The following is a 57,671-nucleotide window of genomic DNA, read 5'->3' on the forward strand; positions in this document are numbered from 1 at the left end:
GGGTATCCGGCCTGCTCGGGTGCGCTAGTTTCGACCCGACGAAACTGAAGCACCCAGCTGTTCGCCAAAGGAGCAATTGACGTGAGCACGACTTCTCCCTTGACGGTTGCCGTCACCGGCGCCGCCGGCCAGATCGGCTACAGCCTGCTGTTCCGCCTGGCAAGCGGCTCGCTGCTGGGCCCCGACCGACCGATCGAGCTGCGTCTGCTCGAGATCGAGCCCGCGCTGAAAGCGCTCGAGGGTGTCGTGATGGAGCTCGACGACTGCGCGTTCCCATTGCTGGCCGGCGTCGAGATCGGCGCGGACCCGAACAAGATCTTCGATGGTGTGAACCTGGCGCTGCTGGTGGGGGCCAAGCCGCGCGGACCGGGCATGGAGCGCAGCGACTTGCTGGAGGCCAACGGCGCGATCTTCACTGCTCAGGGCAAGGCCCTCAACGAGGTTGCGGCGGAGGATGTCCGCGTCGGTGTGACGGGCAACCCGGCCAACACCAATGCGTTGATCGCGATGACCAACGCGCCCGACATCCCACATGAGCGGTTCTCCGCGCTGACTCGGCTCGACCACAACCGGGCAATCAGCCAGCTGGCCAAGAAGGCCGGGGCCGCGGTCACCGATGTCAAGAAGATGACGATCTGGGGCAACCACTCCGCGACGCAGTACCCCGATGTATTCCACGCCGAAATCAAAGGCAAGAACGCCGCCGAGGTCGTCAACGATCAGGGGTGGATCGAGAACGACTTCATCCCGACGGTCGCCAAGCGTGGCGCGGCGATCATCGACGCGCGTGGTGCCTCGTCGGCGGCGTCGGCCGCGTCGGCGACCATCGACGCCGCCCGGGACTGGCTGCTGGGCAGTCCGGCAGGCGACTGGGTGTCGATGGCGGTCGTCTCCGACGGCTCTTACGGTGTGCCGGAGGGCCTGATCTCGTCGTTTCCGGTGACCACCAAGGACGGCAACTGGAGCATCGTCGGCGGTCTGGAGATCGACGAGTTCTCGCGGGGCCGCATCGACAAGTCGACCGCTGAGCTCGCCGACGAGCGCTCCGCGGTCTCGGGGCTGGGCCTGATCTGAGCCGCAGTACGCTCGAGGACGTGTTCGAACCAAGCCCGCACATTGTCTTAGAAGACGAGGAGATCTTCGAGGCGCATGTAGCCGGGAAGCTCTCCGTGCAGCTGCGGGCCCCGCTGGACACCCAGCGGGCGCTGTCGATCGCCTACACCCCTGGTGTCGCGCAGGTCAGTCGCGCGATCGCCGCCGATCACACCCTGGCTGCTCGCTACACCTGGGCGAACCGACTGGTGGCGGTGGTCAGCGACGGCAGCGCGGTGCTCGGTCTGGGCGACATCGGCGCGGCGGCGGCGCTTCCGGTGATGGAGGGCAAGAGCGCGCTGTTCAAGGCGTTCGCCGGCTTGGACTCGATTCCGATCGTGTTGGACACCAAGGATCCCGACGAGATCGCAGAGACCCTGGTGCGGCTGCGGCCGACGTTCGGCGCGGTCAACCTCGAGGACATCTCCGCGCCAAGGTGCTTCGAGATCGAGCGTCGCTTGATCGAAGCGCTGGACTGCCCGGTGATGCACGACGACCAGCACGGCACCGCGATCGTGGTGCTGGCCGCGCTGATCGGCGCAACCAAGGTGCTCGGCCGTGACATGTCCTCTCTGCGTGTGGTGATCTCCGGTGTCGGCGCAGCCGGCGTCGCGTGCGCCAAAATCCTGATGTCCGTTGGCATTTCCCACATCACCGTGCTGGACTCGCGCGGGATCCTGCATCGTGGCCGCGACGACCTGACCGCGGTCAAAGCCGAGCTGGCGCAACGCACCAACCCCGACCGCCTGACCGGCGGCATGGTGGAGGCGCTCAAGGGCGCTGACGTTTTCCTGGGCGTCTCGGCGGGTGTGGTACCCGAAGAGCTGATCGCGTCGATGGCGCCGGACGGCATAGTGTTCGCGCTGTCCAATCCGGACCCGGAGATCCATCCCGATCAGGCTGCCCGGCATGCCGCCATCGTCGCCACCGGTCGCAGCGATTTTCCGAACCAGATCAACAATGTGCTGGCCTTCCCCGGGGTGTTCCTCGGCGCGTTGGACGCCGGCGCCCGCAGGATCACCGAGGCGATGAAGGTGGCCGCAGCCGAGGCGATCGTGTCCGTCGTCGCCGACGAGCTGGCACCGGATCGGATTGTCCCGAGCCCGCTGGACCCGCGGGTCGGACCGGCGGTCGCCGCCGCCGTCGCCCAGGCCTCCGACAACTCGGGGTGAAAGCGGGCAAGCTGGCCGCGCCGGTGCTCGCGGCGGCGCTGGCCGTGGCAGGCTGCGGCGATACGCACCATCACGGGCGCGAACTGGTGGTCGGCTCGGGCCCCGGCTCCGAATCGGCGCTGCTGGCTGCCATCTACACCGCAGCGCTGCGCTCATACGGGTCCCCGACGCGCACCGAGGCGGCGCCCGACCCCCTGCAGAAGCTGGACTCAGGGACGTTTGTCGTCGTGCCCGGCTTCACCGGCCAGGTGCTGCAACGCTTTCAGCCCGATGCCGCGGTGCGATCCGACGCGCAGGTCTACCGCGCGATGGTCGGCGCGCTGCCCGAGGGTATCGCCGCCGGCGACTACACCACCGCGGCCGAGGACAAGCCCGCGCTGGCGGTAACCGAGTCGACGGCCAAGGCGTGGGGCGGCACCGATCTGAGCGAGCTGCCCCGCCACTGCGCCGGACTTGTCGTCGGGTCCATCGCCGGCGCCCGGACACCGTCGGCGGTGGGCAGCTGCCGACTGCCGAGACCTCACGAATTCCCCGATAACTCAACGCTTTTCGGTGCGCTGCGAGACGGTCAGCTGACCGCGGCATGGACCACCACCGCCGCCCCGGGCGTGCCCGCCGACCTGGTGGTGCTGGCCGATGGCAAGCCGGCGCTGGTGCAGGCCGAAAACGTGGTGCCGCTATACCGGCGCAACGAACTGACCGACCGGCAGCTGCTGGCCGTCAACGAGGTGGCCGGCGTGTTGGACACCACCGCGCTGGTCGAGATGCGCCGCCAGCTCGCCAAGGGCGGCGACCCGCAGGCGCTGGCCGACGCCTGGCTGGGCGAACACCCGCTGGGGCGTTAGTGGGTCGACGGCATCATGCGGCCCAGCACCGCGGCGAACAGCCGTTGATAACCCGAACCAGTCGCTCGCACGATCAGGTCCAGCGCCTTGGCGTCTGGGCCGACGAGCACTCGGGGCTTGTTCTTGCGCACTGCCTCCAAGATGATCCGGGCAGCCCGCTGCGGGCTGGTGCTGGCGAGCCGTTTGTCGAAGAACTCGGCCATCTCTTTGACGTCCACCCCTTCGGCGGCGGTGGCGTTGCGGGCGATCGCCGTCTTGATGCCGCCCGGATGCACGGTGGTCACTTTCACCGGGTGGCCGGCCAGTACCATTTCCTGGCGCAGTGCTTCGGTGAAGCCGCGCACGGCGAATTTGGCTGAGTTGTAAGCGGATTGGCCGGGTACCGAGAACAGGCCGAAGATGCTGGAGATGTTGATGACGTGTCCGTCGCCCGAGGCGATCAGATGCGGCAGAAAGGCCTTGGTGCCGTTCACGACGCCCCAGAAGTCGACATCCATCACCCGTTCGATGTCTTTGAACTGGCTGATTTCGATATCACCCGTGTATGCGATGCCGGCGTTGTTGTAGATCTGATTCACCTTGCCGAAGTGCTCGTTGACCTCATCGGCGTAGGCCAAAAATGCCTCGCGCTCGGTGACATCGAGACGGTCCGACTTGACGGACGCCCCGATCGCCTCCAGCCGTTCGACGGTCTGCGCAAGTCCTTCGGTGTTGACGTCGCTGATGGCCACCTTGGCACCGGCGCGGGCCAGCTCGATGGCCAGCGCTTGACCGATGCCCGATCCGGCCCCGGTGACAACGGCCACCTTCCCGGCAAATCCCTCCATGTGCCCTCCTTACATGCGCGAACGTCGACCTGTTGGGTCGAAGTTCGGCGAACCAGCCCGACAAGTCGACGTTCGGCTGCCCAATTTAAGCAAACGCCAGATCGAGGATCTCCTGCTGCTCGACGGCGTGCACTTTGGACGAACCCGACGACGGGGCCGACATGGCACGGCGCGAAATCCGCTTGATGCCGGTCAGTTTGTCGGGCAGCAGCTCGGGCAGCTCTAGGCCGAACCGAGGCCACGCACCCTGGTTGGCAGGCTCCTCCTGCACCCAGAAGTACTCGTTGACACTGGGATAGCGGTCCAGCGTCTCGTTCAGCCGGCGCTTGGGCAACGGCGCGAGCTGTTCGATACGAACGATCGCGACGTCGTCGCGCTCATCTTTGGCCTTCCGGGCTGCCAGTTCGTAATACAGCTTTCCACTGGTCAACAGGATCCGGGTGACCTTGCCGCGATCGCCGACACCGTCCTCATACGTGGGCTCTTCGAGCACCGAGCGGAACTTGATCTCGGTGAAGTCCTTGATATCGCTGACCGCGGCCTTGTTGCGCAACATCGACTTTGGCGTGAACACGATCAACGGCCGCTGAATCCCGTCCAGGGCGTGGCGGCGCAACAGGTGGAAGTAGTTCGACGGGGTCGACGGCATCGCGATTGTCATCGAACCCTCCGCCCACAGCTGCAAGAACCGCTCGATGCGCCCCGACGTGTGGTCCGGGCCCTGACCTTCATGACCGTGCGGCAGCAACAGCACCACGTTCGACAGCTGGCCCCACTTGGCCTCGCCTGAGCTGATGAACTCGTCGATGATCGGCTGCGCACCGTTGACGAAATCGCCGAACTGGGCCTCCCACATCACAAATGCGTCCGGATTACCGACGGTGTAGCCGTATTCGAAACCGACCGCGGCGAATTCCGACAGCGGCGAGTCGTAGACCAAGAACTTGCCACCGGTCGGGCTGCCATCGCCGTTGGTGGCCAGCAGTTGCAGCGGGGTGAACTCCTCACCGGTATTGCGATCGATGATCACAGAATGCCGCTGCGAGAAGGTGCCGCGGCGGGTGTCCTGCCCGGACAGCCGCACCAGTTTGCCTTCGGCCACAAGCGAACCCAACGCCAGCAGCTCCCCGAACGCCCAGTCGATCTTGCCCTCGTAGGCCATCTCCCGGCGCTTCTCCAGCACCGGCTTGACCCGTGGGTGCACGGTGAATCCCTCCGGAAAGGACAAATGCGCATCACCGATGCGTGCCAGCAAAGCCTTGTCCACCGCCGTGGACAGCCCCGCCGGGATCATCTGGTCGGACTCCACGGATTCGCTCGGCTGTACGTCCCGCTTCTCCAAGTCGCGGACCTCGTTGAAGACCCGTTCCAGCTGGCCCTGGTAGTCGCGCAGGGCGTCCTCGGCTTCCTTCATCGAGATGTCTCCGCGGCCGATCAGCGCTTCGGTGTAGCTCTTGCGCGCACCGCGTTTGGTGTCGATGACGTCGTACATGTACGGGTTCGTCATCGACGGGTCGTCACCCTCATTGTGGCCGCGCCGGCGGTAGCACAGCATGTCGATGATGACGTCCTTCTTGAACTTCTGGCGGAAGTCCACAGCCAGCCGCGCGACCCATGCGCACGCTTCCGGGTCGTCGCCGTTGACGTGGAAGATCGGCGCTCCGATCATCTTCGCGACGTCGGTGCAGTATTCGCTTGACTTGGAGTGTTCCGGCGATGTGGTGAAGCCGATTTGGTTGTTGACGACGATGTGGATGGTGCCGCCGACGCGGTAACCGGGCAGCAGCGCCAGGTTCAGCGTCTCGGCCACCACCCCCTGCCCGGCGAAGGCCGCGTCACCGTGCAGCATCATCGGCACCACGGAGTAGCCGTCCTCGCTGGTCCCTTTGTCGAGCAGATCCTGCTTGGCTCGCACGAGTCCCTCGAGCACCGGGTCGACGGCCTCCAGATGCGACGGGTTGGCGGTCAGTGACACCTGAATGTCGTTGTCGCCGAACATCTGGATGTAGACGCCGGTGGCGCCGAGGTGATATTTGACGTCACCGGAGCCGTGCGCCTGCGCCGGGTTCAGATTGCCCTCGAACTCGGTGAAGATCTGCGAGTACGGCTTGCCGACGATGTTGGCCAGCACGTTGAGCCGCCCCCGGTGCGGCATTCCGATCACGACCTCGTCCAGTGCATGCTCGGCGCACTGGTCGATCGCGGCGTCCATCATCGGGATCACGGTCTCCGCGCCCTCCAGCGAGAACCGCTTCTGCCCGACGTATTTGGTCTGTAGGAACGTCTCGAACGCCTCGGCCGCGTTGAGCTTGCTCAGAATGTATTTCTGTTGGGCCACAGTCGGTTTGCCGTGCTTGACCTCCAACCGCTCCTGCAGCCACTGTTGCTGTTCGGGTTCGAGGATGTGGGTGTACTCGACGCCGATGTGACGGCAGTAGGCGTCGCGAAGCACCGAGAGAACGTCGCGAAGCTTCTTGTACTCGGCACCGGCGAAGCCATTGACCTTGAACACCCGATCGAGGTCCCACAGCGTCAGGCCGTGAGTCAGCACATCGAGGTCGGGATGACTGCGGAAGCGGGTGTTGTCCAGCCGCAGCGGATCGGTGTCGCTCATCAGGTGTCCGCGGTTGCGGTAGGCGGCGATCAACTCGATGACGCGCGGGTTCTTGTCGACGATGGAGTCGGGGTTGTCGGGGCGCCAGCGTACCGGCTCGTACGGGATGGAGAGTTCGCGGAAGATCTCGTCCCAGAAGCCATCCGAGAGCAGCAGCTCGTGAATGGTGCGCAGGAAATCACCGGATTCCGCGCCCTGGATGATGCGGTGGTCGTAGGTCGACGTCAGCGTGACCAGCTTGCCCACACCGAGGTCGGCAATGCGTTCTGGGCTGGCGCCCTGGAACTCGGCGGGGTATTCCATCGCGCCGACACCGATGATCGCGCCCTGGCCGGCCATCAGCCGCGGTACTGAGTGCACCGTGCCGATGGTGCCTGGGTTGGTCAGCGAAATCGTCACGCCGGCAAAGTCTTCCGCGGTCAGCTTGCCGTCGCGCGCCCGACGCACGATGTCCTCGTAGGCGGTGACGAACTGCGCGAAGCGCATAGTCTCGCAGCGCTTGATGCCGGCTACCACCAATGAGCGTTTGCCGTCTTTGCCCTGCAGGTCGATCGCCAGCCCGAGATTGACGTTGGCCGGCGTCACCGCGCTTGGCTTGCCGTCCACCTCGGCGAAGTGGCGGTTCATGTTCGGGAACTTCTTGACCGCCTGCACCAACGCGTAGCCCAGCAGGTGGGTGAAGGAGATCTTGCCGCCGCGGTTGCGCTTCAACTGGTTGTTGATGACGATCCGGTTGTCGATCATCAGCTTGGCCGGGATGGCCCGCACACTGGTCGCAGTCGGGACATCAAGCGACATGGACATGTTCTTGACGACGGCCGCGGCGGCCCCGCGGAGCACTTGGAATTCGTCGCCTTCGGCCGGCGCCGGGGCGGCTGGTTTGGCCGGGCGCGGCGGCGCGCTGGTCGCGCCGTTGGCGGGCGCGGTCGGAGGTGATGCAGGCGGCTGAGGTGACGGGGCCGGCGCGGCCTCGGGCAGCGGTTGGGCGGAGGCGGCCGGCTGCCCATCCGGCTCGGGCGGGGTGTCGATCGTCGGTTCGGGGTTGTAGTCGACGAGAAATTCATGCCAGCTGGGATCGACCGAGGAGGGGTCGTCGCGGAACTTGCGGTACATCTCCTCGACCAGCCATTCGTTCTGCCCGAATGGTGAACTCGTACTGCTCACGTCAGCTGCTCGCCTCGATTCTGGTCCCGACAGGTTCCGCCCCATAAAGGCTAACCCTTGGGGCCTGCCGCCTAGGTCTGATGGCGGCGACCCTCTTCGCCCGGCTTCGCCGCGCTTGCGATCGCCGCTAGCCGACGTCGCGGACGGTGGGCAGCAGATGCAGAGTGACCGGCCACCGGGCCGGCGGCGTGCCGAACGCCTTGCGGGTGTTACGGACGATCTTCTTGCCCACCATCCGGTTGCCGACCGCGCCGATGCCGGCGCCGATACCCACCGGCAGCATCTTGCCGAACAGCAGCGCGCCGCGTCGCAGCGTGTATCGCTTGACGGCGTACTTGAGCAACCGCGAATTCAGCTGTGACAACGCCGGCATCGGCAGCGATGCCACGCCTTCGGACAACCATGCGCCGCTGGTGCGGCCCGAACCGATCAGCTCGGCAATGGCGTGCTTGCTGTCGTCGCCGACCAGCACCGCCAGCACCAGGGCTCGTCGGCGCTCACGGTTTTCGGCCGGAACGCCGTACACCACGGCGAGCGCCAGCGCGAAGAAGGCGGTCGCTTCGAGGAACACCGCGGTCTCCCCGGCGGCCGCGGACAACGCGGTCAGTATGCCGACCCCGGGCAGCAGCGCCGCTGAACCGACGGCTGCGCCGCTGGCCGTGACCGCTGCCAGGTAGCGCTTCTCCAGCTTCGAGACGATATCGGCCGGGAGCGCGCCGGGATGCGCGCGGCGTAGCCGTTCGACATAGGCCGCCGCCGCCGGCCCCTGGATCCGCGCGCTGCGCTCGATGATCTGCGCTAATGCGCGTGCGGACACCGTGGGCTTGCCATTGGTCGTGTCGGGCCGCGAGTCCGAATTTGATCGGTTGCGTCGGGCGCTCATGGGTGCCTCCGGGTGCGAGTGGGCGTCTCTCCAGGCTAGCGCCGGCGGCTGGAAAGGTGGGGCGGGCGTGACGGCGATTACTCCACCCGGAATAATCCGTCCGGACAACTTCAGGGCACAGCACGCCGGACAGGACGGATGGTCGATGGCCTATCAACTGACGTCGTTGGGTATCTCGGTGTTGGCGCTGGTCAGGGAGCGTCCGATGCACGGCTACGAGATGTTTCAGACCCTTGTCCGGCGCCATGCGGACCGCATCGTGAAGGTTCGGCCGGGATCGCTCTATCACGCCGTGGACCGGTTGTCCGAGGAGAAGCTGATCCGGCGCGCGGCGACCGCTCGGGAAGGGAACCGGCCCGAGCGCGTCGTCTATGAGATCACCGACGCCGGTGCCGAGGCGCTCGGGGAGCGGGTGCGCGAACTGATCGCCACCCCGGTGCACGAGTTCCCGCAGTTGGTTGTCGCGCTCGCCGAGGTCGATACCCTCGATATGGGCACGGCAGCAATCGCGGTCGACGACCGCATCGGAGCGCTGGAGGCTCGCGTCGCCGAGATCATGGCGCTTCGCGACGCCGGTGTCACGCCAGCCGGCTACCTGGCCGCGCTGGACTACTTGCTGGCGATGATGCAGACCGAGGTTTCGTGGCTGCGGGGGTTTGCCAGGTCGCTGCGATCAGGTCGGCTGGAGTGGAAGCGAGCCGCGGGCCCCGAGACTGGTAACCAAGACGAGGTGGGGACATGACGACGGCGACAGGTCGGAAGCGGAGCGGCGGGCCCGCTCGACGCGCCGGCGCGCCGCCGACGAGGAAGCCCACCAACCGAACGGATTCGGGAAATCCCTGGCATGCCCTCTGGGCGATGATGGTCGGCTTCTTCATGATCCTGCTCGACTCCACCATCGTCGCGGTCGCCAATCCAAGCATCATGATCAAGTTGGGCACCGGATACGACACGGTGATCTGGGTGACCAGCGCATACCTGCTGGCCTACGCGGTCCCGTTGCTGGTGGCCGGACGGCTCGGCGACCGATTCGGTCCCAAGAACTTGTACCTGGCCGGCCTGGCGGTGTTCACCGCTGCCTCGTTGTGGTGCGGCCTGTCGGGGAGTGTCGGCATGTTGATCGCCGCGCGCGTGGTGCAGGGCATCGGGGCTGCCGTGCTGACGCCCCAGACGCTGTCGACGATCACACGCATCTTTCCGCCGCAACGTCGCGGGGTGGCGATGAGCGTGTGGGGTGCCACCGCCGGCGTCGCCACCCTGGTCGGGCCGCTGGTCGGCGGTGTGCTTGTCGACGGGCTGGGCTGGGAATGGATCTTCTTCGTCAACGTCCCCATCGGCATCATCGGCCTGGGGCTGGCGGTCTGGCTGATCCCGGTGCTGCCCACCCACAAGCATCGGTTCGACGCGGTCGGCGTCGGGCTGTCAGGCGCCGGGATGTTTCTCATCGTGTTCGCGCTGCAGGAGGGGCAATCGGAGGGCTGGCAGCCGTGGATCTGGGCGGTGATCGTCGCTGGCATCGGCTTCATGGCCGGGTTCGTCTACTGGCAGTCGATCAACACCCACGAGCCGCTGATCCCGCTGGAGATCTTCCGCGACCGCGATTTCAGCCTGTCCAACCTCGGCGTGGCGGTGATCGGGTTCGTGGCCACGGCGATGGTGCTGCCGCTGATGTTCTATGCCCAGGCGGTGTGCGGACTCTCGCCGACCCGCTCGGCCCTGCTGATGGCGCCGATGGCGATCACCAGCGGTCTGCTCGCGCCGATAGTGGGCAACATCGTCGACCGGTCACACCCGCGGCCGGTGGTCGGTTTCGGTTTCTCGGTGCTGGCGATCGGGCTGACCTGGCTCTCGATCGCGATGACACCGTCCACGGCCATCTGGCTGTTGGTTTTGCCCTTCATCGTGATGGGCGTCGGGATGGCGTTCATCTGGTCGCCGCTGGGCGCGACGGCGACTCGGAACCTGCCGCCGCGCCTTGCCGGCGCCGGTTCGGGCGTATACAACGCGACCCGGCAGGTCGGCGCCGTGCTGGGCAGCGCCGGCATTGCCGCGTTCATGACTTCGCGCATCAGTGCCGAGTTGCCTCCGATGCCCGGTGGTCTGCATCCGGATGCCGCCGAGGAAGACGGGGCCCTGCAGCTGCCGTCGTTCCTGCGTGAACCGTTTGCGGCGGCGATGTCTCAGTCCACATTGCTGCCGGCGTTCATCGCGCTGTTCGGTGTGGCGGCGGCGCTGTTCATGGTCGGTTTCACCACTTCGGCGCGTGCCGGACAGGCCGCGAGCGACGCCGCGGCGGCCCAAGCGCGTCAGCGAGTCCGGTTACGGCCCAACGCTTCAGACGCCGCGGACAACGCTGGTGACTTTGACGATGGCTATGACGATGGCTATGACGATGACGGCGACTACGTCGAATTCACGTTGGTCCGCCCGGCTGACGCCGCACCTCTGCGGCCTAGCGACGTCGCGCCGAGCCCGGTGGAAGCCGGCGAGGAGGATACCGAGCCGCTGTCCGCCCACGCCGTATATCCGCGGCCGGCACCCTCGGAGGCATGGCACAGCTCACCGGTCGAAGCATGGCACAGCTTGCTCGACGAGCCAGCTCCCGCAGCGGATGAGGAGCCAATTGGTTTTGCGCACAACGGCTTTCATGTCGACGAGGAGCGGCGATTCCGGCCTATCGCGGACTTCTCGCCACCGACTGCCAGCATCGATGACATCGACGAGACCTACGGCGCGCCGGGCCGCCCGTCGGAGCACCGGAACGGTTATCAGCGTCCGTCGCGGCACGCGCGCCACGATGAGCCGCGCGCGCACCCGCCGCGCAACCGGCACTACCGTGCCGATCCGGACGACACGGTCGACTACGGCCGGCATTCGTTTCGAGACTGACCTTACGACGAGGTCAACGCCAAAAACGTGCCCAGCTCCACCAGCCCCGCCGGCGTGGCGGGCAGGTAGTCGGTGAGGCTGTCCGCCCGAACGATCACCGCCGTGTACTGGGCCCGGCTCACCGCCACGTTGAGACGATTTCGGTTGAGCAGGAAGGGAATTCCGCGCGGAATATCATCGATGGACGACGCCGTCATGGAGATGACGACCACGGGCGCCTGCGCGCCCTGGAACTTGTCGACCGTCCCTACCCGTACGTCGCCTAGCCCGGCCGCCGCCAAGCGCTGCCGCAGCAGCACAACCTGCGCGTTGTAGGGCGCCAGCACCAGCACGTCGGCCCCTTTCAAGGGCCGGGCGCCGTGCTCGTCGGTCCACGACCTGCCGAGCAGCCGTCCGATCTCGGTCACGATCGCCTCGGCTTCGTCCGGGCTCTCGGTCGAGTTGCCCTCGTGGCGGACTGCCAGCACATGGACGCCGGCCGGGTACCCGTCGAGATGTCGTGCCGTGGTCTCTGCCACGTGCGAGTGCAGCCGGCCCCCATAGGACAGTGCCGACACCGCGGCGCACACAGCGGGATGCATGCGATGAGAGCGCTCCAGGAAGTAGCCGAATTCGGCAGGTAACGTGCGCCGGCCGTCGACCAGCCAGCCCAGCGCAGAGGTGTCGACCGGCTCGGGGTGAATGCCCTGACTGACCTGCGGCAGCTGCTGCGGATCACCGAGCAGCAACAGATTTGCCGCCGCGGGGGCGACGGCGACGGTGTTGGCCAAACAGAATTGGCCGGCCTCGTCGATCACCAGCAAATCGAGGCTTCCGGGCGGCACTCGGGCCGGATTGGCGAAGTCCCATGCGGTTCCACCGATCACGCACCCCGTGGTAGCGGAACTGATGAATGCGGCGTAGTCCTTTTCCTCGATCTGCTGCCAGCGGGTGTTGTCGCGGTCATAGCGTTTCTTCGCCATGCATTGCGGATCGACACCGGCGTCGATCGCGGTGTCCAACAGGTTCTCCACCACGGCGTGGGACTGCGCGACAACGCCGATGCGCCAGCCATGCTCGGCGACCAGTTGTGCGATGACCCATGCGCCGGTGTACGTCTTGCCGGTGCCCGGCGGACCATGTACCGCCACATACGACGAATCAAGGTCGAGCACCGCTTTTGCGATGGCCAGAGCGATGTCACCGGTGACGTCGGGACCGCGCGGTAGCGCTTGGCCGCTGCGGGTTCGCGGCGGGCGCCGCAGCAAGATGTCGAATAGCGCGCTGCGGGGGAGTTGCGGCAATCCGGCGGCGACCCCGGCAGCCGTCGATTCGATCGAGTCCCGCAATGCTGTGGTCGGGATAGGCGGCCCTGGTGTGAGCGCGAACGGAAATTGATGGAAGACGTTGCCGTTCTGGGGTATTCGCTCAAGGATCACCACCTCGCTCGGCACAGCCCAGTCGTCGGCCTCGACAATGGTGGCCGAGCCGGCCGCCCGGCGATCGGGGTTGTCGGTCATGCCTGGCGGAGCCGGTGGATCGTAGAGTGCGAAGACGCTCGTGTTAAGGGTCCCACGCGCCAATTCACCGGTCAGCTGTACGCGTCGTTGTAGCTTGCGCGCCCGCGGAGGCTTATCCCAGTCGGCGACGACGGCTGCGTCGCTGACGATGAAAACGTCTGTATCGTCGGCCCATTCATCGACGGGATAGTTCAGACGATCGAAGTGCCCCCACCAAAACGGCTTGTCTTCGCGGCGATGGTAGCCGCGCGCTGCGGCGATCAGGGCAACCGCCGTCTGCTCGGGAGTGCGTACGCCGCCGTCCGCAACAGTGCTGAAGCCATCCAGGGCCGTCGCAAGCGGGTCGTCCGGTTCGACCCGTCCGCCATCTGAGACCGGTTGGGCGCCAATTGGTGTTATGCCACATTCGAATGCTCGCATCAACAGCCAGTCGCGAAGGCCGCGGGTTGACCGGCAGTCGTAGTGGTTGTAGTCCTCGATCTCCTTGAGCACGGTCGCGGCTTCGTCGGCGTGCCCCTGTGCGCCCAGCTCGCAGTATCGGGCGTATTGGGTTATCGAGTCGGCGGCGGTGGTCACCTCGCCTGAGCGCAGCTGTGCGCCCATATAGAGGGGTTCCAGGGCTTTCAGGCCGACGGATTCGCTGCCCACCCGAATGCTCTTGCGCACAATCGGATACAAGTCGACCAGCGTGCCGCTGCGTAGTAGCTCATCGACATCGTCCTCCCCGATGCCGTGGCGCCCGGCGAGTCGCAGCAACGCCGTCTTCTCATACGGTGCGTAGTGGTAGATGTGCATGTTCGGGTAGCGCTTGCGACGCTTGGCCACCAGGGTCAGAAAGTCGCGCAGCGCCTTCCGCTCGTCCGCGCGGGTATGCGCCCATAGTGGACGGAAATTGCCCGCCGTGTCCATGACGCCGAACAGATACTCAAGGCCCCACTCGTTGCCGTCGGCCGTCCACAGCGGATCACCCTCGAAGTCGAAGAACAGGTCGCCGTCGTCGGGGTTGGGTAACAGCGCCAGCGGCTGCGGGTCGGCGACGTCGTATTGTGGTGTGCCGGTAGCGCGTTGGCGGACCTGCAGTTCGGCCTGTGCGACCAGCTTGTCGACGGTGCGGGCCGGGAGGTCGGGTACCGGTCCGCTGTGGCCGGCGAGTTCGGTGAGCGTGTTGATGCCGGCATCGAGCAACTTGGCTCGCTGGGTGACCCGTATGCCGGCGACCAGCAACAGGTCGTCGGTCGCGTGCACCTGCTCGTCACACTCCGGGCAGCGAAAACACGCCCGCACCCGCTCGTCGTCCCAGCGCACCGGGGTGCCGCCGGCATAGTGCTCGTCGAGCAGCCGCTCCAGGATCACGCGCTGCGCCCGATAGACCGGGATCAGCTCGTCGACGGGATAGCGCACCGCGGCGCCGTTGCCGAGCACCAGCTCGGCCTCGGCGGCCACCGGGATACCCGAGCGGCGCAGCGTGTCGGCATAGGCCGCGAGCTGAAGCAGCGCGGTGACCTTCGCCGAGCGAGCCAGCTTGGTGTCCGAGACCCGGTACTGCGTGCCATCTCGCACCAGGAAATCGGCGAACCCGACAAAGCGCCCGTCGAACATCGTGGCTTGGTACACCACCGCCGCGCCGCCGGCGATGGCCCGCTGCGTCGCGGTTGCGGCGGCGGTGAGCCCCGCGAGGGTGTAAGCGGGCCGGCCGATGACGACCACCGCATCCGAGAATTCCTCTCGTAGCGCCTCGAGTCGGCGTCGCTCATGCTCGTCACCGAGAGCGGCGGTGCGCGCCAGTAGTTCATCCGCGACCGTGACACGTGGACCCCAGCCCAGCTTCGCGTCGAAATCCCGCAGCAGGGCGTATTCACAGCGGGACGCCGCAGCGAGATCGGAGGCGCTGTAGATGATGCGATCGTCGGCCATGAACACAGCAGCAACTGTAGGCGGGCACACCGACATGATTGGCCGGCTTCAGCGCGCGGTATTGCCGATGAGTTCCACCCCGTTTCCGTTCCAGCGGAACTTCACCACGCTCGGTAGGCCGATACCACCGGAGTAGGTCAACGCCACGGTGTCGCCGGTGCACTGCGAGGTGTCCATGCCGTTGAACCCGAAGGTGTCGGGCACCCCCTGCGGTATGAACTTGCCGAGATGGAACATCACCGCTCTGGTGTTGGGGCTTTCGGCGTTGGTGTTGGCCTTGACGATCACCGCCGACAGCTGTGCGCATTCGTTGTAGTTGCCGGCCAACGGCTCCGGGTTCCACGGCTGCTTGCTGCGCGGGTCGTGGGGCAGCTCGGAGACCGCCCTGGCGATCGCGGGCGCGGCCAGATCGATCGCGCACGGGTCGGGCGCCGCCGGGCTGGTGCTGGTCGGGGCGATCGTGGCGGGTGCGCGGGTGGTGGCGGTCGGATGGGGCGTGGCGGCCTGCGGGGTCTTGGCGACGGTGGAGTCACCCGAGCCGCAGCCGCTCAGCATCGCGACCATCAGGAGGGCAGCAACGGTAAGCCGCCGGATACCGCGGAGACCGCTCCACACAACGCTGCACCGTACCGCCAGTCGGGTCGCGGGGGCGGCAGGCGCGTCGAGCAACGATCTGGTGGCCCCTAGGCCACTAGACTTCTTGTGCAATGGCCTCCCCGGACGACGCGACTCCGACCTTCGCCGACCTGCAAATACACCCCAAGGTCTTGCAGGCTGTCGTCGACGTCGGCTACGAGTCGCCGTCGGCGATTCAGGCGGCGACGATTCCGGTATTGATGGCCGGGTCGGACGTGGTGGGGTTGGCGCAAACCGGTACCGGCAAGACGGCCGCTTTCGCCGTCCCGATCCTGTCCAAGATCGACACCACCAGCAGAGCGACTCAAGCGCTGGTGCTCGCGCCGACCCGCGAGCTGGCGCTTCAGGTGGCCGAGGCGTTCAGCCGCTACGGCGCGCACCTGCCGCAGATCAACGTGTTGCCGGTCTACGGCGGATCCTCCTACGGTGTGCAACTGGCCGGGCTGAAACGCGGGGCGCACGTGGTGGTCGGAACGCCGGGCCGAGTGATCGACCATCTCGAACGCGGCACGTTGGATCTATCAAGGGTCGATTACCTGGTGCTCGACGAGGCCGACGAAATGCTGCAGATGGGTTTCGCCGAAGACGTCGAACGCATCCTGTCCGAGACTCCTGAGTACAAGCAGGTAGCGCTGTTCTCGGCGACGATGCCGCCGGCGATCCGCAAGCTCACCGCGAAGTACCTGCACGAACCGCTCGAAGTCACTGTAGAAACGAAAACCACTACCGCCGAGAACATTTCGCAGCGCTACATCCAGGTCGCCGGCCCACGCAAGATGGACGCCCTGACCCGCGTCCTCGAGGTGGAGCCGTTCGAGGCGATGATCGTCTTCGTCCGCACCAAGCAAGCCACCGAGGAAGTCGCCGAAAGGCTGCGGGCCCGAGGGTTTTCCGCGTCGGCCATCAATGGCGATATTCCACAGGCGCAGCGGGAACGGACCATCGCCGCGCTCAGGGAGGGCGGCATCGACATCCTGGTTGCCACCGACGTGGCGGCGCGAGGACTCGATGTGGACCGGATATCGCATGTGCTCAACTACGACATCCCGAACGACACCGAGTCCTACATACACCGGATCGGCCGAACCGGCAGGGCCGGGCGATCCGGCAGCGCGCTGCTGTTCGTCTCGCCGCGAGAGCGCCACCTGCTCAAGTCGATCGAGAAGGCGACACGTCAGAAATTGACGGAAACTCAGTTGCCCACCGTCGAGGACGTCAACGCGCAGCGGGTGGCGAAGTTCGCTGACTCGATCACCGACACGCTCGGCTCGCCGGAGATCGAGTTGTTCCGCAGCCTGGTCGAGGATTACGAACGCGAGCACGACGTCCCCATGGCCGACATCGCGGCGGCGTTGGCGCTGCAGTCCCGTGACGGCGAGGCGTTTCTGATGCCGCCGGAGCCACCGCCCGAGCGCTCGAAAGAACGTCGGGACCGTCCCACCAAATCGACGCGCAAGCCCCGCGATGGGTTCGCCACCTACCGCATCGCGGTGGGCAAGCGACACAAGGTCGGGCCGGGAGCAATCGTGGGCGCGATCGCCAACGAGGGCGGGCTGCACCGAAGCGATTTCGGCCACATCAGCATCGGGCCGGACTCCTCACTAGTGGAGCTGCCGGCCAAACTACCCCGTGCAACGCTCAAAGCACTTGAGCGGACCCGTATTTCGGGTGTGCTGATCAATCTGCGACCCGAGCGTCGTCGCAGTGGACACGGTGGCGCCAAATCACGCCGGAAACCCGCCGGATGACGATCTCAGACGCCACCACCGCTCAGGGCGGACTAGAACAGGTCTCCGGACCGGACCGGGTCGCGTCGCTGACCGGTATTCGCGCGGTGGCCGCCATCCTGGTGGTCGGCACCCACGCGGCGTACACCACCGGCAAGTACGTCCACGGCTATTTCGGCTTACTGTGTTCCCGGATGGAGATCGGTGTGCCGATCTTCTTTGTGCTGTCTGGTTTCCTGCTGTTCCGCCCGTGGGTGAAATCCGTCGCCACCGATGCCCCGCCACCCTCGGTGCGTCGCTACGCCTGGCACCGGGTCCGGCGCATCATGCCGGCCTATACCGTCACCGTCTTGGCGGCCTACCTCGTCTATGAGTTTCGGACGGCCGGACCGAACCCCGGCCACACCTGGATGGGCCTGTTCCGCAACCTGACATTGACGCAGATCTACACCGGCAATTACCTGGCGTCGTACTTGCATCAGGGCCTGACCCAGATGTGGAGCCTGGCGGTGGAGGTCGCTTTTTACGTGGTGCTGCCGGCGCTGGCGTATCTGCTGCTGGTGTTGGTCTGCCGGCGACGATGGCGGCCGGTGTTGCTGTTGGCCAGTCTTTCGGCTTTGGCATTGGTCACTCCGGCCTGGCTGGTCTTTGTGCACGCCGCGACGTCGGTGCCCAACGGCGCTCGGCTCTGGTTGCCCACCTATCTGGCCTGGTTCGTCGTCGGCATGATCCTGGCGGTGCTGCAGGCGATGGGGGTGGGCTGCTACGCGTTCGCGGCCATTCCGTTGGCGGTGGTCAGTTACTTCATCGTCTCCACACCGATCGCGGGGGCGCCGACGACGTCCCCCCAGGGGCTGGGTGAGGCGCTCGTCAAGGCGGGCTTTTATGCGGCGATCGCGGGGCTGGCCGTGGCGCCGCTGGCCCTTGGCAACCGGGGTTGGTACGCCAAACTGCTGGCGACCCGCCCGATGGTGTGGCTGGGGGAGATCTCCTACGAAATCTTCCTGATTCATTTGGTAACGATGGAGATCGCGATGGTCGAGCTGGTGCGCTACCCGATCTACACCGGCTCGATGCTGTATCTGTTCGTGGTGACGCTGGCAATCACCATCCCGTTGGCATGGCTTTTGCACCGCTTCACGCGGGTGGAAAGCTGACACCCAACGCGCCTTGGAAGGTAGGTTATGCTGCCCTAAGTAATCGGGCGAAGGGTGCATGGCGGATGGGCGATCAGAAGGGGTCCCGCGGGTTTGCGGGCGCGGTTCTGAAACTGCTGCGGGCCGGCGACTACCGGCTCACCGTCACCGGCCGACAAGAGATCAGCCCGCATTACCTGCGCTTGAGCTTCAACGCGGGCGGGATGCTCACAGAGAACCCCGTGCATCCGACGATGTGGATCCGGATGTGGTTCTCCGACGGCGGCAAGGCGCATCAGCGCGGCTACACACTGGTCGATCCGAATCCCGAAACCGACAGCACCGATATCGAATTCGCGTTGCACGCAGGGATCGCGTCGCGGTGGGCGCAGGCCGCACAGCCGGGCGACACCATCGAGGCGACGGTGCTGGGTAGTAAATTCGCGATACCGCAGCCACATCCGGCCGGATACGTCATCGTCGGCGACACCGCGTCACTGCCCGCGATCAACTCGCTGCTGGACGCGATCGGCGACGCCCCGGCCAAGGTCTTCCTCGAAGCGGGTTACGACGACGACAAAGACCTGCCGGTCGCACGCGACACGGACGTCACATGGGTCGACCGCAAGAATGCCGGGGAGGCATTGGTGCAGGCGGTCAGGTCAGCGGCGTTCGACGGCAGCGACCACTTCGGTTGGGTGGCTTGCGATAACCGCACCACGCGGTCGGTGACAAAGGTGCTGCAGAGCGACTTCGGGATACCGCGGAAATCCATTGCCTCTCGGGCTTATTGGATGGTCGGCCGTTCGATGGATTGAGCGGCCGGTGCCAAGCCGGGGAGTAGGACCGGCACCACGAAATCCTCGATCATCGCCTGCTCGTCGGCGGTGTCGTGACCCGGGAAGATCAACAGCGAGGTGATCACCCGAACCAGCCAGCGGCCCCGGCTTTCGACGGTCGCCCGGTCGTCGGCCCCGAGCGAATTGACGAATGATGAGGCCAGGGCGGCAATCAACTCCGACTGCTCGGCCATCTCACCGCCGATCGGCGGCTGGGTGGTGGCGAACCACGCAGCCAGCGCCGGGCTTTCGCGAACCAGGCGAAGTGTTGTGGCAATGCCCGCAACCAGTCGTTCGCGTGGGTCGTCGACTCCGCTGATTTGGTGTTTGATCGCGTCATAGAGCCGGTGGGTCTCGCGGTGAACGTACGCGGTTCGCAGCGCCTCACGGTTTTCGAAGTATCGGTACAGCGTCGCGCGCGAACATCCTGCGGCCCTGGCGATCTCGTTCATCCCCACCGAACCGGGATCTTGGCGGGTGAAAAGCTGCTCGGCGGCGTCGAGAATCCGGTCGGCGGCCACCTCGATGCGACGCTCCGACAGCCAGTCATTGCCGGCCATCAGGACATGACCCGGAACGGAACCGACAGCGGCCGTCGCACATAGCTTCCACCGGACCACACGATCCCATCCTCGTCGACCTCGAATTCCGGGCAGCGGGACAGCAATTCGGTCAACGTGACCCGAGATTGCATCCGGGCGGCGGCCGCGCCCAGACAGTGGTGCGCGCCGTGGCTGAAAGTCAGGATGTTGCGAGGGCATCGCCTGACATCGAGCTCACCGGCGTCGGGCCCGTACTGACGCTCGTCGCGGTTTCCCGATCCATAGAGCAGCAATACCCTGCGGCCAGCCGGCACGGTGGTGTCGCCGATGGTGACCTCGCGGGTGGTGGTGCGGGCCAGCCCCTGCACCGGCGAGGTCAGCCGCAATAGCTCGTCGACGGAATCAGGGATGAGGTCGGGATTCTCGGCGAGCATCCGTCGTTGATCGGGACGCTGGTGCAGCAGTTGCACCGACCCGCCCAGCATCCCGGTGGTGGTGTCGTTGCCGCCGGTGACCATGGTGAACGTGAACGCGAGCACCGACAGCGTGCCGGCGATGTCGCCGTCGGCGCCGACTCCCGCAGCGACAAGGTGAGAGATGGTGTCGTCCTCGGGCTCGCCTCGGCGCCGCTCGATCAGCTCGGTGAAGTAGGCCATCATCGACCCGACCGCGTCGCCGGCGCTGGTGATACCGGCATCGGCGGTGTTGGCCGCGACGATGGCCTGAGTCCACCCATCGAACTGGGCGCGGTCTTCCTCCGGGACACCCAGATAATGCGCGACGACCATCGACGGCAACGGCTTGAACAGCTCGGCGGCGATGTCGCCGCCACCGGCGGCCCGCAGCCGCTCGATGCGCTCGACGACGAATTCGCGCACCTTCGGCTCCACCGCCTCGACTTGCCTGGGCGTGAAACCGCGCGACACGAGCTTGCGGAACTCGGTATGTACCGGTGGATCCTGCATCACCATCGGCGGATTATCTTGCAAGCCAATGAGTTCCAACTCGCCGTAGTTAACGGTCAACCCCTGCGCGGACGAGAACGTCTCGTGGTCGCGGGCAGCAGCCCAGATATCGGCGTGCCGAGACAGCACGTAATAGTCGTGGTCGGGCTTGCCGTCCGGTACCACGTGATGCACCGGGTCGTGGTCGCGCAGCCCGCGATACATCGGCCAGGGATTCGGCCAGGTTTCCGCTGTGCACAGCTCGAAACGGGCCTCGTGAGACAATGCTGCCGACATGTCTCATGCATACGACAAATATTCTGCAGTGTCAACCACTCCGTCCGAGCCCGTCCCGTCGAGTGTGCGCCCAGGGTGACGACACGCCGAGTGACGGCGCCCTGAGCGCACAATCGAATCCCACACCGCACACTCAACGCCGCGCGGTGGCGTTACGTTCGGCGGGCCGCCTAGACCCCGGCGCCGGGGTTGAGAATGCCCAGCGGGTCCAACGCCTCTTTGATGCGACGGTTGAGCTCCATCGCGTCGGGACCCAGGTAGTCGGCCAGCCAGGGCCGCTTCAACCGGCCGACGCCGTGCTCGCCGGTGATAGTGCCGCCCAGGCTCATGGCAAGCTCCATGATCTCGCCGTAGGCCAGCTCGGCCCGTTCGCTCATCGCCGCGTCGGCGGGGTCGTACACGATCAGCGGGTGGGTATTGCCGTCGCCCGCGTGGGCGATCACCGAAATCATCAAGTCGCGTTCTGCGGCGATACGGGCTATCCCGCCGACCAGATCGGCCAGCGCTGGCAGCGGAACGCCGACGTCTTCGAGCAGCAGCGGACCCTTGGCCTCAACCGCCGGAATCGCGAACCGACGGGCGGCGACGAACGCCTCGCCCTCCTCCGGGTCGTCGGTCGAAAACACTTCGGTCGCACCGTATTCGGCGAACACCCCCGCCATGAATTCCGTGTCTTCGCTGCCGGCCCGGCCGCGTTCGTCTGAGCAGGCCAGCAACATCGCGGCGGCGCTGCGGTCCAAACCCATCCGAAGCTTGTCCTCCACCGCGTTGATCGCGACCGAGTCCATGAACTCCAGCATCGCCGGGCGCAGCCGTGCCGTCACCGCGAGCACCGCCTCGGCGGCGGCCTGCACCGACGCGAAATTGGCCACGACCGTGCACGACGGCTGTTGCGGCGGAACCAGCCGCAGGGTCACCTCGGTCACCACCCCTAGGGTGCCCTCGCTGCCGACGAACAGCTTGGTCAGCGAAAGCCCGGCGACGTCCTTGAGCCGCGGGCCGCCCAGCCGCACCGCCGTGCCGTCGGCCAGCACCACCTGCACGCCGAGCACGTAGTCGGTCGTCACGCCGTATTTCACGCAGCACAACCCGCCCGCGTTGGTCGCGATGTTGCCGCCGATGCTGCAGATCTCAAACGACGACGGGTCCGGCGGATACCACAGCCCGTACTCGGCGACGGTCGTTTTCACCTCGGCGTTGAGCAACCCGGGCTGGCACACCGCGGTGCGGGTGACGGGGTCGACGGTGATGTCGCGCATCTTCTCCGTCGACAGCACGATCCCGTCGTCCACCGCAGTAGCGCCGCCGGACAGGCCCGTACCCGCACCGCGTGGCACCACCGGAACCCGGTGCGCGCTGGCCCATCGCATAATGGTCTGCACGTCTTCGGTACGCCGGGGCCGCACCACGGCGAGCGGTTTTCCCGCCGCCGGGTCGAAGGCGCGGTCCTGCCGGTAGCCCTCGGTCACCGCCGGGTCGGTGACCACCATTCCCTCTGGCAGCTCGGCAATCAGGCTGTCCAGCACATTCGCGCCCATGACCTCGATCCTACGGAGGCCACCGCGGCTTACACTCCCGGTAGCCGGCGCATCAACCGCATGGTTTGCGATTCTGCATTCATGGATTAATCCTCTTCGACGCCGTGGTCGACGGCTAGCCCCCGGTGACGGGCCGCAATTTGGCGCATCGCCGCGGCGCCGTTGTCGGCATCCTGCTGGGGATCGCGGCGATAATCCTGTGGGTCAGGGCCACTCAGTGTGCGCCTTTCTCGTTGCCTGACGTGTAACGAAGGGGGAAATTCTTGCCCGTTATGGTTTCGATTACGGCTGCGCCGAGAGGTTTGACTTCGTAATAGCGGGAGACGTAGCCAGTGCTATCCGGTCCAGTAGTACAAGGGCCTTTCGGGCACACGTCCTTAATCGGCCACGCGAGCAAGCCGATTATCAGCATGACGACGGCTGCGAGCAGAACAAGTTTGACTTTGCTCATGCTTTTACCTCGCGTCTAGGGAGCTGCCCGACGGCATCATAGTGAGTTGTCTTGGTTGCACGCGGTCACTCGACTGTGGTGGCCGCAACGCGATCCAGGTCTCGCAACGACTGCACGCGCAACGACACCAGGCCGATCGCGATCATTGGAATCGCCAGCACGAGAAACGTCGTCCGAAGCCCGGCGGCGTCGGTCAACGGGCCTGCCAGCGTGAAGCCCAGCGGGCCGGCCGCATACGCAAGTGAGGTCATCACCCCGACAACGCGACCGCGCAATCTCGGGGGCGACTTGGTCTGCATGACGAAGTTGTAGATCGGGGCGATGGGCCCATAAACCAGCCCGATCAGCGCGCACAGCAGCAGGATCAGCGGCAGCGGCGGCAGCGTCGATATCAGCGCTGTGCAGCCGCCCAACGTCAGGGTGGCCACCAACAGGGTCCATCGCCTCGTCAGGCGCCGAACCAGCAGGGGATAGGCCAGCGCCCCGGCCAGCCCGCCAAAGCTCAACGCCATCAGCACCCAGCCCAAATGTGCCGGCTCATCGCGGTCGGTGAAGTACTTCGGGAACAGCACGCTTTCCATCGGCAGGTAAAGACCCGTCATCGCAAGGTCGATCAGCGCCAGCGTGCGCAAGACCTTGGCGCTCCACACAAACCGCAGCCCATCGACCATCCCGGCCCACAAACCAGTCGGGCGATCTTCCACCGCTGGCGCTCCGGCTCCCGGCAACCGCAACACGCCGATCGCCAGGATGGATAGGCCGAAGGCACCGGCGGTGACCCACATCGTGTTGATGCCGCCGATGGTCGCGATGAGCATCCCGCCGAGCCCCGGGCCGACGATGTACGCGACGTTGAAAATGGCCTCGTAGAAGCCATTGGTGCGGTCCAGCGTCCAACCCGCTCTCGTCGCGGCCTCGGGCAGCATCGACTCCCGGGCCGTGATGCCGGCGGGATCGAACAGCGCGCCGAGCGCGGCCAGCACCGCAAGCACAGCGACGGTGATGCTCCGCTGCCCGAAAGTGATCGCCAGCACCGGAACCGCAACCGCGGTTGCCGCCGACAGTGCATCGGACATCAGCGAAATACGGCGCCGGCCAAGATAATCCACTGCTGTTCCCGCGATCAGCGTGGAGAACAGCAGCGGCAACGAGGCGGCACCCGCGACGATGGACGCGTCCGACGCACTGCCGTTGTGTTGCAGCACAAGCCACGGGAATGCGATCAGCGAGATACCGTTCCCGGCGGCGGCGGCCAGGGCCGCGAACAGGATGAGATAGACCGGACGGCGAGACGGCGAGTACATGGGAATTCGGGGACGAAATTTAGCAGCGGACAGGCCCGGTCGGCGACCGAATTTCGGTGACCGTGCACAGTAGGGCGGTGAGCCTCGCGCACCCGCGTACTGGAGTGTTGTTCGATTCTCCGGTACTGCCCGGCACCGGATGGCCCGGTGATCCCGCGACAGCGGACACGGCGGTGGCGTCGACACCGGCGCAGGTCGCTGCGATGGCCGAAGCGGTCGAGGCTGTCGACCAGCTCGACGCGGAGGTCTCTGTATGCCGGGCCTGTCCGCGATTGGTCGAATGGCGCGAACAGACTGCAGTCACCAAACGCCGCTCATTCGCCGACCAGCCCTATTGGGGCAGGCCGGTGCCGGGCTGGGGCGCCGAGCATCCGAGGCTGATGGTCGTCGGGCTGGCACCAGCCGCCCAGGGCGGCAACCGGACTGGGCGGGTGTTCACCGGCGATCGGTCCGGCGACGTACTGTACGCGGCGCTGTACCGGGCCGGCCTGGCGAATTCCCCGATCAGCGTCGATGCTGCCGACGGCCTGATGCTGCGCGGCACCCGGGTCGCCGCTGCGGTGCGGTGCGCCCCGCCGGACAATGCGCCGACGCCGGCCGAGCGCGCAACCTGTGCGCCGTGGTTGACCGCCGAGTGGAGGTTGACCGGCGGCGACGTACGCGTCATCGTGGCGTTGGGCGGGTTCGGCTGGCGATCGGCGCTGGATATGGTCCGCTCCGGCGGAGGTCAGGTACCCCGGCCGCAGCCCAAATTCGGCCACGGCGCCACCGCGACTCTGCACGCCGCCCATGGCGAGGTGGTGCTGTTGGGCTGCTATCACCCGAGTCAGCAGAACACGTTCACCGGGAAGCTGACCGAGGCGATGCTCGACGACGTTTTCCACCAGGCGAGGAAGTTGGCGGGCATTTCGTGACGACGGTGCTGGTCTCCGGGGCAAGCGTTGCTGGTACGGCTGTGGCGTATTGGCTTGCGCAACATGGTTATTCGGTGACAGTGGTGGAGCGACATGATGGGCCGCGGCCCGGCGGCCAGGCGATCGACGTGCGCGGTCCTGCGCTGACCGTGCTGGAACGGATGAGGCTGCTGGACGCGGCGGAAACGATGAAGACGGCCATGCGCGGCGCCTCGTTCGTCGACGGGGACGGAAACGAGCTGTCTCGGGACACCGAAGCGACGCCGACGGGTGGGGTTTTCGATAACCCCGATATCGAGATCTTGCGCGATGACCTGGTCGAGTTGCTTTACGACGCAACACAACCGGACGTCGAGTATGTCTTCAATGACACGATCACCGCGCTAGGCGATCAGGGTGATTCGGTTGCGGTGAGTTTCGAGCATGCCGACGCGCGCGATTTCGACCTTGTCGTCGGCGCCGACGGGTTGCACTCGACCGTACGCAGGTTGACGTTCGGTCCGGAAGAGCAATTCACCAGACGGCTGAAAACTTACGTGGCGATCTTTACCGTTCCGAACTTTTTGCAGCTCGACCACTGGCAGATCTTCCAAATGGGAGAGACCTCGCTCGCCGCCGTCTACAGCGCCAGGAACAACACCGAAGCCCGCGCGATCTTGGGGTTTCAGGATGCCGAGCTGCGGATCGACTACCGCGACACCGCCGCACAGTTCGCCGAACTGGAACGGCGGATGGCCGCCGATGGGTGGGTCCGCCCGCAGCTGCTGCAGTACATGCGCACGGCACCGGATTTCTACTTCGACGAGATGGCCCAGATCGTCATGGACCGCTGGTGCGACGGCAGGGTGGCGCTGGTCGGCGATGCCGGGTACTGCTGTTCGCCGCTGTCCGGTCAGGGCACCAGCGTCGCGCTGCTCGGCGCCTACATCCTCGCCGGAGAGCTTGCCGCCGCCGACGGCGATTACCAGCTCGGCTTTACCAACTACCACGCCGCCTTCAACGACTACGTCCAGCGCAACCAACTCCTGGTCACTGAGGATGTCGCCGGCGGGGAACCGATACCGCGCGACGAGTTCTACCGGGTGGTCCACTCGATCGAGCTCAAGGATTACTGAGGGGAACGTTCTGGTGGCAGCGCGCGTTGACGCGGTCATGCGGCTATCCGTGCTTGATCTCGTCCCGGTGCGCACCGACCAGACCACCGCGGATGCGCTGGCGGCCAGCCTGCGCCTGGCCCAGACGGCCGACCGGTTGGGATTCACCCGCTACTGGGTCGCCGAGCACCACAACATGCCGTCGGTGGGCGCCACCAGCCCGCCGGTGTTGATCGCCTATCTCGCCGCCCACACCTCGCAGCTGAGGCTGGGATCCGGTGGTGTGATGCTGCCCAATCACGCGCCGCTGGCGGTGGCCGAGCAGTTCGCCTTGCTGGAAGCGGCCGCTCCGGGACGCATCGACCTCGGCATCGGCCGCGCACCTGGTTCGGACCCGGTGACGTCGATCGTGTTGCGCGGCGCAGCCGGTCGCGACGATCGCGACATCGATAACTTCCCCGAGTACCTCGACCACGTGCGGGCCATGATGAGCAGAGCCGGTGTGCGGGTGCAGTTGCCCGACGGGGACTACATTCTCAAGGCCACCCCGGGCGCCGCCACCGAGCCACGGCTGTGGCTGTTGGGCTCGTCCATGTATTCGGCGCGGCTGGCCGCGGCCAAGGGGCTGCCCTATGTGTTCGCCCACCACTTCTCCGGCAAGGGAACCGACGAGGCGCTCGCGCTATACCGCTCGCAGTTCGTGCCCAGCGACCTGGCAGCCGGGCCGACGACATTTCTGACCGCGAATGCCGCGGTTGCCGAAACGCGAGAAGAGGCAACGGCATTGATGCTGCCGAACCTGCACATGATGGCCCGGTTGCGCACCGGGCAACCGCTGGGGCCGCTGGAGCTCGTCGAGGACGCTCAAGGCGCGGAGCTGACGCCGCAGCAGCAGCACATCGTCGACAGCGGACTCAAACGCGCGGTCGTGGGCACTCCCGTGGAGGCGGCCGAACAGTTGCGCGCGCTGGGCGAGCGGTTCGGTGTCGACGAGGTGATGGTGCATCCGGTCGCCTCGGCGCGCCGTGGCACCGACCCGGGAACCTCGCCGGGCCGGGAGAAAACGCTGGAACTGCTGGCGAAAGAACTCTTTTAAGGCGTTAGCACGATGACCGGAATCGGTCGCGACGTCCGGCGCTGGTAAGCCTCGTAGCGATTGCCGTTGTTCTTGTTGACGATCTCCCACAGCCGCGCATAGTCCGGGTCGTCGGGTAGTACGGGTTTCGCTGTGACGGCGAACCGCTTTGTCCCGACGTTGATTTCGGTGTTTGGGATGGCCTTCAAGTTGTGGTACCAGCCGGGTGATCGTGGATCTCCGCCTTTGGAGGCAACGATCAAATAGTTATCACCGTCGCGAGCATAGGACAGGGACGTGGTTCGTGGCTTGCCGGTTTTGGCGCCGATCGTGTGCAGCAGCAACATTGGTGCCATGCCGGGTATCCGGTGCCCGATCCGACCATCGGTGCCCTTGTAGATTGCGTCATGCAGGCGAAGCAGCGGCGGTCCGATTTGTTCTTCGACCCATCGAGATATATCCATGGCGTCAGTCTTGTGCAGCGGCATCGATCCGCGCCAGTGCGTCGCGCAAGATCTGACCGGTTGTCTCGGGGTCGCCGTCGCGGCGCAGCAGCATCCCCTTGGCGAATGAGAGTTTGTCGCCGTTGCGCCGCGGCAGGACGTGCAGATGAATGTGCGGCACGGACTGAAAGGCGGCTCGGCCGTCATTGATCGCGATATTGGTTGCATCGGCCAACTCCGTCGCTCGAGCTGCCAAAGCGATCCGCCGTCCGATCGTCACCATGTCGGCCAGGGTCTGCGGCGGCGTGTCGGTCACGTCGGCCGTGTGTCGTTTGGGCAGCACCAGGGTATGGCCGCGGGTGAACGGGCGGATGTCGAGGATCGCGAGGTAGCTGTCGTCTTCATGGATACGGATGGCGGGCGCTTCCCCGGCAACGATCGCGCAGAACACACAGGACATGTCGCCACGTTAGCCGTTCATGCCCGGGCTGGTACCGCGGCGGCCATTGCCTCGATCGCCCGGTCCAGGATCCGGCGTGTGGTGGCGAAGTTCAGCCGCGCGAAACCAGAGCCCACCGTGGCACCGAACGGGATGCCCGGGCTGAGCGCCACCTTGGCCTTCGAGAACAGGTATTCGGCGGGCTCGACCGGCAGCTCGAGCGCACGAAAATCCACCCACGACATATAAGTCGCCTCCGGAGAGTTGAGCTTCACCCCGGGGATCGCCTCCGGGAGGGTTCGCGCCAGGTGGTCGCGGTTTGCCTGCAGGTAGCCGAGCACCTCGTCCAGCCATCCAGCGCCCCCGTCATACGCGGCGATGTTGGCCCGAATACCCACCGTGGACGCACCCATCTTGTGCAGCATGTTGATCCGGTCCCACTCGTCGACGTCACGGGAGTTGGACAACACCACCTGAGCGCACATGAGGCCGGGCAGATTCCAGCCCTTGGACGCCGAGAGCAGCGTGATCACCGTGTCGGCCGCCGCCGCCGACACCGATGCGGCAGCCGCATGGGCCCGCTCATAGACCAGTGGGGCATGGATCTCGTCGGCGATGACGCGGGCGTTGTGGCGGGCCGCAATGTCCACGATGGCGCGCAACTCCTCAGCGGTGAACGCGGTGCCCAGCGGGTTGTTGGGATTGCACAGAATCACAGATCCCGCCCCGCTGGCAAAGGCGGAGTCGAGGGCATCCAGATCCATGACGTAGCGGCCCGAATCATCTTGCGGCATCGGGATTTCCACCCGCTGGCGGCCGGTCACGCGCAGCACGTCGAAGAACGGCATGTATGCGGGAACGGGCAACACCACGGGGCTCTCCGGTCGGGTGAGGAAGTTGACCACGACTTCCATCCCCTTGAGCACGTCGGGAACGACGCGGACCCATTCGGGCTGGACATGCCAGCCGTAACGGCGTCGGCACCAGTCGGCGGTGACCCTCGGCAGGACGTCCTCGCCGACCGGGGGATAGCCGAACTCCTCGTTGGCGACGCATGCCCGGATGCCTGCCGCCACCGGCGGTGCGGTGGGGAAGTCCATCTCCGCGATCCACAGCGGCAAGACGTCGGGCTCGAAGAAGTTCCACTTGATCGTCTTGCGTTGCCGCAGCTGGTCCTCGGTCAATCGATCGAAGTTCACATCAGTAGTCTGCCTGCACATGGACCCTCGGGAGCTTGCCTTCGCCGGTGCGACCGAGCAGGCGCAGATGCTGGCCGCCGGCACCATCACCGCGCCAGATCTGCTCGAGGTCTACCTGGAACGCATTGCCCGGCTCGATCCGCAGCTGCGCTGCTACCGCGTTGTGCTGGCCGACACCGCCCGGCAGGAGGCGGCCGCTGCGCAGCGTCGGCTGGACGCCGGCGAGCGGCTGCCGCTGCTCGGCGTCTCGGTCGCGATCAAAGACGACGTCGACGTCGCCGGCGAGGTAACCGCGTACGGCACCAGCGCCCACGCGCCACCCGCCAGTCGAGACGCCGACGTGGTGTGCGCGCTGCGCGCCGCGGGCGCCGTGATCATCGGCAAAACCAATGTGCCCGAACTGATGATGTTGCCGTACACCGAGTCGCTGACGTTCGGGGCAACCCGCAACCCGTGGAACACCGCGCTGACACCGGGCGGCAGCAGCGGGGGCAGCGGCGCCGCGGTGGCGGCCGGGCTGGCGCCCCTGGCACTGGGCTCCGACGGTGGCGGCTCGATCCGAATCCCGTCGAGCTGGTGCGGTCTGTTCGGGCTCAAGCCGCAACGCGCTCGGGTTCCGCTGGCCCCGCACGACGACGCCTGGTGCGGGCTGAGCGTCAATGGACCTATGGCGCGGTCGGTGAAAGACGCGGCGCTGTTTCTGGATGTCACGACGACGATGCCGAGCCCGGACGGCGGGTTCGTCGCCGCGGCAGCGCGTGATCCTGGACGGCTGCGAATTGCGTTGAGCACCAAGGCCCCACCGCCGATGATCGTCCGGTGCGGCAAGGAGCAGCGGGCGGCGGTCGATCAGGCCAGTGCACTGCTGCGCGATCTCGGCCACCACGTGATTGCACGCGACCCCGACTACCCACCGGCCGCGACCTTCGCCCACTACCTGCCGCGCTACTTCCGGGGGATTTGCAACGACGCGCGGTCGCTACCTCATCCGCAGCGGCTGGAGGCGCGTACCCGCAACATGGCACGCATCGGGTCGCTGTTCTCCGACCGGCGGATGGCGGCCGTGCGTGCCGGGGAGGCTGCGATGGCCGCCCGGATCCAGTCGATCTTCGACGATGTCGACGTCGTCGTCACCCCCGGCAATGCCATCGGGCCATCGCGGGTCGGCGCCTACCAACGCCGCGGCGCCATCTCGAGCTTGCTGCTGGCGTCGAGACGCGTGCCGTTTTTCGAGATCTGGAATCTCACGGGTCAGCCCGCCGCCGCGGTGCCCTGGGGACTTGACCGCGATGGCGTGCCGCTGGGCGTACAGCTCGTCGGGCGGCCACACGACGAGGCCACGCTGCTGGCGCTGGGCGCACAGATCGAGGCAGCACGACCGTGGGCGCAGCTACGGCCGCCGGTGTCATGACCGTGCAATCACCCGCCAGGCATCCAGTTTCCGGCCCGGCGGCATGGCACGAGCCGGGCTCGTGGACGGCAGCAACTGATAGCCGACCCGTGCGTCGAGGGCTACGAGTCTGCGAAAGAGCGTGGCCGCGGCCTGGCCGTTGAAGTACACCCGCGTGATGGAGCGGTAATTGGCCAACAATTCGGCAAAGTCGTTGGCCAGCACGCTTTTCGGGTCGATCCTGGAATCCGCGCTACCTTCCCGGCGGCACTTGCAGAGCACATCCCAGAGCGCCACCCCGTGAGATTGGATTGCGCCCAAGCGGATCTCGTACGGGGCTTGCGCGTCGAAACCGAAGAGTGCACCGGTGATCGGCCAGAACGCATTTCGTGGATTGGCGTAGTACTGACGTGTTGCCAGCGATAGGACGCTGGGAAAGGATCCGAGTATCAGCACCCGGGCCGCGTCGTCGACAACCGGCGGGAACCCCTCGAGCAGCGGTGTGGTCATCACCTCACATGATGACCGCCGGCGTTATACCTTGGCGACGTGTCCGACCCGAACATCGAGGCGTTGCTCGACGGTCTTGAAGGCACCGCTCGAGACGAGCGCGCCGAGCTGATCGACTGGCTGCTCGAACAGGGGATCACCCTCGACGAGATCCGCACCGCGGATCCCCCGATGCTGCTTGCGTCACGACGACTTGTCGGCGACGACGGTGTCTACGTGTCCACCCGGGAAATCAGCGAGCGCTACGGCGTCGACCTGGATCTGTTGCAGCGGGTGCAGCGCGCCATCGGACTGTCCAGGGTCGACGATCCCGACGCGGCCGTGCACCTGCGTGCCGACGGCGTGGCCGCCGCTCACGTGCAACGGTTCCTGGACGTCGGGCTGGATCCCGACCATCTGGTGCTGGTCGTCCGGGTGCTCGCCGAGGGACTTTCACACGCCGCCGAGGTGATGCGTTACACCGCACTGGCGGCCATTCTGCAGCCCGGTGTAAGCGAATTGGAGATCGCACAGCGCTCTCAAGCATTGGTCCGCCAGATCACGCCCCTACTGGGCCCGTGGATCGAAGACATGTTGTTGATGCATCTGCGCCACCAGATGGAAACCGAGGCCGTCAACGCCAGCGAACGCGCCGCGGGCAGCGCACTACCGGGCGCTCGACAAATCACCGTGGCGTTCGCCGATCTCGTTGGTTTCACCCGGCTGGGGGAAGCCGTCCCGCCCGAAGACCTGGAGCAACTCGCGAACCGGCTGGCCGAGCTCGCTCGCGATGTCGCGGTGCCGCCGGTGCGGTTCGTCAAGACGATCGGCGACGCGGTGATGCTGGTCTGCCCCGACCCGGTTCCGCTACTGGACGCCGTGCTGAAGCTGGTCGAAGTCACCGACACCGACAACGACCTGCCCCGGCTGCGTGCGGGTGTGGCATGCGGTCAGGCGGTGAGCCGGGCCGGCGACTGGTTCGGAAGCCCGGTGAATACCGCGAGCAGGGTGACCGGGGTGGCGCGACCGGGCGCGGTGCTCGTCGCCGAGCCGGTTCAAGACGCGGTCGGCGAAAGCGCCGGATTCAGCTGGTCGTTCGCGGGTGCCCGCCACCTCAAGGGCATCAAGGGCGAAGTCAGGCTCTTTCGCGCTCGCCGCGGGGAGGGCACGGAGGAGCAGTAGGGCGGTAACGCCCCAAAAAAAATATGAGGCAGGCCCGGAGGACACTGGGAGGCGTCTCACTTATCCTGCGCGGCCGGTTTTCACTCCTTACACCGGCTCTTTGGATTCAGCCACTTCCGGACCTGCTTCGTTCCTAAAGCTACAACTTCTGACCCGTCATATCAACGGTTTTCGGCCATCCCGCGCGGCTTTGGATCGGCGCCGTCGGGGTGGGAGCGGAGGCCGACAGGCGCCGCCATGTTCGCCGACGGCGAAGCGCCCTTCCCAAGGTGTTGTAAAGGTGTAATCATGTAAGCATGAGACACCATCACGTACATGGGCGGCGCTATGGCCGCCCCGGCGGCTGGCAGCAAGCGCACCAGCCCGACGCCAGCGATGCCGCGGAGTGGTTCGCCGGGCGTCTACCAGAGGACTGGTTCGAGGGCGATCCGACCGTCGTCGTCGACCGCGAGGAGATCACGGTCATCGGGAAGCTGCCCGATGCCTCCAAGGAAGACTCGGCACAGGACGAAAGCCAGGCGCGGGCCTCGGGTCGGGTGTCGCGGTTCCGTGAGGAAACCCGGCCGGAGCGGATGAACATCGCCGACGAGGCGCAGGACCGCTACGGCCGCAAGGTCTCCTGGGGTGTCGAGGTCGGTGGCGAGCGGATCATGTTCACCCACATCGCTGTTCCGGTCATGACACGGCTGAAGCAGCCGGAGCGCCAGGTGCTCGACACTCTGGTCGATGCCGGCGTTGCCCGGTCTCGTTCCGATGCGCTGGCATGGTCGGTCAAACTCGTCGGCGAGCACACCGACGAATGGTTGGCCAAGCTGCGTGAGGCCATGTCGGCGGTCGACGACCTGCGCGCGCAAGGCCCCGAGCTGTAACAGCCTGGTACCGAGGTGGCATCGCTGCGAAATTGTGCCCATCGGAGGGCTTCGGGTGTCACGATTGACGGGCTTTGACCGCGCACTTTGTGTATCCGAAATCTGTGAGCAGCGCCGACCTCGAGAAGGCCGCGGCGTGGTTCGCCGAGGCCCGCGGTAAAGACGGGCAACAGGCTTGGGGCGGCTGCCAATTCACTCGGAAGCCCGATCTGCGCGCCGAGCTGCGACCCTATCCCGAAACCGGCAACTGGCTTGTCAACCTCTCGCCGAGCGGGACGACCGCAGAGCCGGTGGTGTCGCCGTGGTCGCAGGCCGACCGCCAGGTAGCGGACGCCACCGCACGGGAAGTTCATCGGCAGTGTCCGCCGCTCGACGGGCTGCAATGCGCGGTGATCGCGCCCAATCCGCATCTGGCCGTGGCGCATTCGATGTGCCGTCAGATCGAACTCAGCGGCGGAGCGCCCGTGATGGTCCGGCCCGGCGATCCGGAAGCGATGTGCCGCACCCTCAGCGAAGACGGCATAGCGGCGGTTTTCACGCTGCCGCTGGTTGCCTCGCGTCTCGGTGAATACTTTCACGGGACACGAGGTGCGACTCCACCGGACATCCGGTTCGTGTTCTGTGGCGGCGACGTGCTATCACCGGCTCGACAGGACATGCTCGAGCAGATCTGGAGTGCACGAGTGTTCAACATGTTCGGCTGCTCCGAGTTGTTCGGTCCGCTGGCTGGCCCCAGCGAGCATGGCGCGCCGCTGGTCTGGCGGTGCGCCCCGGTGGCAATCGAGGTACTGGACCAATCCACCCTGGCCGCGTGCGGGGCGGGCGAACGTGGCGTGGTAGTGCTGACGACGCTATGGCCCAAAGCCAGCCCACTGTTGCGTTATTGGACCGACGACATCGTCGATGTCGTTGAAACAGCTTCAGTGACAGGAACTTTCACATTCCACTACGTCGGTCGTCCACCGTCCATGCTGAACATCGGCTCGGCACAGGTTGCACTGCGCGATATCGACGACATTTTGCTGAGCAGCGGATTGTGTAGTTCGGAGTGGTCGATCCGACAAACCGTCGGCGACATATCCATCGCTGCCGAGATGCCGAGCAGATCAATTGATGCGGTAAAACGCGTTGCCAAGGCCCTGGACGAGGTCATCGGTGCGCCAGTGGAATTCGTTCCGAAAGAGCCGGGGTCGCTGCCCCGGCGCAACCCCAAGTTCACTGTGTGATTTTGGCGGCCATCTTCGCTGCGATCTGGCTGGCTTGATCACTCAGGCCGCTGTATTCGCAGGCGGTCACGTCCATGACGACATTGGACTCGGCCTTCAGTGCGCGCTGGCATGCCCAGCCGTTGGCGCCTTCCGAGGTGTTCAGGATCCCGATGTCGTGGTCGCCCCCGGTGAATGTGCCGAGACTCCAATGATTGGTTTGGCCGTTTTCGGTGACCGCGACATTTTGGCCGGCGCATGCCTTCCATTTCGCCGCCGAACTGCTCAGGAAGGCAGCCGCCTTGTCGGCCGACGGGAAACCGATGGCGTATTGGATCACCCAGTGGTCGAAGCTGTCTCCCGGCTCGTGCAGTTCCACGGCGCTGACCCCGGTATAGCTGCTGCCGGCATACACCGGCACGCGACCGGCATCAATCGCCCCGCGGCAGTCGGGATTCGACAGATCTGTGGTCGCGGCGCCCAGCGAGTCGAGAGGTTTCTCGGGCTGCATGTTGGAGGCGCCCATGACGCCGTCGATTTCCGAAGTGCTGAGCAGCAGGCCGCTCAGCCGTTCGGGGGGGAGCGGTGGCGGCGGCGGGTTCGGCTTCGGTCGGGTGAGGACGAAGACCGTGACAGCACCTAAGGCCACGGCGATGACGAGGGCGGCCGCGGCGGCGATCGGCCACACGTTGCGTTTGCGCGGCGGTGGCGGTGGTGGGCCTGGCATCCAACCGCGGGGCGGTTGCTGGGGTGGCGGAGCAGGGGGTTGGCCGCTCCAACCACCGGCCGATTGGAAAAACCGAGGGGCGGGCGTCGATGGTGGGGCGCTGGCGGGGATGGGCCCGCTGGTGGGTGTCCAACCGGGCTGGGCAGCGGGGCCCGGCTCGGTGCGGGGCAGAGGTCCGGAGCCGGCGGGGCCGGGATACGGCTTGGGCGGCGCTGCCCAGGTCTGGGCGGGGGTATTGACGGTGCCAGGCTGGGTAGGCGCGGTGGCGGGCAGGGTTTTTTCCTCGCTGCGCCGCAAGATGTTGGCGGCGTGGTCTTGATCGGGGTCGCTGAGCGCGTCGTGGGCGGCCCGGGCTAGATCGCCGGCGCTGGCGTAGCGTTCTTCGGGCTTTTTGGCCATCCCCCGCGCGATCACCGCGTCGAACGCTCTGGGGATGCCCGGGCGCAGTGTGCTCGGCTTGGGGATGGGCTCCATCAGATGGGCGGTGACGAGCATGCTGGCGCTGTCGGCGCGGTAAGGCGGCGACCCGGTCAAGCATTCATGCAACACACAGGTCAGCGAATAGATGTCGGCGCGGTGGGTCACCTCCGCGTTGGTAAACCGTTCCGGGGCCATGTATTTCCAGGTGCCCACGGCGGTGCCCAGCGACGTGAGCCGCTCATCGGTGGTGGCACTGGCGATGCCGAAATCGACCAGGTAGGCAAAATCATCGCGCGTGACCAGAATGTTTTGCGGTTTGATGTCGCGGTGCATCACGTCGGCGGCGTGGGCGGCATCCAACGCCGACGCGATCTGGTGGATGATGGCCACCGCCCGCGCCGGGGTCAGCGGCCCAAACCGCTTGAGCAGTGCATCGAGGTCATTGCCCTCGACCAGGCGCATCTCCAAAAACAGCTGGCCGTCGATCTCGCCGTAGTCGTGGATGGGCACCACGTGCGGTTCTTGCAGCCGCCCCGCGATACGGGCCTCGCGCTGCATGCGTTTGCGAAACACCGGATCCTGGCTGAAGGCATCTGAGAGCAACTTCAGCGCCACCGTCCACTCCTTGACGGTGTGCTCGGCCTCGTAGACCTCGCCCATCCCCCCACGGCCCAACAACCGCGTCAGCCGATATGGCCCGAATTGCGAGCCCACCCGCGAACCATGCGCGGTCTCGCTCATCGCCAACTCCTCAACGAATACCCACTAGGCCCCGACCCTGACGGTAGAGGTCCACCCGCTCGCACCACACCAAAACCACTGGATTGGGCGGTCGGTTCTACCCGCGCTCTGTCACTCGGGTGCTCATTCTGTCGGCGATCTGGCTGGCTTCATTGGTGATGCCGTATCCGCATGCGTTGACGTCGAAGACCACATTCGAGACCGCACTGAGCGCGCGCTGGCACTTCCAGTTGTTGGTGTTCTGCTGGGTGTCTATCTGGGTGATCTTCGGGACGTCACCCGTGAGATTTCCGATCTGCCAGGTACTCGTTGTGTTGTCGTTGTGCGTGACGGTCACGGTTTGCGTGGCGCAGCTGTCCCATTGGTTCGCCGAGGCCTGCACGAATGCGCGGGCCGCCTCGGCGGTCTTGAACAGCGCCACGTCTTGGTCGACGAAGTGGTCGTTGTTGTCTCCCGGCTCGGAGAACACCATGTAGCGCAACTGTTGAAGGTCGCTGTCGGCGTATGTCGGCTTTTCGCCGGCATAGAGCGCCCCGACGCAGTTGGGGTTCGACAGCTTGACCGTCGGGTCGGCGGGCTCCCGGCCGAGTTTGTCTGGCCGCATGTTGGTGGCGCCCATGATGTCGTTGACCTCTGCGCCGTTGAGCAGCATGGAATCCAGTTGGTCGGCTTTCACCAGCGGCAGCGGAGGCGGCGGTGACGGAATCACGACCAACACCACCACAACCACAATCGCGATCAGGGCCGCCAAACCCAGGCCCGCCAAGACGATCCACTTCCCCCGACCCCGTTTTTTGGGTTGATTCCAATTGGGCGGCGTCATCGATGGTTGGGGCTGGCTCCAATTGGGTGGCGGCGTGGTCGAAGGTTGGGCTTGGTTCCAGTTTGGGGCGGACGTCGACGACTGTTGCGGTTGGTTGAAGAACGGCACAGGCGTGGTCGTGGGTTGGGGCTCGCTCCAGCTCGGCGGCGGCGTGGTCGTGGGTTGGGGCCCGCTCCACGTCGGGGGCGGCGTCGTCGTGGGTTGGGGCCCGCTCCAGCTCGGGGCCGGTGTCTGCGTCGGTTGGGGTCCGCTCCAGGTCGGCGCGGGTGTCGGCGTGGGGCCGGACGTGGCGGCTTCCTGGCTGCGTCGAAGCAGGGTGGCCGTCTGGTCCTGATCCGGCGTGCTGAGCGCGGCGTGGGCGGCGAGTGCCAGGTCGCCGGCGCTGGCGTAACGGTCCTCGGGTTTCTTGGCCATCCCCCGGGCGATCACGTCATCGAGCGCTTTGGGGATACCGGGCCGCAACTCGCTGGGCTTCGGGATGGGTTCCATCAGATGGGCGGTGACCAGAACACTGGCGCTATCGGCCCGGAAGGGCGGAGATCCCGTCAGGCACTCGTGCAGCACGCACGCCAGCGCATAGATGTCGGCGCGGTAAGTCACCTCGTCGCCCGAAAACCGTTCCGGCGCCATGTATTTCCAGGTTCCCACGGCGCTGCCCAGCTGGGTGAGCTTCTCGTCGGTGGTGGCGCTGGCGATCCCGAAATCGACCAGGTAGGCGAAGTCGTCGCGGGTGACAAGGATGTTTTCCGGTTTGATATCGCGATGCATCACCCCGGCGGCGTGCGCGGCATCCAACGCCGATGCGATCTGGTGGATGATCGCCACCGCACGGGGCGGGGTCAACGGCCCGAACCGCTTCAGCAGGGCGAACAGATCAGTGCCCTCGATCAGGCGCATGTCCACGTACAGCTGTCCGTCGATGTCGCCCCAATCGTGGATGGGCACCACATGCGGTTCTTGCAGGCGGCCCGCGGTGCGGGCTTCACGCTGCATGCGCTTGCGGAATACCGGATCTTGGCTAAATACCGCTGACATCAGTTTGAGCGCCACCACCCGGTCTTTGACGGTGTCCTCGGCTTCATAGACCTCGCCCATTCCGCCGCGGCCCAATAGCCGTTTGAGGTGATAGTGCCCGAATTGAGTCCCCACCCGTGAACCCTGTGCGGTGTCGCTCATCGCCGACTCCTACCTGCAGGCAAACCGGGCTCTGGCAAATGTCCGGCTGTAAGGTACGACGGTAAATCTCGGCCCACCCGACCCGCACGAAAACCGCAGTATTCGCGGTGGCCGGCCGAACATTTCCGCGGCCAACCTACCCGTGGACCCGATGCAGTTGCTGGTCAACGGAAATGGAAGTTGCTGACTAATTGCGGCGACTGGCGAATAGTCCGCAAATCGTTGGGCGCTAAGACGTTCGGGTCATGCCGCAGTCTGCACTGCCGCGCACTGAAAGTTATGCTCCCTAGTTGCAGGCCCAAGTGTCGATCCAGCCACCGCCTAGCCTGTTTAGGGCGTCCTGCTCCGCGGCGCCCAGCGTAGGCCCGTACCCGCCCTGGCGGTCACCGGCGGCGTCGTAGGCGATTGCGCCACAGTTGGTGAAGGTAACCAGCACTTGGCAGTCGGTGTAACCACAAGCGCTCATCGCTGCACTCACCGCGGCCGCCTTCGTCGGGGCGTCCCATGCTCTGCCGTACATACCGCCGCCTCGGGAGTAGGCGATTGCGCCGACGTAGCCGTCAGCGCTCGCCGCCGGGGCCAGTGCGGTGGACATCGCGGTTGCCGCTGCCATGCTGAGGAGCGCGACCGCAGCTCGTCGCTGAAAAGCGGTCATTTCCATGGATCGTTCCTTTCGGAGGCCGGCGACCCGGCGGATTCGAAAACGGTTGGCGTTCATGGTGTCTGGCCTCACAGCTATACCGGCTTTGTGGCGGTGACGGTCTCGCCCCACTTGGACATCGTCAGCGTCACCGAGCCGTTTTGCACCGGATTGATCTGGAGCTTCACGAGATGGTGGGACCCGTCCGAGGCGATCCAGACGGTGGTTGGAGTCTGTTTTTCGTTCTGCGGGCCCAGACGTGATCCGGCGAGTCTGGCGATGTCGCTGGACGAAGATTCGCCGTTGATTTTCGTGGTCGCAATGTTGTCGACTTGCTCGCTGCCGACGGCCTTAGGATTCTGCAGCTTGGACAGCAGGTTGGCCAATCCCTTGTTCGGGTCGAGAATTGTCGAAACGTCATAAATCGACATGCCATCGCCGTAGTCGGTGTACTTCTTGCCGGGGTCGGCGACGTCGGAGTAGAGGTGTCCGTCGACATAGACGAACGACGAATCCACGTTCTTCTTGCCCACACTCAACGTGGCAGTGCCCTTGGCCACCGTTTGCGGCTTGTTCGATATGTCGCCGTCGAGCTTGGTGACCGCGAGGTTGGGTACCTGTCCCTGTACCCGGACGCTCACGTGCATCCCGGTGACCTTGCGCATAGCGTCGGCGGCCTGTTGGACCACCTTCGCAGCGTCGACATTTGGAGGAGATTGCGATCCGCCCGTGCTTTTGCCGTGGTCGGAGGCGCAGCCAGTGAGCACCAGCGCCGAGAGAACAACGGCGTACATGGCGACAACACCGGCACGAGATCGGAGCTTCATAAACATCCCCTTCATTGGGTTCACGGCATGCTGCCGCGAGGCAAACTCTCCTGCAGGCGGCCCGAAAGCCAGGCGGTCAGTTTAAGTCCGCGGGTATGAGTTTGACTTCGTTTTTTACTATTCGCTCAGAGCGGCTTTGACGTTTGTCGGACCGTTTCGGGGATTGCGATTTTTGAGTTGGCTCACCCTAGTCCTGGTAGCCGCCGGTGCATTTATCTCAAACACGTTGCGGCCCGGCTGATTTAAACCGCTATGCCCTCAAGACCTCTGTGCATTTCATTGACTGCCAACCCAATTCTGCGTCTGGCCCAGCGGTCAAGCTACCTTGCGGCCTTTGGTGTGCGGGTCGAGCCGGCTGAGCCGCCAGAACAGCAGGATCACTATTGCAATTGCGAGCGCGACGCAGATGCCAAGACAGGTCAGCCAACCTGTGCGCGAGGGATCCCAAAGTGGGTCTTGGTCGCCGCCCGTCTGCTGGCGAAGGTAGTTCAGATCCGCGGTCGCAGCGCCCATCGCATAAGCCCACCGCGACGGCGACAACCATGCCAGTTGCTCTAGCGGGACTCGACCGTGCACCGCGAACATCCCGCCGCACAGGATGAGTTCGGCCATCACCACCAGCACCAGTAGCGGCATTCCACGATCGGCGTTGGCGATCATCGCTGAAATCAGCAGGCCGATCATCATCGAGACAACGGTGACCGCGACCACGGCCACCGCTACTTCCGCTGTGCCCGAGTGCAACACCTTCGAGTCATCGGGCGGCGGCAGACCGAAGACGCCGAGCAATCCCAGAACCAACCCCTGCAGGGCGGTCAGCGCAGTGAGCACGACCAATTTGGAGGCCAGGTAGGCGCTCCGAGACAAGCCGATCCCATGCTCGCGCAAGTAAATTGCTCGTTCTTTGACGATTTCCCGGATCGACGTCGCGCAGCCCATGAGTCCGCCGCCGATGATCAGCAATGTCAATAGTTGAGCGGGTTGAGTGGACTTCTGCGTGAATGCTTCTGCCACCGACAAGCCCGCATGACCCGGAGCCGCGTGCGCGAACAAGCTCAGCAGCAACGGCAGGATCAACAAGAACAACGCGTACTGGCGATCGGCGGCGATCACCGCCACATACCGCCGGCAGAGGATGGCGAACTGGGCCAGCGCGCTTTGCTGAGCGAGCGGCTGCGTGGGCGGAGCGGGAGCCTGAGACGGCGCGCGCACGACCGCACGCGGGCCGGTGAAGGCGTCATGCAGTGGTGAGGCTTTGAAGCGGCCCGACCAGTCGGTGGCGCTGTCGCGTTCGAGAAGCGTGAACAGATCGGCGAAGTCCTCGCAATGGAAGTAGTTGAGCGCGTGTTGAGGAGGGCCGAAGTAGGCCAGGCGGCCGCCGGGCGCGAGGACGAGCACCCGGTCACACATCTTCAGTTGGGCGATGTTGTGGGTGACCACCACCACCGAGCGGCCATCGTCGGCGAGTGCCCGCAGGGTTTGCATGACCGATTTCTCGTAGCCCGGGTCGAGCCCCGACGTTGGCTCGTCGAGGAACAGCAGCGAGGGCTTGGTGAGCAGTTCCAGTGCGACGCTGGTGCGTTTTCGCTGACCGCCCGACAGGCTGTCGATGCGCTGATCGGCCTGCTCGCTCAGACCGAGTTCGGCCAGGACTTCCTCGATCCGCTGGCGGCGCTCCCCGTCGGACACGTCGTGCGGGAACCGTAGCCGCGCGGCATAGTTCAGTGCCCGTCGCACGGTCAGCGGGGTATGCAAGATGTCGTCCTGCGGAACGAAGCCGATTCTGTGCCGCAGCTCCGCGTAGTTCTCGTAGAGGTCGCGGTCGTCGTACCGGACCTGGCCGCTGCTGGCCGGCCGGAACCCGGTGAGCGCGCCCAGCAATGTCGATTTCCCTGCGCCACTTGGTCCTACGACCGCCAAGAAGCTGCGTTGCGGCAGGGAGAAGGTGATGTCGGTCAACAACACCTTGCCCTTCTTGGTGACCACGCCCAAGTCCGAGGCTTCATAGGACACGTCGCCGGTGTCGACGTATTCCACGAGGCGGTCACCGGAGAGGTGCAAGAGCTGGTGTCCGATGCCGACAAGATCGTCGGGCCCGATGACCGCTCGGCTGATCCGGGCTCCGTTGACGTAGGTACCGTTCGCGCTGCCGACGTCGGCGAGCTCCCACTGGTTGCCGAATCGCCGCATCACGGCATGCCGGCGCGAAACCAGCAAGTCGGCCAGCACGACGTCATTCTCGGGTGCGCGACCGATGGTGATCGCGAGCTGGTCGATCGCGTGCACCGCAGTCGGTGGCCGGGCCACGGTTGTGCCCTCTGACCTGGGAATCTGACCGTCGGAAGCGGTGGCGACGGTCGGGCTGGGAGCCCCTTTGGTAACCGGGTAGAGCTGCATCGTCACGCCCGAGGAGATGGAACCCAGCACAACGGTCGTGGGTTGGTGCACCGTTAGGCGTTCCATTCGGCGACCATCGACGAACATGCCGTTGGGGCTGTGATTGACGAGAACCCAACCTGCCGGCGTCGGCTCCAGCACAGCGTGGTCCCGCGACACCCTCGGATTGTCCAGATGCATGTCCGCGTCGTTGGCGCGGCCGATCGTCCAGGTCTGGCCGGCGGTCGCGCGCCACGTGCGCCCGTCCGCCCGCACCTCCAGCGGCGGCGGCATGGTGGTGAGGGTTTCAGTCTTGTCGTCCATGCGTAGCCTCCAGTGCGACTCGCTGGCTCCCGGAGCTTACGGTAAATCCGAACCCACCCCGCCACAGCAGAACCACAGGATTCATCTCGGGGATCGGTGCTAAGCCCTGGTCATCTCGTAGTAGGCGCCCCGGCGCGCCATCAGGTCGGCATGGTTGCCCTGCTCAACGATCCGGCCGGCCTCCATCACCAAGATGGCATCAGCATCGCGGATCGTCGAAAGCCGGTGGGCGATAATAAAACTCGTACGATCTCGGCGAAGCTCGCGGGTGGCCTGGGCAATGAGCAGTTCGGTGCGGGTATCCACAGAGCTGGTCGCCTCGTCGAGGATCAGCAGCTGGGGGCGGGCCAGAAATGCCCGGGCAATGGTGATCAGCTGCTTCTCCCCGGCGCTGATGTTGTCGCCGTCGTCGCTGATCCAGGTCTGGTAGCCCTTTGGCAGCGTGTGGACGAAGCGGTCGACATGGGCCGCCTTGGCGGCATCGATCACCTCGGCTTCGCTGGCGTCGGGGCGCCCGTAGGCGATGTTCTCCGCGATCGTCCCGCCGAAGAGCCAGGTGTCTTGAAGCACCATCCCGATCCGCGATCGCAGCGAATTCCGGCTCATCGATGTGATATCCACGCCGTCGAGCAGGATGCGACCGGAGTCGACGTCGTAAAACCGCATCAGCAGGTTCACCAGCGTGGTCTTGCCCACGCCGGTCGGCCCGACGATCGCGACAGTGCTGCCCGGTTCGACGGTCAGCGACAAGTCCTCGATCACGGCAGTGCCGGCGCGATAGGCGAAGCTCACATGCTCGAATTCGACACGCCCGGTTGGTCCTTGGCCGTTGACCGACGGCAGCGCCGGTTCGCGGTCCGCTGATTCCTCCGGCTCATCGAGCAGGTCGAAGACTCGCTCGGCACTGGCCATCCCAGACTGCAGCGTGTTGTACATCGAGGCGACCTGGGTCAGCGGCGCGTTGAACTGACGGATGTACTGGATGAACGCCTGGATGCTGCCGACGGTGATCTGTCCGGTCGCCACCTGCAGGCCACCCAGCACCGCCACCACCACATAACTCAGGTTGCCGATGAACATCGTCGCCGGCGACACCAGTCCGGAGAAGAACTGCGCACCGAAACTGGCCTGGTACACGTCGTCGTTGAGCCGCCGGAAGCGGTCTTCGGCCGCGCCTTGCTGACCGAAGGTCTTGACCAGCGTGAAACCGCTGTAGGTTTCCTCGATATGGGCGGCCAGGCGCCCGGTGCTGCTCCATTGCGCTGCAAAAAGCCGTCGTGAGCGCCGCGCGATCGCCCGGGTCGCCAGCAGCGACAGCGGCACGGCCAGCAGGGTGAGCCCGGTCAGCAGCGGCGAGATGGTCAGCATCATCACCAGCACAGTCGTCACCGACAGGATCGCCGTCAGCAGTTGGCTGATCGTCATCGACAGCGATGTCGCCAGGTTGTCGACGTCATTGGTGACTCGGCTGAGCACCTCGCCCCGCTGCCGGGTGTCGAAGTAGGCCAATGGCAACCGGTGCACCTTTTCCTCGACGTCGGCGCGCAGCGCCTGCAAGGTGCGCTGCACTGTAACGTTCAACAACCGGGCCTGCGACCAAATCAAAAACGCCGCAAGCACATACATGGTCAGCGCCAGCGCCAGCGTTCTCGCGACCGCGTCGAAGTCGACGCCTTGGCCGGGAACCACATCCATGCCCGAGAGCAGATCTGCGAAACTGTTGTTGCCGCGGGCCCGGGCGGCCGCGACGGCCTGGGCCTTGGTGATGCCGGCGGGCAGCTGCCGCCCGATCAGGCCGTTGAACAGCAGATCGGTGGCATGCCCAAGGATCCGCGGGACAATGACACCGATGGCGGTGCCGACGACGCCGAGTGCGATCACCGCCATCACCGGGACGCGTTGCGGCGCCAGGCGCTTCACCAGGCGAACGGCCGTAGCCATGAAGTCGCGGGACCGCTCGGCCGGGGCGGGCGCCATGCCGCGGGTCGGTCTGCCCATCGCCGCGGTCATCGCTGGCCTCCCACGCTCGCGTCCAGCGACTGCGATTCCGCGAATTCTCGGTACGTGGGGCAGTCGGCGAGCAGTGATTCATGGGTGCCCGTACCGACCACCCGACCGTCGTCGACGACGATCACCTGATCGGCTTGGACAACAGTCGAAATACGCTGCGCCACAACAATAACCGTTGCTTCGCTGGCGACCTCGCGCAGCGATGTCCGCACGCGCGCGTCGGTGTGGACATCGAGTGCGGAGAAGGCGTCGTCGAACAGGTAGATGGCCGGTCGGCGGATCACCGCCCGTGCGATCGCCAACCGTTGCCGCTGCCCGCCGGAAAAGTTGATGCCGCCCTGGGCGACTCGCATCGCGAGTCCATCGTCATGTTCGGCCACAAACCCGTCGGCGGCCGCGACCCGCAGTGCGTCCCACATGTCTTCTTGCGATACGACTTGTCCGGGCGCCGCGCCGTAGCGCAGGTTGTCCGCAACGGTGCCCGAGAACAGGTAGCCGCGTTGTGGCACCAGCCCGATGCCGGCCCACAGCCGGTCGATGTCGTACTCGCGCACGTCGAGCCCGTCGACGAAAAGGGTGCCGGCGGTCACGTCGTAGAGCCGGCAGATCAGCGACATCAGCGTCGACTTTCCCGAACCGGTGCTGCCGACGATCGCGGTGGTGGTGCCTGGCAGCGCGGTCAGCGAGATATCCTGCAGCACAGGGCGATCCGCGCCGGGATAACGGAACGTGGCGCCGTCTAGCCGAACCACGCCTTGCATACCCGCGGGGGGCCGTCGGGGGTTGTCCGGGCTACGGATCGCCGGGCTTGCCGAAAGGACCTCGCTGATCCGTTCCGCGCAGACCGACGCGCGCGGCAGCACCATCACGGTCATCGTCGCCAACAACACCGCCACCAGGATCTGGGCGAAGTAGGCGAGAAACGCGATCAGCGAGCCCACTTGGATTTCGCCCCGGTCGATGAGCCGGCCGCCGAACCAGATCACCGCAACGCTCGAGCAGTTGATGATCAATGTGGTCGCCGGCGCCATCAGCGCCTGCCAGTTGCCGACGGTCAGCGTGGTGTTCGACAACGCGCGGTTGGCGTCGGCGAACCGCTGACGTTCGAAGGGCTCGCGCGCGAAGGCCCTGACCACCCGCACACCCGAAAGCTGGTCGCGCATCACCCGGTTGATGTCGTCGATCCGGCGCTGCATGCTGCGGAACATCGGCAGCATGCGCGAGACGATCCAGGAATTGGAGAGCGCCAACAGGGGGACGCTGACCACCAGCAGCCAGGACAGCGCCGCGCCCTGGTGGATGGCCATCAGGATTCCGCCGACACCCATCATCGGCGCGGTGACCAGCACCGTGCAGGTCATCTGCACCAGGAACTGGATCTGCCGGACGTCGTTGGTGGTGCGGGTCAGCAGAGACGGCGCGCCGAACCGGGCGGTCTCGTGTGCGGAGAACGTCGTGACCTGATGGAACATCGCCGAGCGGAGATCCCGGCCGAACCCCACGCCAATCCGCGAGCCCCAGTAGACCGCGCCGACCGAGCACACCACCTGCAGCCCCGTTGCGGCGAGCATTAATCCGCCGAGTTTGACGATGGTGGCGGTGTCCCCCTTGGCGACCCCTTCGTCGATGATGGTGGCGTTGACCGTCGGCAGATACAGCGACGTCAGTGTGCTGACCAGTTGCAGTGTCATCACCGCCGCGACCAGCCAGCGATACGGCCGGACGTACTGGCGCAGCAGTGCCAGGAGCATGCCGTAACTGTCGCACACCGCTGGCCGCCAAATAAGCCCTGGTCACCGTGTGTGTCGTGGTTGGCCCCCGGTGCTGCCGCTACAGTGCATCCTGTGACCAGCAGTAGGTGTGCGCAGCGTGCGGCGTAACGTGGCGGCAGCGCTGGCCCTGGCGGCGGCAATTCTGATCCCGACGGCCGCATGCTCTGACTCCGGTTCAAACAATTCCTCGCCGACGCAGTCATCCGGACCCGCCTCTGGGGAGGGACATCACGGCCCGTTCTTTCCGCAGTGCGGCGGGATCAGCGACGAGACGGTGACGAACCTGACCAAGGTGGCCGGGCTGGTCAACACCGCCAAGAATTCGGTGGGCTGTCAGTGGCTGGCGGGCGGTGGAATCGTCGGCCCGCACTTTTCCTTCTCCTGGTACCGCGGCAGTCCGATCGGGCGCGAACGCAAAACCGAGGAGCTCTCGCGTGCCAGTGTCGAAGACATCAACATCGACGGCCATGGCGGCTTCATCGCCATCGGTAGTGAGCCCACGTTGGGTGACTCCCTGTGCGAGATCGGCATTCAGTTCTCCGACGACTTCATCGAATGGTCGGTCAGCTTCAACCAGAAGCCGTTTCCCGACCCGTGCGACGTCGCCAAGGAGCTGACCCGTCAGTCGATAGCGAACTCGAAATGAGAGCCGCCGTGCGTCATCGGATCCTCGTCGGTGCGGCCGTCGTGGCGCTGACCCTGCTGACCATGTTGACCGGATGCACGAGGTCGGTGGCGGGCACCGCGGTCCGGGCAGGCGAGGGCGGGGCTCCGCGCAACAACAACTCCGAACAGCAGTATCCGAACCTGCTCAAGGAATGTGAGGTGCTGACCACCGACATCCTGGCCAAGACGGTAGGTGCCGAGCCGCAAGATATCCAGAGCACCTTCGTCGGCGCCATCTGCCGCTGGCAGGCGCTCAACCCGGGCAGCCTGATCGACATCACCCGGTTCTGGTTCGAGCAGGGCAGCCTGGCCAACGAACGCAAGGTTGCCGAGGGACTGAAATACCAGATCGAAAGCCGTTCCATCGCGGGCGTGGAGTCGATCGTGATGCGGCCGAACGACCCGAACGGCTCGTGTGGCGTGGCCAGCGATGCCGCGGGCGTGGTCGGCTGGTGGGTCAACCCGCAGGCGCCCGGGATCGACGCGTGCGCCCAGGCGATCAAGCTCATGGAGCTCACGCTGGCGACGAACTCCTAGCCGCTAGCGTGGCACGTGGAAGTCGACCAGCGCGGCGCCGCCGGGTGCCAGGTCTTCCCACCGGCCCGCAACACGCAGCACCGCGATCGCTGACGTCGGGAACTTCGACGTGATCGCCTCGACCGCGGTGGCGTCGGTGTCCTCCGTGCCGGCGAGGTCGACGGCCACGGCGGACGTCGTCGGCTCATGCCCGACGACGAGCAGGGTCGTCACGTCGTCGGCGACGCCGTTGATTTGGTCGATCACCATTTCGGGGCTAGCGCCATACAAGCGCTCGACGTACTGCACCGGCGCGTCGATATCGGTGCGCCGCAACGTTTGCCGCGCGCGCGTGGCGGTGGAGCACAGCACCGCGTCGATGGTCGGCACGTTGGCCCGCAGCCATTCGCCGGCCAGGCCGGCCTCCCGTTCGCCACGCGGCGCCAGCGGCCGATCATGGTCGGCGACTCCCTCCGGATATGCCGATTTCGCGTGACGCAGTAGCACCAGCGTGCGGTGTGCAGCACTCACTCGACCCACCGTAGGGCATGCCGATCGAGGTCCCTGAACTTGTCGGGGTCGGGTCCTACACTCGCGGTGCCTGGTCAAAGGGAAGGGGTCAGCATGCGGTTCGTGCACACCGCCGATTGGCAACTCGGCATGACCCGTCACTTCCTCGCCGGCGAAGCGCAGCCAAGGTATTCGGCCGCCCGCCGAGACGCGGTGGCCGGGCTGGGCACGTTGGCCGCCGACGTAGGGGCGGAGTTCGTTGTGGTCGCCGGTGACGTCTTCGAACACAACCAGCTTGCGCCGCAGGTGATCAGTCAGTCGCTGGAAGCCATGCGTGCCATCGGGATTCCCGTCTATCTGCTGCCCGGCAACCACGATCCGCTGGATGCGTCATCGGTCTACACCAGCGCCCTGTTCACCGCCGAATGCCCGGACAACGTGATGGTGCTCGACCGGGCCGCGGTGCACGAGGTCCGGCCGGGCCTGCAGCTCGTTGCGGCGCCATGGCGCTCCAAAGCACCGACAACCGACCTGGTGGCCGACGTGCTCGGCGATCTCGAGGACGCGCCCCCCGGGGTGACCCGGGTACTCGTCGCGCACGGCGGCGTCGACGTCCTGGATCCCGATCGCGACAAGCCCTCGGTGATCCGGCTGGGCTGCCTGGAGGACGCGCTGGCCCGCGGCGCACTGCACTACGTGGCATTGGGCGACAAGCACTCGGTCACCGAAGTCGGCGGCAGCGGGCGGGTGTGGTACTCCGGCTCGCCAGAGGTCACCAACTTCGACGACGTCGAATCGGACCCCGGCCATGTCCTGGTCGTGGAGCTCGACGAGGCGGATCCGCAGCGCCGGGTCACCGTCGACGCCCAGCGTGTCGGTCGCTGGCGATTTGTCACGCTGCAGCGCCAGGTGGACAACAGCCGCGACGTCGCCGACTTGGACCTGAACCTGGATCTGCTGACCGATAAGGACCGCACCGCCGTGCGGCTGGCGCTGATCGGCTCGCTGACGGTCACCGACCGTGCCGCGCTGGATGCCTGCCTGGACAAATACTCGCGGTTGTTCGCCTCGCTGCGATTGTGGGAGCACCGCAGCGATTTGGCGGTGATACCGGCCGACGGCGAGTTCACCGACCTCGGCATCGGCGGTTTCGCCACCGCGGCGGTCGAGGAGCTGGTCGAGACGGCCCGTAACGGAGCTGCCGAGACCGCCGATGACGCTCAGGCGGCGTTGGCGCTATTGCTGCGGCTCACCAGCCACGGCCGGGGTGCGGCATGAAGCTGCATCGGCTGGTCCTGAGGAATTACCGCGGCATCGCTCACCGCGAGCTCGACTTCCCCGATCACGGCGTGGTGGTGGTATCCGGGGCCAATGAAATCGGCAAGTCGTCGATGATCGAGGCGCTGGACCTGCTGCTGGAATCCAAAGACCGCTCGACAAAGAAGGAAGTCAAGCAGGTCAAGCCGACCCACGCAGACGTCGGATCGGAGGTCACCGCCGAAATCAGCGCCGGCCCTTATCGTTTCGTCTATCACAAGCGGTTTCACAAGAAGTGTAAGACGCAGTTGACCGTGCTGGAGCCACACCGCGAACAGCTGACCGGCGACGAGGCGCACGACCGGGTGCAGGCCATGCTGGCCGAGACCGTAGACACCGAGCTGTGGCGTGCCCAACGGGTGTTGCAGGCGGCGTCGACCGCGGCGGTCGATCTGTCTGGCTGTGACGCGCTGTCGCGCGCGCTCGACGTGGCGGCCGGCGAGACCGCCGCACTGTCGGGCAACGAGCCGTTGCTCATCGAGCGGATCGACGCCGAGTACGCCCGCTATTTCACCCCGACCGGCCGGCCCACCGGGGAGTGGGCCGCGGCGATCGCCGCGCTCCGCGACGCCGAGGCCGAGGTGCAGCGATGCGCGGCGGCCGTCGCGGAAGTCGACGAGCGCGTACAACGCCATGACAACTTGACTGCTGAGCTGGCGGAGTTGTCCAAACAACAGCAGGGCGCCGATGCTCGGCACTGCTCGGCGCAAGCCGCTGCGGCGAAGGTCGCCGAGCTCACCAACCAGGTGCGCGAAGCCGAGCTGATGGCGGCCGCCGCCAGCGCCGCCAGCGCCGCTTCGACCGCCGCGCATACCGAACGGCTCCGGCTGCGCGACGAAATCGCCGCCCGCACAGCGGCTCTCGCTGCGCTGGAAGCCGAGGCAGGCGACGCCACCGAGGCCGAGTCAACCGCGCGCGAGGTCGTCGTGGCCGCCGAAGCCGTGGTCGAGGAGGCCGAGCAGGCCCTGGCGGCAGCCCAGTTGGGAGTCGAGTCCGCACGGCGCACCGTCGAGGAGCTGCGCCGCCGAGACGAAGCAGAGCATCTAGCGGCCCGACTGACCAAGATCGACGACGCCGAACGGGAACGCGACCGGGCCCGCGAGGAGTTGTCCGCGATAGCCCTCACCGACGAGATAATGCAGCGGATCGAGCAGGCCCACGCCGCCGTCGACCGGGCCGAAGGGCAACTCGCGTTGATCTCGACGACGGTGGAGTTCACCGCGGTCGCCGACATCGACCTATGCGTCGACGACCAGCGCGTCTCGTTGCCTGCCGGTCAGACTTGGTCGATGACCGCCACTGCCGACAGCGAAATCGAGGTGCCCGGCGTCTTGAGGGCCGGGATCAGCCCGGGAATCACCGCAGTCGAAGTTCAGACCAAATACGCTGAGGCACAAGAAGAGCTGGGTGCTGCGCTGGCCGCCGGCCACGTTGCCGACGTGGCGGCGGGGCGTCAGACCGACCAGCGCCGACGCGAACTACAGCAGAGCCGCGATCGGCTGACCGCCACGTTGGCCGGGCTGTGCGGTGACGATGATGTCGAACAGCTGCGATCACGACTTGTTCAGCTGCGTTCCGAAAATACCGACCACGCCGGGCGGGATAGTGCCGCGGTGCGGCTTGAACTCGAGCAAGCCGAGGCGGCGCATCTGAAAGCCACCACAGACTGCGAAACGCACCGCCGCGTCGCGGCTGCGGCGACGCGGAAATTCGCCGAGATCGCCACGCAGGCAACGCGTTTGCATGACAAGGTGGTGACCGTACGCAGCGAGCTGGCTGTGGTCTCCGAACGGCTGGAGCAACAGCGGGCCTCGGTCGGAGACGACGATCTGGCGGCCACTGCCGACGCTGACCTGTTGAGGGCTCAGGCTGCCGAGCACCGGCTTGCCGAGTTGTCCGAACAACTGGCCGCCGCAGCGCCCGAGGCGGTGACCGCCGAATTGGCCGAGGCCGCCGAGGCGGCCGACGCTTTGCGCGCCCGCCACACCGAAGTCGAGCGCATGCTGCACGAGATCAGCGTCGAGCTAACCGTATTTGGCACCGAAGGGCGCAAGGGCAAGCTCGACGCCGCCGAGGCCGAGCGCGAACACGCGCAATGCGAGTACACACAGGTTCATCGCCGTGCCCGCGCCGTGCAGTTGCTGCGGTCGGTGATGGTGCGCCACCGCGACACGACCCGACTGCGTTACGTCGAGCCGTTCCGCGCCGAACTGCAGCGACTCGGGCGTCCGGTATTCGGCCCAAGCTTCGAAGTCGACGTCGACAGCGACCTGTGTATACGTAACCGCACTCTGGACGGGTGCACCGTGCCGTATGAATCCCTGTCGGGCGGGGCCAAGGAGCAGCTCGGCATCCTGGCCCGGCTGGCCGGGGCGGCGCTGGTCGCCAAGGAAGACACCGTGCCGGTGGTGATCGATGACGCCCTCGGCTTCACCGACCCCGAGCGGTTGGCCAAGATGGGGGAGGTGTTCGACGCCCTTGGCGCCGACGGGCAGGTCATCGTGCTGACCTGCACTCCTGCTCGATACGACGGTGTCAAGGATGCGCAGCGGATCGAATTGAGCGCATAGCGGCCCGCGGAGTCCTACACTCACTCCCCGACAGGAGTGCACATGGATGTTAGCTGCGATTGTGCCCTCGTCGAGGCCGGCTCGGCGGGATAACCCAACTGACCTTTGTCAAATCCCACGAGAGGAATGCGTGCGAGAGCCATGACCACTACGCCTGATTCCTCTCAATCTGAACCACAACAACGTCCGCGGGCCCGCACCTTCCGCGACGTGCCCGACGGGCGCGATCTGCTGATTGCTCGCCGCCGTCCAATTGCTGGGCAGGGCTGGCGCAGGTTGGTGGCGAAACTCACGGGCGGGCGGGTCAATCCGAGACCGAGCGCCAAGCAGCAGGAGGATGCTCAGCTCGTCGACACCATCCGCGGGTCAATGGGGGGCGTTCATAAGGTGGCCTTCGTCTCCTCCAAAGGTGGTGTCGGTAAGAGCACGATGACCGTGGCGGTAGGCAACACCATCGCTCGTCTGCGGGGCGACCGGGTGATCGCCGTGGATGTCGATGCCGACCTTGGTGACCTTTCCGCGCGATTCAGTGAGCGCGGCGGTCCCCAGGCGAACGTCGAGCAGCTGGCCGCATTGCAGAACATCGAGCGTTACTCGAACGTGCGTGAGCACACCGTGGTGAACGACGATCGGCTGGAACTACTTGGCGCCCAGAATGATCCGCATTCGACGTACAGGTTTGGTCCAGAGGACTATGCGGCCACGATGAAGATCCTGGAAAGGCACTGCAACGTTATCCTGCTTGACTGCGGCACCTCGATCAACGGGCCGTTGTTCAGCAAGATCGTCAACGATGTCACCGGTCTGGTTGTCGTCGCATCCCAGGACGTGCGCGGCGTCGAGGGGGCATTGGCCACGCTGGACTGGCTGCATGCGCATGGCTTTGACCCATTGTTGGAGCACACCGTGGTGGCGCTCAACGCAATTCAGAAGGGCAAGCCGTTCATCGATCGCGAGACGGTCGAGAATCAGTTCATGAAGCGCGTGCCCGAGGTCTTCACGATGCCCTATGACCCGCATCTAGCCACCGGTTTGGCCGTGGATTTCACCGCCCTCAAGCGACGAACGCGCGAGGCCGTGCTGGCATTAGCCGGAGGCGTGGCAGCGCATTACCCGCCCAGCCAAGTGCCCGACCGTCGCGGCGACGAGTGGGATAGCTGGCTGGATACCATACGCCAGGACTGAGTCAGTCCCGCGTAAACCCGATCGCCGTGTATACCGGGTCGGCCAGTCCAAACGCGCCGAAGTTGGCCAGCGTGCTGCGCACCGCGATATTCCCGGGCGACTGGAACAGCGGCAGGCTGAAGCCTTCCTGCCAAATCATGGTGTCGACCTCGTTGGCGAGCGCGCGCGCCTTGGCCTGGTCAAGCTCGGACAGCGTCGCGTTGATCTTCGCATCGATTCCGGGGTTGCCGATCTTGCCGAAATTGCTGTCACCGTGCGACGTGTAGATCTGTGGTAGCGCAGACAGCGGAAAAGCATTGCCCACCCAGCCGAATTGCGCGATGTCGAAGTCGCCGACGGATATGTATTGGCTGAAGAAGCCGGTGCCCGGCTTTACGTCGAGCACCAGCTTGACCCCGATCTGCGCCAGGTTCCGCTGGGCGACCAGAGCGACCTGCCGGGCGGTTGGCGCATCGTAAAACACGTCCCGGATGACGAGCGGTTTGCCGTTCTTTTCCCGCACCGTCCCGTTGAGTTTCCAGCCCTGCGCATCCAAGTCGCTGCGCGCCCGGTCGGGGTTGAAAGCGGCTGGTGCGCTGTTGTTTTGGTAGCCGAGCTGGCCGGCGACGTAGATGTGGTTGTTGAGCGGCACCGGGTGGCCGGTGAGGCCGTGCTGGACGACGTTCACGATGGCCTGGCGGTCGATGCCTCTGCAGATCGCCAGCCGCAGCTTCTCATCGGCCAGGATGGATCCTTGCGCGCCGTTGAACGTGAAGTGGTACCACGTCGGGGCCGGCGCACGGCGGATCGCGATCCCGGGCGTGCGCTCGGCGGTCACCATGTCGTCGAGCGTGCCGACGCCGGCAGCATCGATGGCGTTGTTCTGCAGGGCGGGGATGACGGCGCTGGCGTCGAGCACCAGAAACGTGATGGAGTCGAGCCGCGGCTTGGTACCCCACCAGCGGGGATTGCGGGTCAGCACGATGCGCTGCGCGGTCTTGTCAATCCTGGACACGATGAACGGTCCGGCCGACGGGCCGGGGGCGTTGAGCTGACCTTTGTTGAAGACGTCGGGGTTTGCGGTCATGCTGCGCGGCTGGATGCCGCTGGAGAACATCCCGCGCCACTCCGCGTAGGGCTCGGCGAAGGTGATCACCGCCTGCCGGTCGTCAGCGCCCCGGGTCACCGACTTCACCCGTTCGAACCCGGCTCGGCTGGCGATCAGGTACCGCTCGTCGCGGCCGCTGCACGCCTCGACCTCCGATTTGAGGTCTTCCCACGTGATCGGGGTCCCGTCGCTCCACACCGCGTTGGGATTGATCGTGTAAGTAACGACCTGCGGAGTGGCGCTGATCAGCTCGGCACCGGTGAAGTAGTCGGTGTTGAGTTTCAGCGACCCGTCCGCCTGGGTGAGGAATGCCCCCGGCAGCGTCGGCACGACTATCGAATTGAGGTCCGCCGTGTTGCCGTCGATGTTCAAGTTGTTGAAATTCGGCGGAAATTCGCTCAGGGCAAGGCGCAGGTTGCCGCCGTCGCGCAGGGTGGCGGGGTCTCGGGGGTTGATGTCGCTGCTGGTGCCGACCCGTGCGGCCCGCATCTCCGGGAGGTCCCGATAGCCACTCGAGCACCCGGTGACGATCAAACCGATCACCACCGCCAAGACGGCTGGCCCGCGGGTTGTCACCCGGACGAGGCTAGACATCGGCGTGCGCCCGCGGGACGGCGGCCAGCAGTCGCCGGGTGTAGTCGTGCTGCGGGTTGGCGAAAACCTGCTCACCGTCGCCCTGCTCGACGATGGTCCCCCGATACATCACCGCGACCCGGTGGGCCAGATGTTTGACCACCGAAAGATCATGCGACACAAACAGATACGACAATCCGAGTTGCTGCTGCAGGTCCAGCAGCAGGTTGATGATGCCCGCCTGGATCGACACGTCGAGCGCAGACACCGGCTCGTCGAGCGCCAGGATCTTCGGCTGCAGTGCCAGCGCTCGGGCAATTCCGATCCGCTGCTTCTGCCCACCGGAGAACTCGGCGGGATAGCGGCTGGCATCGGCTTGGTCTAGGCCGACGATCCCAAGCAGTTCGGCGACCCGTTCTTCGCGCAGGTCTCTGTCAAACCCGTTGGCGACCAACGGTTCAGCGATGACATCGAACACCGGCAGTCGGGGATCCAGCGACGCCACCGGGTCCTGGAACACCACCTGCAGCTCGGTCCGCAGCTTATGACGATCGGCTCGACGGAGGGCCGCCACGTCGGCGCCGAGGATCTCGATGGCACCCCCCTGGGGTCTGGTGAGCTCGAGAATCTGGGTCAACGTGGTCGATTTGCCTGAGCCGGATTCGCCGACGATGCCCAGAGTCCGGCCCTGCTGCAAGGTGAAGCTGACGCCGTCGACCGCACGTACCTCGCCTACCTGTCTGCGCAGGACGACGCCTTTGGTGAGTCGGTAGGTCTTGACCAGATCGGTAACCTTGAGCGCCACCGGCGGTTCGCCGCCGGTCGTGCTGTCAATCGGCTCCGGCGCCGTCGCCACGCCGAAGACGTCGGCTGCGCTCCGCCCGGCGACATCGTCGGTGCGAATGCAGGCCGCCTGGTGGCCCTCTCGTATGGTGACGAGATCCGGTTCCGCGGAACGGCACTCGTCGATCGCGAGCGGACAGCGTGGAGCGAACGTACAGGCGCCCGGAGATAGCGTCGTCATCGTTGGCGGTGCACCCGGTATCGGAATCAGCCGGGTGCCCTGTGGGGCGTCAAGTCGCGGCACCGAACCGAGCAACCCGACGGTATAGGGCATCCGACGGTCACGGTAAAGCTCGTCTACGGAGGCGATCTCGACCGGACGTCCGGCGTACATGACCAGCGCTCGATCGGCGAACTCCGCGACCACACCAAGGTCGTGGGTGATGATCAGCACGCCCGCGCCGGTGACGTCGCGCGCGGTTCGCAGTACGTCGAGGATTTGCGCCTGCACGGTGACGTCCAGCGCCGTTGTCGGTTCGTCGCAGATCAACAGGTCCGGGTCATTGGCGATCGCGATCGCGATCACCACTCGCTGGCGCTCACCGCCGGACAGCTCGTGCGGGAAGGCCCTCGCCCGGCGTTGCGGTTGCGCGATCCCGACCAGTTCGAGCAGTTCGACGGCTCGCTTGCCGGCGTCGGCGCGGCTGATCGTGTGGTTGTGGACTTCGATGGCTTCGGCTATCTGGTCGCCGATGGTGTAGACGGGCGTCAGCGCCGACATCGGATCTTGAAACACAGTGCCGATCGCCTTGCCGCGGATCTGTGACATCGCACGGTCGGACAGGCCGAGCAACTCCTTCCCGGCCAACCGCACCGACCCCGACACGGCCGCGTATTCGGGCAGTAACCCGACGACGGCCATCGCGGCTGTGGTTTTGCCACAACCGGATTCGCCGACGATGGCGACCACTTCACCCGAATCGATGTGATAACTCGTGCCACGCACGGCGGGCAAGCTCAGGTCCGCCGTTTCAAACGTGACGTTCAGATTGGTCACTTCGAGCAGGGTTGTCACTTCGAGCGCCGTTTTCTGCGACGGGTTGATCCGCTGCTCGGGTCCACGGCGTCCCGCAGACCGTCGCCGGCGAGGTTGGCGCAGAACACGATCAGCACGAGTGCGCCGGCCGGGAACAGGAAGACCCATGGGAACGTGGTCGTCGAAGGTGTGCCTTCGGCGATCAGCGTGCCGAGCGACACGTCGGGTGGTTGGATACCGAAACCCAGGAAGCTCAAACCGGTTTCGGACAGGATCGCGGTTGCTACGTTGAGTGTCGCGTCGATGATGAGGATCGATGCGACGTTCGGCACGATGTGATGGACAATAATGCGGCGGCTTGGCACTCCCATATACTTTGCTGCCCGGACGAATTCGCGTTCTCGCAAGCTCATCGTCAACCCGCGCACCATGCGCGAGCTCACCATCCAGTTGAACACTGCCAGCAGCAGGATGAGCCACACAATGGTATTCGACTGTTTGGCGCGCGTGGTGACGATCAGGATCAGGTAGAAGGCGGGGATCACCATCAACAGGTCCACCAGCCACATCAGGACCCCGTCGCGCCAGCCGCCGAAGTACCCGGCCACCGATCCGACAGTGGCCGCGATACTGGTCGAAATCACTGCGACACAAAACCCGATCAACATCGACTTCTGCATGCCGCGCAGAGTCCGGGCCAACAGGTCCTGGCCGAGCTGGTTGGTACCGAACCAATGCCGCAGCGAGGGCGGCTGCAGCAGCGCGTTGTAGTCGAGATCGTTGTAGCCGTAGGGGAGTAGAGGCGGCAACGCGTAGCAGCCGATGAACAGCAGCGCCAAGAGAATCAAGGCCACTACCGCAGGCTTGTTGCGGAGAAACCTGCGCGCCAACAGGTTCCGCCGCGACGTGAAGGTGCCCGGGTGGATCCCGGATCGGACCGGCGTGGTTTCGGTGACTTCGGAGGTGGCCTGCTGGGTCAT

46 protein-coding genes (1 of these 46 only partly in view) are annotated in these 57,671 nt (G+C 65.7%); 20 read left to right on the forward strand and 26 right to left on the reverse strand.

Features of this window, described 5'->3' with window-relative positions; translation table 11 throughout:
* The first annotated feature begins 81 nt into the window (after positions 1-81).
* The 3 genes from AWC06_RS01890 to AWC06_RS01900 are packed head-to-tail and all read left to right on the forward strand — an operon-like array spanning position 82 to position 3,109.
* Positions 82-1,074: a malate dehydrogenase gene (locus tag AWC06_RS01890; protein ID WP_085193792.1), complete on the forward strand. Its 993-nt coding sequence runs from the start codon at positions 82-84 to the stop codon at positions 1,072-1,074.
* Between the two features lie 20 nt (positions 1,075-1,094).
* The gene (locus AWC06_RS01895) at positions 1,095-2,264 is read left to right on the forward strand and encodes an NAD(P)-dependent malic enzyme (protein WP_227370948.1); all 1,170 of its coding nucleotides are present in this window, start codon (positions 1,095-1,097) and stop codon (positions 2,262-2,264) included.
* Positions 2,261-3,109, forward strand: a complete 849-nt coding sequence (locus AWC06_RS01900) for a glycine betaine ABC transporter substrate-binding protein (RefSeq protein ID WP_085193796.1) — start codon at positions 2,261-2,263, stop codon at positions 3,107-3,109. The genes AWC06_RS01895 and AWC06_RS01900 overlap by 4 nt, the downstream gene beginning before the upstream one ends.
* Here the strand turns inward: AWC06_RS01900 and AWC06_RS01905 are convergent.
* The 3 genes from AWC06_RS01905 to AWC06_RS01915 form a co-directional block, all read right to left on the reverse strand.
* Entirely contained in the window at positions 3,106-3,936 is an 831-nt protein-coding gene (locus AWC06_RS01905) for an SDR family NAD(P)-dependent oxidoreductase (RefSeq protein ID WP_085193798.1), read from the reverse strand. The two genes, AWC06_RS01900 and AWC06_RS01905, sit on opposite strands and share 4 nt — an antisense overlap.
* Positions 3,937-4,021: 85 nt before the next feature.
* On the reverse strand, positions 4,022-7,714 hold the full coding sequence (locus tag AWC06_RS01910; protein ID WP_085193800.1) for a multifunctional oxoglutarate decarboxylase/oxoglutarate dehydrogenase thiamine pyrophosphate-binding subunit/dihydrolipoyllysine-residue succinyltransferase subunit: 3,693 nt from the start codon (positions 7,712-7,714) through the stop codon (positions 4,022-4,024).
* Between the two features lie 127 nt (positions 7,715-7,841).
* On the reverse strand, positions 7,842-8,597 hold the full coding sequence (locus tag AWC06_RS01915; protein WP_085193802.1) for a hypothetical protein: 756 nt from the start codon (positions 8,595-8,597) through the stop codon (positions 7,842-7,844).
* A 67-nt stretch (positions 8,598-8,664) separates the two neighbouring features.
* On the opposite strand from AWC06_RS01915, the gene AWC06_RS01920 reads away from it, so the two are divergent.
* On the forward strand, positions 8,665-9,339 hold the full coding sequence (locus AWC06_RS01920; protein WP_169715269.1) for a PadR family transcriptional regulator: 675 nt from the start codon (positions 8,665-8,667) through the stop codon (positions 9,337-9,339).
* Positions 9,336-11,486, forward strand: coding sequence for an MFS transporter (locus tag AWC06_RS01925; protein ID WP_085193806.1), 2,151 nt, complete (start codon positions 9,336-9,338; stop codon positions 11,484-11,486). Before AWC06_RS01920 ends, AWC06_RS01925 begins: the two co-directional genes overlap by 4 nt.
* Positions 11,487-11,488: 2 nt before the next feature.
* Here AWC06_RS01925 and AWC06_RS01930 read toward each other — a convergent pair whose 3' ends face one another.
* Complete coding sequence (locus AWC06_RS01930) at positions 11,489-14,899, reverse strand: TM0106 family RecB-like putative nuclease (protein ID WP_372457985.1); 3,411 nt, start codon at positions 14,897-14,899, stop codon at positions 11,489-11,491.
* A gap of 48 nt (positions 14,900-14,947) precedes the next feature.
* Entirely contained in the window at positions 14,948-15,463 is a 516-nt protein-coding gene (locus AWC06_RS01935; protein WP_085193810.1) for an LppP/LprE family lipoprotein, read from the reverse strand.
* Between the two features lie 143 nt (positions 15,464-15,606).
* On the opposite strand from AWC06_RS01935, the gene AWC06_RS01940 reads away from it, so the two are divergent.
* The 3 genes from AWC06_RS01940 (at position 15,607) to AWC06_RS01950 (ending at position 19,216) form a co-directional block, all read left to right on the forward strand.
* The gene (locus tag AWC06_RS01940; RefSeq protein ID WP_085193812.1) at positions 15,607-17,283 is read left to right on the forward strand and encodes a DEAD/DEAH box helicase; all 1,677 of its coding nucleotides are present in this window, start codon (positions 15,607-15,609) and stop codon (positions 17,281-17,283) included.
* The gene (locus AWC06_RS01945; RefSeq protein WP_085193814.1) at positions 17,280-18,419 is read left to right on the forward strand and encodes an acyltransferase family protein; all 1,140 of its coding nucleotides are present in this window, start codon (positions 17,280-17,282) and stop codon (positions 18,417-18,419) included. The genes AWC06_RS01940 and AWC06_RS01945 overlap by 4 nt, the downstream gene beginning before the upstream one ends.
* 65 nt (positions 18,420-18,484) lie before the next feature.
* A complete protein-coding gene (locus AWC06_RS01950) occupies positions 18,485-19,216 on the forward strand; it encodes a siderophore-interacting protein (protein ID WP_085193816.1) in 732 nt (243 codons plus the stop codon).
* Here AWC06_RS01950 and AWC06_RS01955 read toward each other — a convergent pair.
* From AWC06_RS01955 to tap, 5 genes are all read right to left on the reverse strand, one after another.
* Complete coding sequence (locus AWC06_RS01955; RefSeq protein ID WP_085193817.1) at positions 19,186-19,797, reverse strand: TetR/AcrR family transcriptional regulator; 612 nt, start codon at positions 19,795-19,797, stop codon at positions 19,186-19,188. The two genes, AWC06_RS01950 and AWC06_RS01955, sit on opposite strands and share 31 nt — an antisense overlap.
* A complete protein-coding gene (locus AWC06_RS01960) occupies positions 19,797-21,020 on the reverse strand; it encodes a cytochrome P450 (RefSeq protein WP_085193819.1) in 1,224 nt (407 codons plus the stop codon). Before AWC06_RS01960 ends, AWC06_RS01955 begins: the two co-directional genes overlap by 1 nt.
* Positions 21,021-21,190: 170 nt before the next feature.
* Complete coding sequence (locus AWC06_RS01965) at positions 21,191-22,558, reverse strand: FAD-binding oxidoreductase (RefSeq protein ID WP_085193821.1); 1,368 nt, start codon at positions 22,556-22,558, stop codon at positions 21,191-21,193.
* A 214-nt stretch (positions 22,559-22,772) separates the two neighbouring features.
* Positions 22,773-23,009, reverse strand: a complete 237-nt coding sequence (locus tag AWC06_RS01970) for a hypothetical protein (protein ID WP_085193823.1) — start codon at positions 23,007-23,009, stop codon at positions 22,773-22,775.
* A gap of 65 nt (positions 23,010-23,074) precedes the next feature.
* Positions 23,075-24,313: a multidrug efflux MFS transporter Tap gene (gene tap / locus AWC06_RS01975; protein WP_085193825.1), complete on the reverse strand. Its 1,239-nt coding sequence runs from the start codon at positions 24,311-24,313 to the stop codon at positions 23,075-23,077.
* Between the two features lie 77 nt (positions 24,314-24,390).
* On the opposite strand from tap, the gene AWC06_RS01980 reads away from it, so the two are divergent.
* Genes AWC06_RS01980 through AWC06_RS01990 form a run of 3 tightly spaced genes read left to right on the forward strand, consistent with a single transcriptional unit; the run spans position 24,391 to position 27,417 of the window.
* Positions 24,391-25,227: a uracil-DNA glycosylase gene (locus AWC06_RS01980; RefSeq protein ID WP_085193827.1), complete on the forward strand. Its 837-nt coding sequence runs from the start codon at positions 24,391-24,393 to the stop codon at positions 25,225-25,227.
* The gene (locus AWC06_RS01985; RefSeq protein ID WP_085193829.1) at positions 25,224-26,342 is read left to right on the forward strand and encodes an FAD-binding protein; all 1,119 of its coding nucleotides are present in this window, start codon (positions 25,224-25,226) and stop codon (positions 26,340-26,342) included. Before AWC06_RS01980 ends, AWC06_RS01985 begins: the two co-directional genes overlap by 4 nt.
* A gap of 37 nt (positions 26,343-26,379) precedes the next feature.
* On the forward strand, positions 26,380-27,417 hold the full coding sequence (locus AWC06_RS01990) for an LLM class flavin-dependent oxidoreductase (RefSeq protein ID WP_085193831.1): 1,038 nt from the start codon (positions 26,380-26,382) through the stop codon (positions 27,415-27,417).
* Here AWC06_RS01990 and AWC06_RS01995 read toward each other — a convergent pair.
* From AWC06_RS01995 to AWC06_RS02005, 3 genes are read right to left on the reverse strand one after another with little or no spacing between them, the layout of a single operon-like run.
* Positions 27,414-27,860 (reverse strand): nitroreductase family deazaflavin-dependent oxidoreductase, encoded by a 447-nt coding sequence (locus tag AWC06_RS01995; RefSeq protein ID WP_085193833.1) that lies wholly within the window; start codon positions 27,858-27,860, stop codon positions 27,414-27,416. The two genes, AWC06_RS01990 and AWC06_RS01995, sit on opposite strands and share 4 nt — an antisense overlap.
* A gap of 4 nt (positions 27,861-27,864) precedes the next feature.
* Entirely contained in the window at positions 27,865-28,299 is a 435-nt protein-coding gene (locus AWC06_RS02000; protein WP_085193835.1) for an HIT family protein, read from the reverse strand.
* A 17-nt stretch (positions 28,300-28,316) separates the two neighbouring features.
* Positions 28,317-29,498 (reverse strand): MalY/PatB family protein, encoded by a 1,182-nt coding sequence (locus AWC06_RS02005; protein WP_085193837.1) that lies wholly within the window; start codon positions 29,496-29,498, stop codon positions 28,317-28,319.
* Between AWC06_RS02005 and AWC06_RS02010 the strand changes: the two genes are divergently transcribed.
* Positions 29,497-30,888, forward strand: a complete 1,392-nt coding sequence (locus AWC06_RS02010) for an amidase (protein WP_085193839.1) — start codon at positions 29,497-29,499, stop codon at positions 30,886-30,888. The two genes, AWC06_RS02005 and AWC06_RS02010, sit on opposite strands and share 2 nt — an antisense overlap.
* Here AWC06_RS02010 and AWC06_RS02015 read toward each other — a convergent pair.
* Positions 30,883-31,377 carry a DNA-deoxyinosine glycosylase gene (locus AWC06_RS02015; RefSeq protein ID WP_085193841.1) on the reverse strand — a complete coding sequence of 165 codons (495 nt, stop codon included), beginning with the start codon at positions 31,375-31,377 and terminating at the stop codon, positions 30,883-30,885. The two genes, AWC06_RS02010 and AWC06_RS02015, sit on opposite strands and share 6 nt — an antisense overlap.
* Before the next feature lie 39 nt (positions 31,378-31,416).
* Between AWC06_RS02015 and AWC06_RS02020 the strand changes: the two genes are divergently transcribed.
* From AWC06_RS02020 to AWC06_RS02030, 3 genes are all read left to right on the forward strand, one after another.
* Positions 31,417-32,538, forward strand: coding sequence for an adenylate/guanylate cyclase domain-containing protein (locus AWC06_RS02020; protein WP_085193843.1), 1,122 nt, complete (start codon positions 31,417-31,419; stop codon positions 32,536-32,538).
* Between the two features lie 296 nt (positions 32,539-32,834).
* Positions 32,835-33,407 carry a hypothetical protein gene (locus AWC06_RS02025; RefSeq protein ID WP_085193845.1) on the forward strand — a complete coding sequence of 191 codons (573 nt, stop codon included), beginning with the start codon at positions 32,835-32,837 and terminating at the stop codon, positions 33,405-33,407.
* A gap of 104 nt (positions 33,408-33,511) precedes the next feature.
* On the forward strand, positions 33,512-34,633 hold the full coding sequence (locus tag AWC06_RS02030) for a phenylacetate--CoA ligase family protein (RefSeq protein ID WP_169715270.1): 1,122 nt from the start codon (positions 33,512-33,514) through the stop codon (positions 34,631-34,633).
* Here AWC06_RS02030 and AWC06_RS02035 read toward each other — a convergent pair.
* From AWC06_RS02035 to AWC06_RS02065, 7 genes are all read right to left on the reverse strand, one after another.
* Complete coding sequence (locus AWC06_RS02035) at positions 34,623-36,500, reverse strand: serine/threonine-protein kinase PknH/PknJ (protein ID WP_085193848.1); 1,878 nt, start codon at positions 36,498-36,500, stop codon at positions 34,623-34,625. The genes AWC06_RS02030 and AWC06_RS02035 overlap by 11 nt on opposite strands.
* A 97-nt stretch (positions 36,501-36,597) precedes the next feature.
* On the reverse strand, positions 36,598-38,499 hold the full coding sequence (locus tag AWC06_RS02040; RefSeq protein WP_085193850.1) for a serine/threonine-protein kinase PknH/PknJ: 1,902 nt from the start codon (positions 38,497-38,499) through the stop codon (positions 36,598-36,600).
* A 286-nt stretch (positions 38,500-38,785) separates the two neighbouring features.
* Entirely contained in the window at positions 38,786-39,154 is a 369-nt protein-coding gene (locus AWC06_RS02045; protein WP_139819870.1) for a DUF4189 domain-containing protein, read from the reverse strand.
* A gap of 80 nt (positions 39,155-39,234) precedes the next feature.
* Complete coding sequence (locus AWC06_RS02050) at positions 39,235-39,966, reverse strand: LppX_LprAFG lipoprotein (RefSeq protein ID WP_085193990.1); 732 nt, start codon at positions 39,964-39,966, stop codon at positions 39,235-39,237.
* A 315-nt stretch (positions 39,967-40,281) separates the two neighbouring features.
* Positions 40,282-42,666, reverse strand: coding sequence for an ATP-binding cassette domain-containing protein (locus AWC06_RS02055; protein ID WP_085193854.1), 2,385 nt, complete (start codon positions 42,664-42,666; stop codon positions 40,282-40,284).
* A 99-nt stretch (positions 42,667-42,765) separates the two neighbouring features.
* Positions 42,766-44,676 carry an ABC transporter ATP-binding protein gene (locus AWC06_RS02060; RefSeq protein ID WP_139819859.1) on the reverse strand — a complete coding sequence of 637 codons (1,911 nt, stop codon included), beginning with the start codon at positions 44,674-44,676 and terminating at the stop codon, positions 42,766-42,768.
* Positions 44,673-46,427, reverse strand: a complete 1,755-nt coding sequence (locus AWC06_RS02065; protein WP_085193856.1) for an ABC transporter ATP-binding protein — start codon at positions 46,425-46,427, stop codon at positions 44,673-44,675. Before AWC06_RS02065 ends, AWC06_RS02060 begins: the two co-directional genes overlap by 4 nt.
* A gap of 109 nt (positions 46,428-46,536) precedes the next feature.
* On the opposite strand from AWC06_RS02065, the gene AWC06_RS02070 reads away from it, so the two are divergent.
* Positions 46,537-47,094, forward strand: a complete 558-nt coding sequence (locus AWC06_RS02070) for a DUF3558 domain-containing protein (protein ID WP_372458181.1) — start codon at positions 46,537-46,539, stop codon at positions 47,092-47,094.
* Positions 47,091-47,651, forward strand: a complete 561-nt coding sequence (locus AWC06_RS02075) for a DUF3558 domain-containing protein (RefSeq protein WP_085193858.1) — start codon at positions 47,091-47,093, stop codon at positions 47,649-47,651. Before AWC06_RS02070 ends, AWC06_RS02075 begins: the two co-directional genes overlap by 4 nt.
* 3 nt (positions 47,652-47,654) lie before the next feature.
* Here the strand turns inward: AWC06_RS02075 and AWC06_RS02080 are convergent, their stop codons facing one another.
* Positions 47,655-48,161 carry a SixA phosphatase family protein gene (locus AWC06_RS02080; RefSeq protein WP_085193860.1) on the reverse strand — a complete coding sequence of 169 codons (507 nt, stop codon included), beginning with the start codon at positions 48,159-48,161 and terminating at the stop codon, positions 47,655-47,657.
* A 93-nt stretch (positions 48,162-48,254) separates the two neighbouring features.
* On the opposite strand from AWC06_RS02080, the gene AWC06_RS02085 reads away from it, so the two are divergent.
* The 3 genes from AWC06_RS02085 (at position 48,255) to AWC06_RS02095 (ending at position 53,212) form a co-directional block, all read left to right on the forward strand.
* Positions 48,255-49,418, forward strand: coding sequence for a metallophosphoesterase family protein (locus tag AWC06_RS02085; protein WP_085193862.1), 1,164 nt, complete (start codon positions 48,255-48,257; stop codon positions 49,416-49,418).
* Positions 49,415-52,027, forward strand: a complete 2,613-nt coding sequence (locus AWC06_RS02090) for an AAA family ATPase (protein ID WP_085193864.1) — start codon at positions 49,415-49,417, stop codon at positions 52,025-52,027. Before AWC06_RS02085 ends, AWC06_RS02090 begins: the two co-directional genes overlap by 4 nt.
* 141 nt (positions 52,028-52,168) lie before the next feature.
* Complete coding sequence (locus tag AWC06_RS02095) at positions 52,169-53,212, forward strand: MinD/ParA family ATP-binding protein (protein ID WP_227371133.1); 1,044 nt, start codon at positions 52,169-52,171, stop codon at positions 53,210-53,212.
* A gap of 1 nt (position 53,213) precedes the next feature.
* On the opposite strand, the gene AWC06_RS02100 is transcribed toward AWC06_RS02095, so the two are convergent.
* Entirely contained in the window at positions 53,214-54,893 is a 1,680-nt protein-coding gene (locus AWC06_RS02100) for an ABC transporter family substrate-binding protein (RefSeq protein ID WP_085193868.1), read from the reverse strand.
* The gene (locus tag AWC06_RS02105) at positions 54,886-56,730 is read right to left on the reverse strand and encodes a dipeptide ABC transporter ATP-binding protein (protein ID WP_244898994.1); all 1,845 of its coding nucleotides are present in this window, start codon (positions 56,728-56,730) and stop codon (positions 54,886-54,888) included. The genes AWC06_RS02100 and AWC06_RS02105 overlap by 8 nt, the downstream gene beginning before the upstream one ends.
* The gene (locus tag AWC06_RS02110; RefSeq protein WP_085193872.1) at positions 56,727-57,671 is read right to left on the reverse strand and encodes an ABC transporter permease; all 945 of its coding nucleotides are present in this window, start codon (positions 57,669-57,671) and stop codon (positions 56,727-56,729) included. The genes AWC06_RS02105 and AWC06_RS02110 overlap by 4 nt, the downstream gene beginning before the upstream one ends.
* A protein-coding gene (locus AWC06_RS02115) for an ABC transporter permease (protein ID WP_085193874.1) crosses the window boundary here: on the reverse strand, positions 57,668-57,671 show its 3' end. It continues 974 nt past the right edge of the window; only the last 4 of its 978 coding nucleotides appear in the window; its start codon lies beyond the right edge, outside the window — the gene reads right to left on this strand; the stop codon is at positions 57,668-57,670. Before AWC06_RS02115 ends, AWC06_RS02110 begins: the two co-directional genes overlap by 4 nt.

It is taken from the genome of Mycobacterium fragae (assembly GCF_002102185.1).
Classification (GTDB): Bacteria; Actinomycetota; Actinomycetes; order Mycobacteriales; family Mycobacteriaceae; genus Mycobacterium; species Mycobacterium fragae.

Bases quoted from the DNA above. Each gene is read 5' to 3' on its own strand.
- AWC06_RS01905 (WP_085193798.1), bottom strand. From the start codon at position 3,936: ATGGAGGGATTTGCCGGGAAGGTGGCCGTTGTCACCGGGGCCGGATCG.
- AWC06_RS01925 (WP_085193806.1), top strand. From the start codon at position 9,336: ATGACGACGGCGACAGGTCGGAAGCGGAGCGGCGGGCCCGCTCGACGC.
- AWC06_RS01950 (WP_085193816.1), top strand. From the start codon at position 18,485: ATGGGCGATCAGAAGGGGTCCCGCGGGTTTGCGGGCGCGGTTCTGAAA.
- AWC06_RS02045 (WP_139819870.1), bottom strand. From the start codon at position 39,154: ATGACCGCTTTTCAGCGACGAGCTGCGGTCGCGCTCCTCAGCATGGCA.
- tap (WP_085193825.1), bottom strand. From the start codon at position 24,313: ATGTACTCGCCGTCTCGCCGTCCGGTCTATCTCATCCTGTTCGCGGCC.
- AWC06_RS02005 (WP_085193837.1), bottom strand. From the start codon at position 29,498: ATGTGCAGGCAGACTACTGATGTGAACTTCGATCGATTGACCGAGGAC.
- AWC06_RS01935 (WP_085193810.1), bottom strand. From the start codon at position 15,463: ATGGTCGCGATGCTGAGCGGCTGCGGCTCGGGTGACTCCACCGTCGCC.
- AWC06_RS02075 (WP_085193858.1), top strand. From the start codon at position 47,091: ATGAGAGCCGCCGTGCGTCATCGGATCCTCGTCGGTGCGGCCGTCGTG.
- AWC06_RS01960 (WP_085193819.1), bottom strand. From the start codon at position 21,020: ATGTCGGCAGCATTGTCTCACGAGGCCCGTTTCGAGCTGTGCACAGCG.
- AWC06_RS02100 (WP_085193868.1), bottom strand. From the start codon at position 54,893: ATGTCTAGCCTCGTCCGGGTGACAACCCGCGGGCCAGCCGTCTTGGCG.
- AWC06_RS02040 (WP_085193850.1), bottom strand. From the start codon at position 38,499: ATGAGCGACACCGCACAGGGTTCACGGGTGGGGACTCAATTCGGGCAC.
- AWC06_RS02050 (WP_085193990.1), bottom strand. From the start codon at position 39,966: ATGAAGCTCCGATCTCGTGCCGGTGTTGTCGCCATGTACGCCGTTGTT.
- AWC06_RS02000 (WP_085193835.1), bottom strand. From the start codon at position 28,299: ATGTCCTGTGTGTTCTGCGCGATCGTTGCCGGGGAAGCGCCCGCCATC.
- AWC06_RS01970 (WP_085193823.1), bottom strand. From the start codon at position 23,009: ATGAGCAAAGTCAAACTTGTTCTGCTCGCAGCCGTCGTCATGCTGATA.
- AWC06_RS01945 (WP_085193814.1), top strand. From the start codon at position 17,280: ATGACGATCTCAGACGCCACCACCGCTCAGGGCGGACTAGAACAGGTC.
- AWC06_RS01990 (WP_085193831.1), top strand. From the start codon at position 26,380: ATGCGGCTATCCGTGCTTGATCTCGTCCCGGTGCGCACCGACCAGACC.
- AWC06_RS02090 (WP_085193864.1), top strand. From the start codon at position 49,415: ATGAAGCTGCATCGGCTGGTCCTGAGGAATTACCGCGGCATCGCTCAC.
- AWC06_RS01995 (WP_085193833.1), bottom strand. From the start codon at position 27,860: ATGGATATATCTCGATGGGTCGAAGAACAAATCGGACCGCCGCTGCTT.
- AWC06_RS02010 (WP_085193839.1), top strand. From the start codon at position 29,497: ATGGACCCTCGGGAGCTTGCCTTCGCCGGTGCGACCGAGCAGGCGCAG.
- AWC06_RS02015 (WP_085193841.1), bottom strand. From the start codon at position 31,377: ATGACCACACCGCTGCTCGAGGGGTTCCCGCCGGTTGTCGACGACGCG.
- AWC06_RS01930 (WP_372457985.1), bottom strand. From the start codon at position 14,899: ATGGCCGACGATCGCATCATCTACAGCGCCTCCGATCTCGCTGCGGCG.
- AWC06_RS02055 (WP_085193854.1), bottom strand. From the start codon at position 42,666: ATGGACGACAAGACTGAAACCCTCACCACCATGCCGCCGCCGCTGGAG.
- AWC06_RS02060 (WP_139819859.1), bottom strand. From the start codon at position 44,676: ATGACCGCGGCGATGGGCAGACCGACCCGCGGCATGGCGCCCGCCCCG.
- AWC06_RS02065 (WP_085193856.1), bottom strand. From the start codon at position 46,427: ATGCTCCTGGCACTGCTGCGCCAGTACGTCCGGCCGTATCGCTGGCTG.
- AWC06_RS02110 (WP_085193872.1), bottom strand. From the start codon at position 57,671: ATGACCCAGCAGGCCACCTCCGAAGTCACCGAAACCACGCCGGTCCGA.
- AWC06_RS02035 (WP_085193848.1), bottom strand. From the start codon at position 36,500: ATGAGCGAGACCGCGCATGGTTCGCGGGTGGGCTCGCAATTCGGGCCA.
- AWC06_RS01940 (WP_085193812.1), top strand. From the start codon at position 15,607: ATGGCCTCCCCGGACGACGCGACTCCGACCTTCGCCGACCTGCAAATA.
- AWC06_RS02085 (WP_085193862.1), top strand. From the start codon at position 48,255: ATGCGGTTCGTGCACACCGCCGATTGGCAACTCGGCATGACCCGTCAC.
- AWC06_RS02095 (WP_227371133.1), top strand. From the start codon at position 52,169: ATGACCACTACGCCTGATTCCTCTCAATCTGAACCACAACAACGTCCG.
- AWC06_RS01915 (WP_085193802.1), bottom strand. From the start codon at position 8,597: ATGAGCGCCCGACGCAACCGATCAAATTCGGACTCGCGGCCCGACACG.
- AWC06_RS02025 (WP_085193845.1), top strand. From the start codon at position 32,835: ATGAGACACCATCACGTACATGGGCGGCGCTATGGCCGCCCCGGCGGC.
- AWC06_RS01965 (WP_085193821.1), bottom strand. From the start codon at position 22,558: ATGGGCGCGAATGTGCTGGACAGCCTGATTGCCGAGCTGCCAGAGGGA.
- AWC06_RS01955 (WP_085193817.1), bottom strand. From the start codon at position 19,797: ATGGCCGGCAATGACTGGCTGTCGGAGCGTCGCATCGAGGTGGCCGCC.